Source organism: Pseudomonas sp. SZ57 (genome assembly GCF_009495975.1).
Taxonomy (GTDB): Bacteria; Pseudomonadota; Gammaproteobacteria; order Pseudomonadales; family Pseudomonadaceae; genus Aquipseudomonas; species Aquipseudomonas syringae.
Genome location: NZ_WIBD01000002.1, coordinates 573,471 through 630,136, shown reverse-complemented (window position 1 = coordinate 630,136; position 56,666 = coordinate 573,471). Strand labels below are relative to the sequence as shown.

Annotated in this window: 53 protein-coding genes and 2 pseudogenes (2 of these 55 cut by a window edge); 30 read left to right on the top strand and 25 right to left on the bottom strand. The window is 59.6% G+C overall.

The genetic code is table 11. The features are described 5' to 3' along the window. From GE543_RS02910 to GE543_RS02870, 9 genes are all read left to right on the top strand, one after another. Positions 1 to 181: the end of a M20/M25/M40 family metallo-hydrolase gene (locus GE543_RS02910; protein ID WP_016568387.1), read on the top strand. 1,061 nt of this gene lie to the left of the window's left edge; only the last 181 of its 1,242 coding nucleotides appear in the window; its start codon lies off the left edge, out of view; its stop codon occupies positions 179 to 181. Between the two features lie 458 nt (positions 182 to 639). Further along, positions 640 to 1,551, top strand: a complete 912-nt coding sequence (locus tag GE543_RS02905; protein WP_017279619.1) for a LysR family transcriptional regulator — start codon at positions 640 to 642, stop codon at positions 1,549 to 1,551. 278 nt (positions 1,552 to 1,829) lie between these two features. Beyond that, positions 1,830 to 2,852: a nucleoid-structuring protein H-NS gene (locus GE543_RS02900; RefSeq protein ID WP_153220600.1), complete on the top strand. Its 1,023-nt coding sequence runs from the start codon at positions 1,830 to 1,832 to the stop codon at positions 2,850 to 2,852. After that, the gene (locus GE543_RS02895) at positions 2,849 to 4,039 is read left to right on the top strand and encodes an isocitrate/isopropylmalate dehydrogenase family protein (RefSeq protein WP_046235329.1); all 1,191 of its coding nucleotides are present in this window, start codon (positions 2,849 to 2,851) and stop codon (positions 4,037 to 4,039) included. Before GE543_RS02900 ends, GE543_RS02895 begins: the two co-directional genes overlap by 4 nt. Continuing rightward, the gene (locus tag GE543_RS02890; protein WP_103695595.1) at positions 4,023 to 4,742 is read left to right on the top strand and encodes an RraA family protein; all 720 of its coding nucleotides are present in this window, start codon (positions 4,023 to 4,025) and stop codon (positions 4,740 to 4,742) included. Before GE543_RS02895 ends, GE543_RS02890 begins: the two co-directional genes overlap by 17 nt. Positions 4,743 to 4,776: 34 nt before the next feature. Then, entirely contained in the window at positions 4,777 to 5,139 is a 363-nt protein-coding gene (locus GE543_RS02885; RefSeq protein ID WP_003315407.1) for an antibiotic biosynthesis monooxygenase, read from the top strand. 76 nt (positions 5,140 to 5,215) lie between these two features. Further along, on the top strand, positions 5,216 to 6,187 hold the full coding sequence (locus tag GE543_RS02880) for a nitronate monooxygenase family protein (protein WP_003394687.1): 972 nt from the start codon (positions 5,216 to 5,218) through the stop codon (positions 6,185 to 6,187). 86 nt (positions 6,188 to 6,273) lie between these two features. Beyond that, entirely contained in the window at positions 6,274 to 7,053 is a 780-nt protein-coding gene (locus GE543_RS02875; protein ID WP_153220598.1) for a hypothetical protein, read from the top strand. Next, entirely contained in the window at positions 7,050 to 7,907 is an 858-nt protein-coding gene (locus GE543_RS02870) for a DUF6282 family protein (protein WP_103695597.1), read from the top strand. The genes GE543_RS02875 and GE543_RS02870 overlap by 4 nt, the downstream gene beginning before the upstream one ends. Positions 7,908 to 7,957: 50 nt before the next feature. Here the strand turns inward: GE543_RS02870 and GE543_RS02865 are convergent, their stop codons facing one another. The 3 genes from GE543_RS02865 to GE543_RS02855 form a co-directional block, all read right to left on the bottom strand. Next, a complete protein-coding gene (locus GE543_RS02865; protein WP_003411417.1) occupies positions 7,958 to 9,136 on the bottom strand; it encodes an LLM class flavin-dependent oxidoreductase in 1,179 nt (392 codons plus the stop codon). 82 nt (positions 9,137 to 9,218) lie between these two features. After that, on the bottom strand, positions 9,219 to 10,196 hold the full coding sequence (locus tag GE543_RS02860) for an LLM class oxidoreductase (RefSeq protein WP_003422992.1): 978 nt from the start codon (positions 10,194 to 10,196) through the stop codon (positions 9,219 to 9,221). After that, a complete protein-coding gene (locus GE543_RS02855; protein ID WP_153220596.1) occupies positions 10,193 to 11,758 on the bottom strand; it encodes an MFS transporter in 1,566 nt (521 codons plus the stop codon). Before GE543_RS02855 ends, GE543_RS02860 begins: the two co-directional genes overlap by 4 nt. Before the next feature lie 158 nt (positions 11,759 to 11,916). Between GE543_RS02855 and GE543_RS02850 the strand changes: the two genes are divergently transcribed. Continuing rightward, a complete protein-coding gene (locus GE543_RS02850; protein ID WP_003417451.1) occupies positions 11,917 to 12,813 on the top strand; it encodes a LysR family transcriptional regulator in 897 nt (298 codons plus the stop codon). A 42-nt stretch (positions 12,814 to 12,855) separates the two neighbouring features. Next, positions 12,856 to 13,482 carry a glutathione S-transferase gene (locus GE543_RS02845; RefSeq protein ID WP_153220594.1) on the top strand — a complete coding sequence of 209 codons (627 nt, stop codon included), beginning with the start codon at positions 12,856 to 12,858 and terminating at the stop codon, positions 13,480 to 13,482. Between the two features lie 118 nt (positions 13,483 to 13,600). Here the strand turns inward: GE543_RS02845 and GE543_RS02840 are convergent, their stop codons facing one another. Next, on the bottom strand, positions 13,601 to 14,929 hold the full coding sequence (locus GE543_RS02840; RefSeq protein WP_003411400.1) for a sensor histidine kinase: 1,329 nt from the start codon (positions 14,927 to 14,929) through the stop codon (positions 13,601 to 13,603). 464 nt (positions 14,930 to 15,393) lie between these two features. On the opposite strand from GE543_RS02840, the gene GE543_RS02835 reads away from it, so the two are divergent. From GE543_RS02835 to GE543_RS02800, 8 genes are all read left to right on the top strand, one after another. Beyond that, positions 15,394 to 17,001, top strand: coding sequence for a M10 family metallopeptidase (locus GE543_RS02835; protein WP_153220592.1), 1,608 nt, complete (start codon positions 15,394 to 15,396; stop codon positions 16,999 to 17,001). A 312-nt stretch (positions 17,002 to 17,313) separates the two neighbouring features. Then, entirely contained in the window at positions 17,314 to 18,717 is a 1,404-nt protein-coding gene (locus GE543_RS02830) for an amidase (RefSeq protein WP_153220590.1), read from the top strand. 80 nt (positions 18,718 to 18,797) lie between these two features. After that, positions 18,798 to 19,556 carry a DeoR/GlpR family DNA-binding transcription regulator gene (locus tag GE543_RS02825; RefSeq protein WP_003315397.1) on the top strand — a complete coding sequence of 253 codons (759 nt, stop codon included), beginning with the start codon at positions 18,798 to 18,800 and terminating at the stop codon, positions 19,554 to 19,556. Beyond that, positions 19,534 to 20,814: a Zn-dependent hydrolase gene (locus GE543_RS02820; protein ID WP_153220588.1), complete on the top strand. Its 1,281-nt coding sequence runs from the start codon at positions 19,534 to 19,536 to the stop codon at positions 20,812 to 20,814. The genes GE543_RS02825 and GE543_RS02820 overlap by 23 nt, the downstream gene beginning before the upstream one ends. 10 nt (positions 20,815 to 20,824) lie before the next feature. Further along, on the top strand, positions 20,825 to 21,778 hold the full coding sequence (locus GE543_RS02815; protein WP_153220586.1) for an aminoglycoside phosphotransferase family protein: 954 nt from the start codon (positions 20,825 to 20,827) through the stop codon (positions 21,776 to 21,778). Continuing rightward, positions 21,775 to 22,710, top strand: a complete 936-nt coding sequence (locus GE543_RS02810; RefSeq protein ID WP_003411386.1) for a choline kinase family protein — start codon at positions 21,775 to 21,777, stop codon at positions 22,708 to 22,710. The genes GE543_RS02815 and GE543_RS02810 overlap by 4 nt, the downstream gene beginning before the upstream one ends. A 146-nt stretch (positions 22,711 to 22,856) precedes the next feature. Beyond that, positions 22,857 to 23,117, top strand: a complete 261-nt coding sequence (locus GE543_RS02805; protein ID WP_003315392.1) for a hypothetical protein — start codon at positions 22,857 to 22,859, stop codon at positions 23,115 to 23,117. Continuing rightward, positions 23,114 to 24,643: a sodium:solute symporter gene (locus GE543_RS02800; RefSeq protein WP_024650406.1), complete on the top strand. Its 1,530-nt coding sequence runs from the start codon at positions 23,114 to 23,116 to the stop codon at positions 24,641 to 24,643. Before GE543_RS02805 ends, GE543_RS02800 begins: the two co-directional genes overlap by 4 nt. Before the next feature lie 13 nt (positions 24,644 to 24,656). On the opposite strand, the pseudogene GE543_RS02795 reads toward GE543_RS02800, so the two are convergent. Both GE543_RS02795 and GE543_RS02790 read right to left on the bottom strand, forming a co-directional pair. Continuing rightward, positions 24,657 to 24,818: pseudogene (locus tag GE543_RS02795) on the bottom strand (LysR family transcriptional regulator); the annotation flags it as partial. 15 nt (positions 24,819 to 24,833) lie between these two features. Then, positions 24,834 to 25,670, bottom strand: coding sequence for a pirin family protein (locus tag GE543_RS02790; protein WP_153220584.1), 837 nt, complete (start codon positions 25,668 to 25,670; stop codon positions 24,834 to 24,836). A 112-nt stretch (positions 25,671 to 25,782) separates the two neighbouring features. Between GE543_RS02790 and GE543_RS02785 the strand changes: the two genes are divergently transcribed. Further along, a complete protein-coding gene (locus GE543_RS02785; protein WP_371927077.1) occupies positions 25,783 to 26,694 on the top strand; it encodes a LysR substrate-binding domain-containing protein in 912 nt (303 codons plus the stop codon). Between the two features lie 30 nt (positions 26,695 to 26,724). Here the strand turns inward: GE543_RS02785 and GE543_RS02780 are convergent, their stop codons facing one another. The 7 genes from GE543_RS02780 to GE543_RS02750 all read right to left on the bottom strand — a co-directional run bounded on the left by GE543_RS02780 (position 26,725) and on the right by GE543_RS02750 (position 32,657). Continuing rightward, a complete protein-coding gene (locus tag GE543_RS02780; RefSeq protein ID WP_153220582.1) occupies positions 26,725 to 27,174 on the bottom strand; it encodes a helix-turn-helix domain-containing protein in 450 nt (149 codons plus the stop codon). A gap of 283 nt (positions 27,175 to 27,457) precedes the next feature. Continuing rightward, entirely contained in the window at positions 27,458 to 28,081 is a 624-nt protein-coding gene (locus tag GE543_RS02775; RefSeq protein WP_003411364.1) for a membrane integrity-associated transporter subunit PqiC, read from the bottom strand. Then, on the bottom strand, positions 28,078 to 29,757 hold the full coding sequence (locus tag GE543_RS02770) for an intermembrane transport protein PqiB (protein ID WP_153220580.1): 1,680 nt from the start codon (positions 29,755 to 29,757) through the stop codon (positions 28,078 to 28,080). The genes GE543_RS02775 and GE543_RS02770 overlap by 4 nt, the downstream gene beginning before the upstream one ends. Continuing rightward, a complete protein-coding gene (locus tag GE543_RS02765) occupies positions 29,750 to 30,364 on the bottom strand; it encodes a paraquat-inducible protein A (RefSeq protein WP_003315385.1) in 615 nt (204 codons plus the stop codon). The genes GE543_RS02770 and GE543_RS02765 overlap by 8 nt, the downstream gene beginning before the upstream one ends. Further along, on the bottom strand, positions 30,361 to 30,990 hold the full coding sequence (locus GE543_RS02760; RefSeq protein ID WP_178118526.1) for a paraquat-inducible protein A: 630 nt from the start codon (positions 30,988 to 30,990) through the stop codon (positions 30,361 to 30,363). The genes GE543_RS02765 and GE543_RS02760 overlap by 4 nt, the downstream gene beginning before the upstream one ends. 266 nt (positions 30,991 to 31,256) lie before the next feature. After that, complete coding sequence (locus GE543_RS02755) at positions 31,257 to 31,556, bottom strand: protealysin inhibitor emfourin (RefSeq protein WP_003342005.1); 300 nt, start codon at positions 31,554 to 31,556, stop codon at positions 31,257 to 31,259. Positions 31,557 to 31,586: 30 nt separating this feature from the next. Next, positions 31,587 to 32,657, bottom strand: coding sequence for a M4 family metallopeptidase (locus tag GE543_RS02750; RefSeq protein ID WP_003417388.1), 1,071 nt, complete (start codon positions 32,655 to 32,657; stop codon positions 31,587 to 31,589). Between the two features lie 268 nt (positions 32,658 to 32,925). On the opposite strand from GE543_RS02750, the gene GE543_RS02745 reads away from it, so the two are divergent. Continuing rightward, on the top strand, positions 32,926 to 33,267 hold the full coding sequence (locus GE543_RS02745) for a hypothetical protein (RefSeq protein ID WP_371927076.1): 342 nt from the start codon (positions 32,926 to 32,928) through the stop codon (positions 33,265 to 33,267). 93 nt (positions 33,268 to 33,360) lie between these two features. On the opposite strand, the gene GE543_RS02740 is transcribed toward GE543_RS02745, so the two are convergent. Further along, positions 33,361 to 33,678, bottom strand: coding sequence for a YqjD family protein (locus GE543_RS02740; protein WP_003400563.1), 318 nt, complete (start codon positions 33,676 to 33,678; stop codon positions 33,361 to 33,363). Between the two features lie 153 nt (positions 33,679 to 33,831). On the opposite strand from GE543_RS02740, the gene GE543_RS02735 reads away from it, so the two are divergent. The 3 genes from GE543_RS02735 to GE543_RS02725 all read left to right on the top strand — a co-directional run bounded on the left by GE543_RS02735 (position 33,832) and on the right by GE543_RS02725 (position 36,225). After that, positions 33,832 to 34,086, top strand: a complete 255-nt coding sequence (locus GE543_RS02735; RefSeq protein WP_003315380.1) for a hypothetical protein — start codon at positions 33,832 to 33,834, stop codon at positions 34,084 to 34,086. 104 nt (positions 34,087 to 34,190) lie between these two features. Next, the gene (locus GE543_RS02730) at positions 34,191 to 35,552 is read left to right on the top strand and encodes an MATE family efflux transporter (RefSeq protein ID WP_153220576.1); all 1,362 of its coding nucleotides are present in this window, start codon (positions 34,191 to 34,193) and stop codon (positions 35,550 to 35,552) included. A gap of 22 nt (positions 35,553 to 35,574) precedes the next feature. Then, complete coding sequence (locus tag GE543_RS02725) at positions 35,575 to 36,225, top strand: TetR/AcrR family transcriptional regulator (protein ID WP_003411350.1); 651 nt, start codon at positions 35,575 to 35,577, stop codon at positions 36,223 to 36,225. A 15-nt stretch (positions 36,226 to 36,240) separates the two neighbouring features. On the opposite strand, the gene GE543_RS02720 is transcribed toward GE543_RS02725, so the two are convergent. Both GE543_RS02720 and GE543_RS02715 read right to left on the bottom strand, forming a co-directional pair. Next, on the bottom strand, positions 36,241 to 38,982 hold the full coding sequence (locus GE543_RS02720; RefSeq protein WP_046269949.1) for a glycoside hydrolase family 3 C-terminal domain-containing protein: 2,742 nt from the start codon (positions 38,980 to 38,982) through the stop codon (positions 36,241 to 36,243). Then, complete coding sequence (locus tag GE543_RS02715; protein WP_032702947.1) at positions 38,979 to 39,221, bottom strand: hypothetical protein; 243 nt, start codon at positions 39,219 to 39,221, stop codon at positions 38,979 to 38,981. Before GE543_RS02715 ends, GE543_RS02720 begins: the two co-directional genes overlap by 4 nt. 583 nt (positions 39,222 to 39,804) lie before the next feature. Between GE543_RS02715 and GE543_RS27615 the strand changes: the two are divergent. Further along, positions 39,805 to 40,101, top strand: a pseudogene (locus GE543_RS27615) (hypothetical protein); the annotation flags it as partial. A gap of 37 nt (positions 40,102 to 40,138) precedes the next feature. Here the strand turns inward: GE543_RS27615 and GE543_RS02710 are convergent. Then, complete coding sequence (locus tag GE543_RS02710; protein ID WP_371676313.1) at positions 40,139 to 40,957, bottom strand: glycoside hydrolase family protein; 819 nt, start codon at positions 40,955 to 40,957, stop codon at positions 40,139 to 40,141. Between the two features lie 189 nt (positions 40,958 to 41,146). Beyond that, a complete protein-coding gene (locus GE543_RS02705; protein WP_003411342.1) occupies positions 41,147 to 41,626 on the bottom strand; it encodes an LEA type 2 family protein in 480 nt (159 codons plus the stop codon). Between the two features lie 190 nt (positions 41,627 to 41,816). Here GE543_RS02705 and GE543_RS02700 point away from each other — a divergent pair, with 190 nt between their 5' ends. Together GE543_RS02700 and GE543_RS02695 are read left to right on the top strand one after the other, a co-directional pair. Continuing rightward, positions 41,817 to 43,025: an acetyl-CoA C-acyltransferase gene (locus GE543_RS02700; RefSeq protein ID WP_153220574.1), complete on the top strand. Its 1,209-nt coding sequence runs from the start codon at positions 41,817 to 41,819 to the stop codon at positions 43,023 to 43,025. Positions 43,026 to 43,117: 92 nt separating this feature from the next. Then, the gene (locus tag GE543_RS02695; RefSeq protein ID WP_153220572.1) at positions 43,118 to 43,891 is read left to right on the top strand and encodes an enoyl-CoA hydratase; all 774 of its coding nucleotides are present in this window, start codon (positions 43,118 to 43,120) and stop codon (positions 43,889 to 43,891) included. Here GE543_RS02695 and GE543_RS02690 read toward each other — a convergent pair. Continuing rightward, on the bottom strand, positions 43,831 to 45,438 hold the full coding sequence (locus GE543_RS02690) for a type VI secretion system Vgr family protein (protein ID WP_153220570.1): 1,608 nt from the start codon (positions 45,436 to 45,438) through the stop codon (positions 43,831 to 43,833). The two genes, GE543_RS02695 and GE543_RS02690, sit on opposite strands and share 61 nt — an antisense overlap. A gap of 326 nt (positions 45,439 to 45,764) precedes the next feature. Between GE543_RS02690 and GE543_RS02685 the strand changes: the two genes are divergently transcribed. Then, a complete protein-coding gene (locus GE543_RS02685) occupies positions 45,765 to 46,469 on the top strand; it encodes a YebC/PmpR family DNA-binding transcriptional regulator (protein ID WP_003364547.1) in 705 nt (234 codons plus the stop codon). 20 nt (positions 46,470 to 46,489) lie between these two features. On the opposite strand, the gene GE543_RS02680 is transcribed toward GE543_RS02685, so the two are convergent. Further along, entirely contained in the window at positions 46,490 to 47,794 is a 1,305-nt protein-coding gene (locus GE543_RS02680; RefSeq protein ID WP_153220568.1) for a leucine-rich repeat-containing protein kinase family protein, read from the bottom strand. 78 nt (positions 47,795 to 47,872) lie between these two features. Continuing rightward, positions 47,873 to 48,418, bottom strand: coding sequence for a TetR/AcrR family transcriptional regulator (locus tag GE543_RS02675; protein WP_003411332.1), 546 nt, complete (start codon positions 48,416 to 48,418; stop codon positions 47,873 to 47,875). Between the two features lie 106 nt (positions 48,419 to 48,524). Between GE543_RS02675 and GE543_RS02670 the strand changes: the two genes are divergently transcribed. Beyond that, a complete protein-coding gene (locus GE543_RS02670) occupies positions 48,525 to 49,754 on the top strand; it encodes an MFS transporter (protein ID WP_153220565.1) in 1,230 nt (409 codons plus the stop codon). Between the two features lie 34 nt (positions 49,755 to 49,788). Here the strand turns inward: GE543_RS02670 and GE543_RS02665 are convergent, their stop codons facing one another. The 3 genes from GE543_RS02665 to GE543_RS02655 form a co-directional block, all read right to left on the bottom strand. Next, positions 49,789 to 50,925, bottom strand: a complete 1,137-nt coding sequence (locus GE543_RS02665; RefSeq protein ID WP_153220563.1) for a M14-type cytosolic carboxypeptidase — start codon at positions 50,923 to 50,925, stop codon at positions 49,789 to 49,791. 100 nt (positions 50,926 to 51,025) lie between these two features. Continuing rightward, positions 51,026 to 51,577 (bottom strand): DUF4880 domain-containing protein, encoded by a 552-nt coding sequence (locus GE543_RS02660; protein ID WP_153220561.1) that lies wholly within the window; start codon positions 51,575 to 51,577, stop codon positions 51,026 to 51,028. Between the two features lie 492 nt (positions 51,578 to 52,069). Then, complete coding sequence (locus GE543_RS02655; protein WP_153220559.1) at positions 52,070 to 52,537, bottom strand: Lrp/AsnC family transcriptional regulator; 468 nt, start codon at positions 52,535 to 52,537, stop codon at positions 52,070 to 52,072. A 173-nt stretch (positions 52,538 to 52,710) separates the two neighbouring features. Here GE543_RS02655 and GE543_RS02650 point away from each other — a divergent pair, with 173 nt between their 5' ends. Further along, positions 52,711 to 56,193, top strand: a complete 3,483-nt coding sequence (locus GE543_RS02650) for an indolepyruvate ferredoxin oxidoreductase family protein (protein ID WP_153220556.1) — start codon at positions 52,711 to 52,713, stop codon at positions 56,191 to 56,193. A 98-nt stretch (positions 56,194 to 56,291) separates the two neighbouring features. Here the strand turns inward: GE543_RS02650 and cobM are convergent, their stop codons facing one another. Further along, a protein-coding gene (gene cobM, locus GE543_RS02645; protein ID WP_371927071.1) for a precorrin-4 C(11)-methyltransferase crosses the window boundary here: on the bottom strand, positions 56,292 to 56,666 show its final stretch. 375 nt of this gene lie beyond the right edge of the window; only the last 375 of its 750 coding nucleotides appear in the window; its start codon lies beyond the right edge, outside the window — the gene reads right to left on this strand; its stop codon occupies positions 56,292 to 56,294.

Here is a 56,666-nt window from a genome sequence, read left to right as displayed (position 1 = left end):
GGGCAGCGGCGGGGCGGCGGATTCAAGTCTGTCTGCCAGCGTGGGTACACCGACGCTGGACGGCTTCGGGATTGTCGGCGGCAATATCCATACGCCCGAAGAGTATGCCGAAGTAGGCAGCGTGGCGCCGCGGATCTACTTGCTGTCGCGAATGATCATGAAGTTGTCCGGGCAACAGTGATTCGACAGGCCTCCCGTGCGTGGCGCGGGAGGCTTTAGGGTGAATTGATTTTTCGGCGTTGATGCATTTAATGTCGATAACTCGATAAAAAGAGTTGGGGATAAACATGCAGTTTACAGACTCATTTTTGATTTATAGCAGGGGCATCAAATAAATATTTCCTTGATCAGTCAATACGTATAGACAGCATTTTCCTGTTCTGGCAGACGGCTTGTTTTTAATTTCGTCACTTGTTATCCGTAGCAACCCCACTCCGGACACCCCCGTCCCCAATCATCCGAACCCCACTCCGCAATACCCACTCCCTGATAAACTAAACTACCCAGCGGCGCCCGCTCGCTGTCCGGGCCTGAGGAAGTTGTCAGCCTTATCCTTATCGTTCTACGCACCTGCCAATGCTCGGTTTAAAACATAACAGAACTACCTATTCGCACGAACCGCATAAGGATAAGGCTTGGATGACAATGACTCCAGTGGATGGATCGACTACCTTCGAGGTTAACAACCTGTTCAGAAAACCCAGGATCTGTTTTGACTGGGAGGACCTGCGTTACTTCGTAATGTTTTCCACGGTCAGTTCCCTGAGTGGCGCTGCAAGGATGCTGGGTGTGGAGCACGCCACTGTTTCGCGCCGTATCGCTTCGCTGGAAAGGTCTCTGAATGTAAAGCTTGTCGACCGTCGCAAGCGTTTGTATGAACTGACTGATGAGGGACGGCGTGTGGCGGCGATCGGGCGACAGATCGAGGCGCAGACCCAGGCCGTTGGCCGTCTCGCGGTTGCGGCTCAGGTAGCGCAGGGTGTGGAGGTGACCATCAGTGCGCCGCCGTCGGTGGCGGTCGAGAAGCTGGTGCCGCAATTGGGGGCATTTCGGGCGATGCATCCCGGCATTATGTTGCGCTTGTTGGGCGATCACCAGTATTCGTCGTTATCCAGTTGCCAGTCTGACCTGTGTATACGGTTTTCCAAACCTGTTGAAAGCGGCATTGTCGCGCGGCGTATTGGCACGGCTTCCTTTTCATTTTATTGCGCACGTTTTTATCTGGAGCAACGCCTCCCGGAGCATTATGAGTTTATTGCTTATGACCATGAACTGATGAGTGACAATCAGAATGGTTGGCTGAGGGATATCGTCGGTGAACGGCCCTTTGTGCTGGAGGCCAAAACAGTGGAGTTACAAATTCGTGCTGCGGAAACCGGTGTGGGCATCGCGTTACTGCCCAGTTTTGCCGTAGAGGACAATAATCGCCTGTGCCGGGTGGAGTTGTCGGCTCCGTTGGAAGTTGATGTCTGGCTGGGCGTGCATGAAGACCTGCGCGCGGTGGCTTCCATCCAGGCTGCCATGAATTATGTGGAAAGCTGTTATCGCTAGCCAGGCCTGAGTTCGCGCTGGTCATGTTGGCGGTAAAACAGTCTTGCGGTGAAAAAATTCCCATCCCCTCATCAAATATCGACAGTTTACAAGTTCGGCTGTTTTGACGAGGATCAATGTCGAGTGGAGCAGTTCATGACTCGAAACTCCGAGACGTTAAGGTGTCGGCTCGGCAAGGTTTGTTAGATGGCGCGCTGTTGGATAATTATAAAAACTCAAGCAGTGGCAAGATCATCTCAAGCACCCTGATGACACCCTAAGGACAGCCGGAGATTCTCATGGCCGACGTAAAAATTCTCGACGTTACCTTGCGTGACGGTGGTTATCGGAACAACTTCAACTTCACAGAAGATCAGGCGCAGATAGTGGTCGCTGGCTTGGCCAGTGCGGGTGTCGACCTCTGCGAAATTGGTTATTGCAAAGGATCCTTCGCCCCGAAAGGCGAGCACGGTCTGACCAGTGATGTAGGCGCAGGCTTCATTGAAAAGATTGCGCAGGCGGCCAACGGCCGTATCGAACTGGCCGTCATGGTTCACCCCAGAAACATCACCACGGATGACTTCGCCATGCTCAAGGAGCAGGGCGTTTCGATGATCCGCGTCTGTTTGAGGCGCGATCAACTGGATGAGGGGCTTGTGACCTTGTCGCTGGCTCGCGATTACTGCTTCAGTGTCAGCGCCAATGTGACGCATGTCACCTCGCAGACGCCAGGCAGCGTGCTTGATACGGCAGTGCGCGCGGAGGGGGCCGGCGCAGATATCGTTTGCTGTGCGGATTCCAATGGCCACATGTTGCCAGCCGATGTAGACCGACTGTTCAGTCGTCTCTCAAGCCGGCTGTTGGTGCCGCTGGGCTTTCACGCGCATAACAATCTGTCGTTGGCGCTGGCGAATGCAGCGGCCGCCATAGAAGCCGGCGCTGAATACATCGACACGTCCATATGCGGCATGGGCAAAGGGGCCGGCAATCTTCACCTGAGTATGCTGGTTGCCTACCTGGAGCGTACGGGCGTCAGTCATGGTTATGACCTGGTGAAAGTGATGGAACTGTCGGAAGCCACGGCCCGCGCGGTACCGCACAACAATATGCCCAGCCCGCTGATGGATGTCATTCTGGGCACTTACAACTTCCCCTATGACAGCAGTCAACGCGTGCGGGACACCCTCGAGCGCTTTCAGCTGACCTCCGAGTACCGAGCGATCGAGGTCATGTATCAGCAAGACAAGGTGGCGCGCCTTGCGCCGCGAGCGGTGTTGTCGACCAGCGGCCTGTCGAACAGCGCAAAAGGAGTCGCGCTATGACCACTCAAACGCTCAGAAAGCGCATCTGTGTCTTGCCCGGTGACGGGATCGGCATTGAGGTCATGGAGGCGGCGCTGCCGGTGATTGCGGCGTTGAACCTGCCGTTCGATCTGATTGCGGCGGACATCGGTTGGGAGTGCTGGAGGGCCGAGGGGGAAACCGTTCCGGCCCGGACCTGGGAGATCATGGCCAGTTGCGATGCGACATTGCTTGGCGCAATCACCAGCAAACCTCTGGCAGAGGCCGAAGCAGAGTTGCCACTGGCGCTTCAGGGCCAGAACCGCCGCTATGTCAGTCCGGTCATTCAGCTCAGGCAGAATCTCGACCTGTACGCCAATGTCCGCCCGGTCACTGACATGACTGGCGAAAACAGATTTCGCTTTGTCGTGATCAGGGAAAACACCGAAGGGCTTTATGCGGGGCTGGACTTCGGTTGTATCCCGGATGCACTGGTGCCGCTGCTCGAAGAGCGGGAAGCCCTCGGCGCGGCGTGGCAGCGAGAAGGGCAGGACGATGCAACCGTGACGTTGCGCCTGCAGACGCGAAGTGGCCTGACGCGTATTTTCGAATACGCCTTCGAGTACGCCCGCAAGAACCACTTCACGCGGGTCACGTTTGTCGACAAACCCATGGTCCTGCGGCACAGCAGCGCCTTTGCACGGGGCATCTTCGAAGCAACAGCTCAGCGGTATCCGGACGTGACCGGGGTCATCGAGAATGTCGATGCGGTTGCTCTGTGGATGGTGCAGCGTCCCGAGCGCTTCGGGGTGATCGTTGCCGAGAACATGTTCGGCGATATTCTTTCCGATCTCGGCGCCGGAGTCATGGGAGGTCTGGGGTTTGCGCCCAGTGGCAACTTCGGCAATTCAGGGGCTTATTTCGAACCGGTACACGGCAGCGCGCCTGCCCATGCGGGGTTGAACAAGGCCAACCCCGGCGCGATGTTCATGGCCATCGCGCTGATGCTGGAGCATTTGGGGTTCCCGGCCGAGTCGGCGTGTATCAGCCAGGCCGTCAGCCTGGTTTCTCGCACATCCACACGCACATATGACCTCGGCGGTTCCCATACCACGGCTCAGGTGGGCGAAGCGATCGTTCAACAGTGCATCGAGTTGCAGTCCCGCACGTTCGGGTATGGCAACGAACAGGTTGCAGCACAGGGAGAACGTCATGTCAGCGCACTTTGAAGCTGTACCCATTGCGCAAGCCGTGCTGGAGGCATGTGAACATCTCGACACTGCGTCCTTGTCTGACGCGCTGGACAGCCTGGGGATCGACGGCGGGCTTTCAGGGATTACCTCGCAAGTCCCTGGCACTCGTTGCGTGGGCATCGCGTTTACCGTGCAGTACGAGCCGGTCGATGCATCTGCGGTCTTCAAGGGGGCTGCCAACTATATCGATCATGTACCGGCCGGTGCGGTGATTGTTTCCTCAAACAACGGACGCCAGGACTGCACGGTATGGGGCGACATCATGACCCACTTCGCGTTGGCCAATGGCATCAAGGGCACCGTGATCGATGGCGTGGCACGCGATATCGATACGGTCATCGAGTGCAGTTACCCATTGTTCAGTCGCGGGCGTTTCATGCAGTCGGCAAAGAACCGCGCTCAACTCCAGGCTGTACAAGTGCCTCTGCTCATCGATGGCGTGACGGTCCGGCCCGGCGACCTTCTGGTGTGTGATGGCAGCGGGTGCGTTGTGATTCCCCAGCAACTGGCTGTCGAGGTCGTACGCCGTGCCCAGGCGGTCGAGCAGACGGAGCGCAGCATCATCGAAGCCATATCAGCCGGCTGGACGCTGGAAAAAGCCCGCAGCACCTATCGCTACGACCAGCCCTGGCTGACTGACGCTGAAAAAATCAGCGTCGCGATGCCTTCGCAGGCGTGAACCGATCTGCCTTCCCACTTGAATGGAAATGATGATGAAAATGGAATTGTTCGACGCTCAATCCGTCACCGATGACAACGCGGTTTATCTGATCAATGTCGTACAGGTAAATGAGGGGGCTCAGGATCTGGCCATTCAGATTCTTGAAGAGACGGTCAGTTACGTGGCACGCACTTACAGTGCCTTCAAATGGAGCCGATTGATGAAAAGCATCGACGGCAAGACCGTCATCAATCAGGCGCAATGGAGCGATCGCAGCCAGTTCGAGTCGCTGTTTACCGACGCAGAGTTTCTGTCGCGCTACTCCCGGTTGAAAGAAACCGGCACTTGGGAATATCACCTGTACAACGTGGCCGAGTACATCACCCCTGAAATTGCCTTACAAAAGGCTGGCTGAGCCACGACCGGCAGAAGAGGGCGGCGCACAGGCCGCCTTCGTCTGATATTCACTCGGATTGCACAGGGATTATGCGATGACCACGATCAATACAGCACTGACCTCACTTCTGGGCATTGACCACCCGCTGATTCTGGCGCCCATGGGCGGCGCTTCCGGCGGGCGTCTGGCGGCCGCGGTTTCCCGTGCCGGTGGTCTCGGCCTGGTGGGTGCCAGTTACGGCGACCCGCAATGGATGGCGCGTGAACTGGAGATGATGCGAGAGGTGCAGCAACCCTGGGGCGTCGGCCTGGTCATGTTTACCGTGGCCAAACAGTTCGAATTGCTTCTTCTGGCGCTGGAGTATCGTCCGGCGGTGGTTGCCCTGTCGTTTGGTGATGTACGTCCTTTCGTCAGGCCCATCCATCAGGCAAATGCCAAAGTCATCGTTCAGGTGCATGACGTCGATCAGGCGCTTGAAGCACTGGACGCCGGTGCCGATGCGCTGATCGTGCAAGGTGCCGAGGCGGGTGGTCACAGTTTGCGCCGCGCTTCATTGCCGCTGTTTCCGGCGGTCCGCGACGCTGTGGGTGAGCATGTCGTGCTGATCGGTGCTGGCGGGATCGCCGATGGGCGTGGCATGGCTGCTGCGCTGGCGCTGGGCATGGACGGCGTGATGATGGGCACGCGCTTTCTGGCTTCGCAGGAGGCACTGCCTTCCGAACGGGTAAAACAACGACTGCTGCAGGCGGTCGCGAGCGATACGGTGCGAACCCGGATCTTCGATCAGGTACGCGGCATCGATTGGCCCGAGGGCTACAGCGGGCGTGTGATCGGCAATGACTTTTCCGCTAGTTGGGTGGGTGAGGAGCAGGCTTTCGCTGCCTCAGCCGGTCAACTGCGTCTGGACTATGAAGCCGCGCTGGCAGCCGACGATGTCAGTATCCGGGCCATCTGGGCAGGCGAAGTCGCGGACCTGATCAAGGAGGTGCTGCCCGCACAACTGATTGTCGAGTCGACCTTGCGCGGGTATGCCGCCAGTGTCGAACGCCTTCGCACGACCCGCTGATCCGTCACGATTGAGCCTTCACGATGGAGCAACGACCGGACCCGCTCGACAAGGCGGGTCTTGTCCTTTTTGCAGGAGCAAAAGCCATGAGTCATTGCATGACCTGTCGGACCTTTGGTGTCGGGCATTCGCGCGTCTTTATTTTGTCACCGGTGATGCCGGTCTGGGACGAGGGTGGTTTTGCCCAACCGCTGATCGAGCATTTCACCGCGGCCGGTTTTCAGGTCACGGTGTTTGATTCCCTGTCGCTGCCCGTCGTGCCGGGTGAGGGGTTTGGCGCATTTACCGAGCGCTGGGCCCGCGCGCTCGAGCCTTGGGGTGTGCCGGATGTACTGGTCGGCGTCGCCTTGGGCGGTGCATTGGCGCAGGCACTGGCAGGCACTTCATTTCTGCAGTCGACACCTGCCTTGCTGCTGCTGTCTTCTCCCGCCAAGGCCGACGGATTACTCGATTCCAGGCTGGGACATATGGCAGACCTGGCCGAACAGGGGCATGTCGAGCAAGCCAGGCATCTGTTGGACAATCTGGTATTGCCTGACGGGCAGGTCCATGAACGAGCGGACCCAGCCGGCCACGAGAGTGACGCGACGCTTTCGATGCAGGGGCAGCGCCTGACAGTGGGTTTCCGGTTGCTGGCTGGTGTGGATCTCAGTGAATGCCTGCTCGATTACCAGGGGCGTGTGTTGAGCGTGTTCGGCGAAAAGTCGCAGTTGGTGGGCGTGCGCAATGTGCTGCGTACCCGTGGCCGGAAGCAACGCTCGTTGTGCGTGGAGGGGGGCGGGATGCGTCCGCTGGCGGATGACTTGCAGCAGGTGCTGGACAGCATCGACGCGTTCCTGATGACCCGCCAGGAGTGTGTGCAATGAGCCAGGTCGACGCGCTGAACTTCATCGATGTGCATTACCACGCCAATCCTGACGCGTTCATTCGTCGTCATGGTGCGATCGAGGCGGGCAGGTGCTACGCGCGGGCACAGGGCAGGGTGGTGCTGAAGAATCATCTGGGGTGTACGGCAGCCCAGGCGTGGGAAGCGCGCGATCAGGGTTTTCCGGTCAGCGGCTCGGTGGTGCTGAACGAGATTGCCGGCGGCATCGACTACCGTGTGGTCGAGCGCAGCCTCTGTTTGCGTGGCGATGAGCCGGGGCGTTTCCTGGTTCACTTGCCAACCGTGACCGGCAGGACGCATGCCAGCACGCTGGCCCGCAACCTGAGTCATCCGCTGTTGCGGGACAAGCCCATCAAGCCTGCCAGAGTGACATCGGAGAACGGCCGCCTGACACCACAGGCGCTGGATATTCTGAGAATGGCGCGCGACTATCCGCTGGTGATCTCGACCGGGCATGCCGATGCCAATGAAGTCAGGACGTTGATCGACGAAGCGCTGCGGATCGGTGTGCCAAGGTTGATGCTCAATCAGCCTGCCAATCCGTTGACCGGTCTAGACGCGGCCGAGCTTGCGCTGATCGGCACAGAGCCATCGGTCTACATCGAGCAGACCGCACTGACGTACCTGCTGGGCTATCAGGATCGGCAGGATTTCAGCGATGTGTTGAGTCATGTCGGCAATGTGGTCTACAGCTCGGACCTGGGGCAGACCAGTCAGATCGATGTCCACCAGTGGCTGTCGCTGAGCGGGCAGTGGTTCGACGCGTTCGGCTTGAGCGGCGAGCGCCGCACCGAGGTGACTCTGTTGAATCCGCAACGCATGTTGGCCCTTTAAGCTGTCCGGATAAGGCCGCCCTGGCCAGCACTGCCAGGGCGGCCTGGCCATCAGGCTACTTCTGCGGACACCTTCGAAGCAATCGCCTCCACACCTCTGGATTCACGCAGGCCCGCGTCTTCCATCAGTGGCAGTGTTTCTCTCACGAAGTCCTTTATACCCTCGTGGTAATCGAGCCACGTCAGGGCAATGCCGTCGATCCCCCAGTCAGAATATTTCCTGAACAGCTCCACGATCTTCTCGGGTGTGCCCACCAGTGGTACCCCGGCGAATCCGGCCTTGAAGTGGAAACGGAAACGCACGGCGTCTTCGGGGGTGAAAATGCCGGTCTGGATACCCAGCTCGCCGGTGATGATGTCGCAGCCCTCATCGTCACCCACCTGATTGGCGTAATAGTCCAGGTAAGCGTCTGCTTCCTCTTGCGTGTCCTTCTGCACCACATAGCCATAACACCATATCTTTATGTCACGGCCGAACTTCTGTTTCGCCAGGTCCTTGTAGGATGCAATCTGCTCACGCACCGCTTGTTCGCCGTCCAGATGTTTGACGATCAGGAACGCGGCATCGCAATGTTCTGCACAGAACAGTTTGCCGCGTGGCGACCCTCCGGCATTGATCAGGTAGGGTTTATTCAGGGGTTGTGGCTGCGAGATTGCGCCGCAGATGTTGAAATACTCGCCTTTGAAGTCGAACGGGGTGTGCTGCTCCCAAGCATTTTTTGCAATGTGCAGCCACTCTTCCGCGTAGTCGTAGCGTTTGTCGTGCTCCATCATGTGGCCGCTGAACATGCGCATTTCCGCGCCATACCAGCCGCAAAGGATATTCAGCCCGAAGCGCCCGCCGCTGATGTGGTCGATGGTCACCGCCTGTTTGGCCGCGAACAGCGGGTGCACGGTGGGCAGGTGCGAGGTGGTGAACACGGCGATCTGACTGGTCAGTGCTGCAATCCCGGCAGCCCAGGTATAGGTTTCGAAACAGACACCGCCAGTATTGTTGGTACCGCCGAAACCTTTCCAGCGGCCTACCGGTATGAAGGCTTCAAACCCCGCATCGTCGGCAATCCGGGCGATTTCCAGGTTGCCAGCCCAATCGTCTCCGCGCAGGCGTTCAGGCGCATTGGTGACGGTGCAGCCACCCTCGGTATTGGTGGAGAAAACACCCAGCTGTATCTTGTTCGGGCTGCTGCGCATCGGGTTGGTTTTTATCGGATAGGATTTTTCAGCGCGCATCGTGACCTCCCAGGTCGGTAGTTGAATCGTTCGTCCTTGCTACATCCTGAACCTGCGGTGGCCGTGCCGATGAAGTATTCGGTCAGGCATGATCACCCCGGCGGGTCGGGAAGTACGGCAGCACATACTCTTCCAGCTCTTGCAACACTTCTGTGGCCGGACGCCTCAGGGGCTTGAGGTTCAGCGCCACATGCGAAACCCCCTGTTCCCGCTGACGCTGCCACAGGGCGATGAGGGCGTTGCGCCCGGTACTGATTCCTCGGCCGACTTTCATCGGCGCGTCCTTGTTCTCGTCCAGATCGAAGAACGTCGCATAGCCGTAGGGCTTGAAGTGCCTTTGCTCATTGGCACTGCGCCAATGATTGATCACTTCAGGCAGGGTGTCGAAGCCGCTCTGATGCCATATCCAGCCATCCATGTGATTGGCCAGCCATTTGATGTCCTGCTGACAGCGGCCGATGGCAAGCATCGGCAGCCGCCCGAAAAGCGGTTTCGGCAGTAGGTCCAGCGCGCCATTGAGTTGTCCGTAATGGCGCGATCTGAACACTGGAAAAGACTGCTCGGTCACCGCGTGCAGCAGTTCGACGCCGTCCCTGAAGCGTTCCGCGCGGGTGTCGAAATGCTCGCCGAACGCGGGATATTCGCCTGGCCTGTCCCCTGTAGACAAACCCAGCAGGAAGCGTCCCTCAAGCAACACGTCCACGCTGCACGCCTGTTTGGCCACCATCAGCGGATTGCGCAACGTCAATATGATACCTGCCGTGCCGATGCAGATTTGCCGGGTGACGGCAGACAGCAGCGCGGCGTAGACAAAAGGGTCGAACACTTGACCGGCGTCGCCGAACCCCGGATCGAGAAGCGGTACGTCGCGCAGCCACAGCGCGGCGAAACCGGCCTTGTCGGCCTGAATGGCGAGGGCCAGATGGTCTTTCATGGTCGGTGCTGCGGAGTCGGGGTAGCCCTCCAGAGGCGCAATCAGCCCGAACGTGAGATGACCCGGCGCGAACACCTTTGCAAAGGCGGGATGCCGCTTTGCGCCTGGTATTTCATAGGGACTCACTTGGTTTCGCCCGCCAGTTCAAGCGTGTTGGAGGGCTCTACGGGTGGTTCTTCATGAGCGCGTACGCGACCAAGCAGCGCAAAGACCGCCACGGCCGTCAGCACGGTGGCGGCGCTGAGAATGAACAGCAGGTTGCGGAAGGCACTGACGTACTCTTGATGCAGCAACGCTGCCTGGCCGGACAGCAGGCTGGTCGCATTGTGCAAGTCGCCCAGGGCGGCGCGGTTGGCCGCTTCGGTGACCACCTCAGGTGAGACACCCTTGAGTGCGTCGAAAAGTCCCCATTGAATGAACGTTGCAAGCAGGGCGCCGGCGATTGCGATAGCGATCCCGTCTGCCGAAACGCGTACCGCATTGAAGATGCCGGTGGCCATACCGGCGCGTTCCTTTTCGACGACACTGATCGCCATGCCGTCCATCAGCCCCCAGGGCAGGCCGATACCGATACCGATCAAGGCCATCGGCAGCAACGCTGTCCTGATCGCGCCACTGTCCAGTGCCAGCGCCAGCCATAACAGGCCGGCCGCCACCAGCAGCAGCCCGACGCCGGACAGCAGTCCTGACGTGAAACGACGTGCCAGCTGCGCGGCAAGCAGGGGCACGATCAGCAGGGGCGCGGCCAGGGCAGTCATCATCTGCCCGGTTTCCAGGGCGCTGAGGCCGTCGATGCCGATGAAGCGCGCTGGCAGCATGATGATCAGCACGACGAAGAAAAATGCGGGAGTGGCTGCAAGAATCTGCACGCCGACAAAGCGCGCGCTCTTGAACAACGAGAGATCCAGCATGGGACGGGCGACGCGCCGCTCCACCGCAATGAATACCCAGAACAGCAGCAGTGAGCCGATGATGCCACCCATCACCAATGGATCGGTCCAACCCTCTTCAGGGGCGAGCAGAACGGCATAAGTGAACAGGGTCAACGCTGCGGTAAAACTGATTGCGCCCGGCCAGTCCATGCCTGTGGCGTCGGGATCCTTTGACTCGGCGGCGCTGAACAGCACCAGCAGGAACCCCGCTACGCCGATGAGTGCAGTCGCATGGAATGACCATTTCCAGCCTGCCGAATCCACCAGCGAGCCGGCTGCGAGAGGGCCGAAGGCCAGACCTATACCGAAGGTGGTGCCCAGCAGGCTGAAGACTCGGGTGCGCTCTGCGCCATGAAAGGTCTGGGCAAGCGACGACATCGCCCCGGCGAACGCTGCTGCACCGCCCAGGCCTTGAACCAGTCTGAGCAGGTCGATCTGGACGACGGAGGAGGCTGCCGGAATGGCGAAGGTGGAGAGCACGAATATCGCCAGCCCGATCAGCCAGACGCGTTTTCTGCCGTAGATATCCGTCAGGCTCCCGGCGGCCATCATCGCGCTGCCGTAGGTCAGGATGTAGGCGTTGATAACCCAGGTCAGCTCGACGGCTGATCCGCCCAGTGCCTGGTTTATCGACGGCAGAACCACGGCAGGGCCCGTGAAGCATAACGGGATCAGAATGCCGGTCAGGCAAGCGGCGAGCAGTTGCCCCCATCGTCCTGCAGTGGGCTGTGTTTGAACCCTGTGTGCTGTGGTCATGTGCAATGTCCCTGTGAAGCGTGCCTGGGTTTTGCCGTGGTGCACGCGTTTATCCAAGAGCGATCGCCCTGCCGCGAGATTAGGGGTTGCGCCCGCAAACAAAAACAGGCTTATGTTCCGAACGTATAGGACAGGGTTGTCCTGAATAGGAGTGGGTATTGGAATCGCTCGGAAGCATCGCCGTGTTCGTTCTGGTTGCTGAAACGCGGAGTTTTACCCAGGCCGGAAAACGCCTGGGCATCTCTTCGTCGGGGATCGGCAAGAGTATTGGCCGTCTGGAGGAGAGCCTCGGCGTCCGCCTTTTTCATCGCAGTACGCGCAGTATCGCCCTGACGCTGGAAGGCTCGATATTCCTGGAGCGTTGCCGGCGGATTCTGTCGGAGCTGGAAGCGGCGGAAATGGAGTTGAGCAATGCCAGAGACTTGCCCAAGGGCAGGTTGCGGATCAGTTTGCCATTGGTCAGCGGACTGGTGATGCCGGTGATCATCGACTTCATGCGTACCTATCCCGATATCGAACTGGACATCGATTTCTCCGACCGCATGGTCGATATCATCGAGGAGGGCTTCGATATCGTGTTACGCACCGGCGATCCCGGTGACTCGGGGCTGATGTCGAAGCGGATGGGCAGTTTCCAGTTGCGCGTTGTCGGCGCTCCGGACTATTTTGCCCGGCACGGTATACCCCGGCATCCTGGGGACCTGAGTCAGCACGCCTGCCTGTTGCACAAGTTTCCTTCCACTGGAAGGTTTGAACACTGGCCGCTGCGCCGTGAGGCAGGCGTCGACGATCTCGAGTTACCCCAGGCCATGGTGTGTAATACCACCGAGATTCTGGTGGACGTCGCGCGGGCCGGGTTGGGAATTGCCTGTCTGCCGGACTTCATGATTTTATCGGCCATTCGCAACGGCGAGCTGATACCTGTCCTGGATGACTACACGGTGCATACCGGAACGTTCAGATTGCTCTGGCCGTCCAGCAAGCATCTTTCGCTGCGCCTGCGAGTCTTCATTGATTTCATGCACGCCCATTTGTTCGCTCCTCCGTCAGTATGACTGCGCGGAGCGAGCCTGCAGCACCTGGCAAGGAGCACTGCTATGTACACGCTTTTCGGCACGCAAGGTTCGGGTTCGGCTGCGATCGAGATAGCGCTTCGGCGTTGCTCGGTGCCTTTTACCCTGAGCGAAGCCTGTGGGTGGGAAGAGGGGCCTGGCAAGGAGGCGTTGAGGCGGGTCAACCCGTTGATGCAGGTCCCCACGCTGTTGCTGGCCGATGGCACGGTACTCACTGAAAGTGCTGCGATCCTGATTCATCTGGGCCTGGAGCACCCCGACTCCGGACTTCTGCCTGGCAAGTCCGCGCAGCGTGCTCAAGCGCTACGCGCGCTGGTTTACATTGCAGCCAATTGCTACGCCGCCATCGGGATCATTGATTACCCGCAGCGCTGGCTGGCAGGTTCCGACGATGATCTGGAGAGGCTGCTCGAAGCGGGCGCCCGGACGCGGTTGCATGAACACTGGGAGACATTTGCCGACCTGTTTGGTGATGCCGGGATCTGGCGCTGCGATGCGCCCGGCGCAGTGGAGATTCTGGCCTCTGTCGTGACGCGATGGAGTGGCGCGCGCGAGCACCTGCGTAACACCCGGGCGGATTTTCATGCGCTGTTGCTAAAGGTTGACGCTGAGCCAGTGGTCAACGCGGTCATACGACGCCATTGGCCTTGAGGCACCCGGCGACAGGATGAAGCGGGTTAGAAAATAAAAAAGCCGAACAGTGAATGTTCGGCCATTTTTATTTAACGGGTATCTGAAGTAACCACGCCTCGCGGGCGATGAGCCGTTGTTATTGTTCGGTTATATGGGCTGGTGCATTCGTTGCACTGATCGGGCCCAGTATTCTCAAGTAGAGATGCACGGTAGTGCCGCTTCCAAGTGCTGTTTCGACGCGTGCGCCTCCGCCGGCATTTACCGCAAACTCCTGCACCTGAACAAGGCCAAGCCCGGCACCCGGGTCCGAACTTCGGGTTGTGAAGAAGGGTTCGAACATCTGCTCCTTGAGCTCGGCGGTCATGCCAGGACCGTTATCTTTCACGCTGAGTACCAGATAATCGCCTTCCGGGAATTGCGGGTCGTCCTTGACGGACTCCAGCCGGGTCGAGATATGCACCTTGCCGGGGCCTGAAATTGCATCACGCGCATTGCTCAGCAGATTCAACAAGGTGGTATGCAATTGCGCTTCGGCGCACAACACGCCCCAGCCTCGGGCGGATAGGTCGAATGACAGCTCCAGCGTGTCGCCCGCCGAACGCAACAGAAGATCACGCGCGGCATCGATCCGTTCGCTGACATCGATGCAGATCAGTTCGGAACCGTCCTGGCGAACGCTGTTGAGCAGGCGAGTCACCAGTTGGCGACCGTGATCCACCGCTCGCAGTCCGGTATCGCTGAGCGTCTCGACGTCGGTCGGGCGGCGTGAGCGCATGCGAATCAGTTGCAGGCTGGCGCTCAGTGCCTGGAGCAGGTTGTTGAAGTCATGAGCGATGCTAGCGGTGAGCATGCCCAGCGACGACACCCGTTGCGACTGGCGCAGGTTGCGCTCCAGCGCCAGGCTTTGGCTCTGTGAGCTTTCGAGCCCCAGCGCCAGTTCGGCGGCGTGCTGGTCACGCTGCTCCGAAACCAGGCGGTATTGCATCAGGGCTGCGGTTTGCCGCGCCAGTGCCAGCAGGGCACGACGTTGCTGGTCGCTCAGTACGCGCGGCCAGATATCGATCACGCAGACGGTGCCCAGTGCATGGCCGGCCTCCGTACGAATCGGCGCACCTGCATAAAAGCGGATGTAGGGAGGCCCCAGCACCAGCGGGCTCTCTCTGAAGCGAGGATCGGTGGTCGCGTCTTCAACCACCAGCACATCGGAAGGCTGCAGGATGGCGTGGGCGCAGAATGCCAGGTCGCGATGCGTCTCCTGCACGTCCAGGCCGATGCAGGCCTTGAACCACTGGCGTTCTCGGTCAACCAGCGAGACCAGCGCAATGGGCGCGTCGCACAGTGTTGTGGCGAGCAGCACAATGTCGTCGAAGTCTTGCTCGGGAGCACTGTCCAGTATCTTGAGATGCTCAAGGGACAGGACACGTTCTTCCTCGCTGGCGGGAAGTGGCGCAGGGTGGTGGGTCATGGGGCGCACCGCGATCGGATGAAATAGGTCTTATGATGCCTATGATCCATAGAGCGCAGCAAGGTATACACCGCATAAATCAGCTCGGCGTGCGCAGGTTTGAGCGGTGTCCCCCTTATTCGGGCTACTCGGTCGACATACAGTGAGGCAATCGGGCGCAGTTCTCAGGGCGTCATGATCGGGCTCGAATACCCTCGCAACAGTCACTTCTTACTGTTGGCGCCGACTCTTTCAATCCTATATATCGAGGTGATATTAAATGACACTCGTAATAAAAATTAAAGTTCGCTCGACATAAGAAGTTTGCAGGTGTCGAGAGTAACGAGCGGGCCTTTCTGAATGCGGCATTTGTAACTTATTATGTCCATATTGTACGTGCTGTGTAATAAACTGCCGTCCGGTTTTTGCCTTGGCAAAGATCGTGAGCCCATTAATAACGTCCGTATTCTTCTGGAGCAACGCCAATGCCCGGCCCAAATGAATCAAGTCCTGCCGAACTTCTGCCCGAGGGAGCTCCCGACGATCGAGTCACCAGTCTGCTATGGGGGCCATTCTGGCTCGGGGATTCGTCCGGCACCCATTTGACTTACAGTTTTCATAAGGCTGACTCTGTCTATGCCAATGACTACAGTCGCTCTCAGGAACCGGGCGATGCCTATTCGCTGACCGACGCCCAGGCGGCAGCCGCAAAAAGCGCACTGGATGCCTGGAGTGCAGTGGCAGATATCAAGTTCACCGAAGTTCAGGACACCCCCGATAATGTCGGAGACATCCGGTTCGGCGGCTTCAAGGGCCTGCAAGGCACCGAGTTTGGCCAGGCTTATGCGCCGGGTACGCTGGGTCGCTCCGGCGATGTCTGGATCGGGCCGAACGTCAACGCGGCCGATCCTGCCAAGGGCACGGATGATTACCTCACGTTCATGCACGAAACCGGTCATGCACTGGGCTTGAAGCATTCGTTCGAAGCCTCGCAGTACAACGATGTTCTGCTGGATGCCAAATTCGAAGATGCGCGTTACACCATCATGAGCTACACCAACAATTACAGCTTCAAGCCCACCACGCCGATGTTGCTCGATATCGCGGCCATGCAGTTTATATACGGTGCCAACACCCACTATCACACCGGCGACGACGTCTATAAATGGGCACCTGGGCAGTCGGTATTCGAGACCATCTGGGACGCTGGCGGCAAAGACACCATTGATGCCAGCAATCAGGAGGCATCGGTGAAAATCAACCTCAACGAGGGTGAGTTCAGCACCATCGGCAAGGCGTTTCTCGATTACAACGCGAACCCTGATGCACCGACATCGATGAATTCCGGTCTGGCGATCGCCTACGGGGCGCACATCGAAAACGCCATAGGTTCCGCTTTCAATGACACGCTGATCGGCAACGAACTGGATAACGTGCTCAATGGCCGCGGCGGTCTGGATACCATGATCGGCGGGCTGGGCAACGATACCTACGTCATCGATCAGGCAGGCGAACTGGACCTGGTTCAGGAAAAGGCCGATCAGGGCATCGATACGCTGAAGATCACCTACGACAATACCTCGCCCATTGCCCAGGTCATCAACCTCAATGCCGGGACGTTGGCGAACTTCGAGAATGTCCACCTCAAAGGTGAGGGTGCGTTCACCGTGCTGGGCAATGATCGCAACAACACCCTGACCGGCAATGACGCGGACAACGTTCTGTTCGGCGGCGCCGGCAATGACAAACTGGTGGGCGGTCAGGGCGCCGATATCATGACTGGCGGTAGCGGCGCTGACCGTTTCGTGTTCAACAACCTGTCGGAAATGGGCAAAGGCCACAACAGCGACGTGATTACCGACTTCAATAGCCAGCAAGGCGACAAACTGAGCTTCTTGAAGATGGATGCCAACGTGGACACCAAAGCCCTCGATGCTTTCAGCTTCATCGGCAGCGGCGAGTTCACCGGCGCTGGCCAGCTGCGTTTCGCTGACCATGTGCTGTCCGGTAACGTCAACGGCGACCTGCATGCGGACTTTGAAATCCAGCTGGTCGGCGTCAGCGAGTTCCATGCCCATGATCTGGCGGTCTGATCGCTGATCTGAAAGACCGATCTCAATGACAGGACTGCGCCGCTGACAGGCGCAGTCCTTTCTGGCTGATTTTCCCCCCTTCTTTTCTGGTTTTAATCGCGCACCGCAATTGGGCGAGGCAGCGTTTTGCGCGTTTTTTGGCACCGTGACGGTGCTGTTACAAAATTTAAAACCACAAATTCAATATATCCAACAAAACCCACTTGACTCATCAGGGGCTGCTGAATGTAATGCCCCGACAGTCGTTGGTGCCGTGCATTGCGCATAAGTGTCTGAGAGGTATCTGCTTTGATTGAGTCCAAGCCATCTTCCATGCCTAACGTGATTGAAGCTGCCAAGCTTGTTCGCGAAGGGGGCCTGACGCCGATACGTTTGACCGAGTTGTGCCTGGCAGCGATCGAAATCCACAATTCCACATTGAATGCATTCGGTGATGTGTATGCCGAGGCCGCGCTTGAACAGGCCGCAAGCATGACAGCCGAACTGCAACGCGGTGAGGTACGCGGGCCGCTGCACGGCATACCCTTTGGCATCAAGGATCTCTTTTCCACTGCCGGGCTACGCACCACACGGGGGTCGTTGACTGCGCTGGAGTCGGTGCCGGTTCATGACGCACCCATCATCCGTCGTCTCAAAAACGCTGGCGCGATTATTCTCGGCAAGACCGCGACCACCGAGTTCGGCTGGACGGGCGCCAGTACGTCACGGGTGTTCGGCAATGGGCGCAACCCCTGGGACCCGAGCCTCACCAGCGGCGGCTCCAGCTCCGGTTCAGCCATTGCCGTGGCGGCGCGCATGGTTCCTGCGGCCCTGGGCTCGGACGGCGGCGGCTCGGTACGCATACCGGGCTCGTTCTGTGGCGCATTTGCCCTCAAGGGCACATTGGGGCGTATTCCCACCTGGCCCTGGTCGGCCACCGAAATGCTCAGTCATGCCGGGCCGATCACCCGAAGCGTGCGCGACAGCGCGTTGCTGTTCGACATTCTGTCAGGCCCCGATCCACTCGATCATCAGGCGCTGCCAGCCCCCGACGAATCCTTTCTGGCCCGGTGCGACCAGCCGCTGAAACCCTTGCGCATCGGCTTCTGCCCGACACTGTTCGACACGCCGGTCGATGCGCAAGTCGCTGCAGCGGTTGATGCCGCCGTGGACAATATCGCCAGGTCGCTGCCCGTTACCGTCAGCACGCTCAAGCCGGATTGGCAGGACCCGCTGGCAACCTTCGAAACCCTGTGGGTCGCCGGGCGCGGTATTGCCTATGGCAAGGCGCTTGCGCAGAAGCTGGACCAGCTCGATCCGGGCTTTGCCGATCTGATCAAGCGCTCTGCCCAGTACAGCCTGAGTGATTATCTACAGGCCCTGCAACAGCGAGCGGCCTTCGCCAATCAGGTGCACGCGCTGTTTGACGATTACGATCTGCTGCTCATGCCCACCCTGCCGATCCTGCCGTTTGCCGCAGACGATGTCGCCCCTGTGGGCTATGCCGGGCAGGACGGCGCTGTGCCTTGGGCGCGCTGGACGCCGTTCACTTACCCTTTCAACATCACGGGCAACCCTGCGGCCAATCTGCCTTGTGGGCGGAGCAGCGCAGGACTGCCGATCGGTCTGCAGGTCGTCGGCCCACGCTTTGCCGATGCCCAGGTGCTGCAGTTCTGTGCTGCGGTAGAAGCCATTGCGCCCTGGGATCAGCACCTGCCACCGGTTTCGGGGCAATAGACATGTCGCTCTTGCACGCAGATCAGCGGCCCAAGGGCCCGGACACTGGAGTCATCACTTTGCAACGGAATGTCACCCCCATGCTCAATCAGCCGCGTCTGGACGAAATCATGCGCCTGCTCGTTCAACAACAGCGGGTCAAGGCGTCGGACCTTGCACAATTGCTGTTCGTCTCCGAAGAGACCATCCGCCGCGACTTCAAGCATCTGGAGGAGGAGGGCAGGTTAAGGCGAATTCACGGCGGTGCCATTCTGCCCAGGTCCAGCGAAGAATTGCCGTTGCAGGAGCGCAGCAGGCTCAAGCCTCGCGCCAAGGCGGGCATCGCTGTGCGTGCTGCGCAGCTGGTCAGTGAAGGCATGGCGATCTTTCTCGACACCGGTACCTCGACGCTGGCGCTGGCCCAGCAACTGACCCGGTTCAGCCAGCTGAAGATCATCACCAATTCGCTGGACATCGCCCAGCTGATATCGCACCAGAGCGACAATCAGGTTCTGGTTGCGCCAGGCGATGTGCGGCGCACCGACAACGCCTTGATCGGCCCCCACACGCTGGAATTCGCCCGGCAGTTTCACTACGACATTGCCTTCATGGGCATCGGCGGCATTGACCTGGACTTCGGCCTGATGGATTACCAGGAGCCGGAAGCCATGTTGCGCAGGACCCTGGTCAGGCACTGCACGCGCAGTGTGGTGCTGGCCGACGATGGCAAGTTCGGTCATCGCACCTTTATCAACACCCTGCCATTTGCCGCGATCACGACCCTGGTCACCAATCGCGCGCTATCCGACGAGTTTGCGACACGCCTGGAGAAAGATCATGTCGACACCCTCTATTCCTGAGCTGATCGAGCCGAGCGCAACTGATCTGGCAGCGTTCGAAGCCTTGTTTCGGCAAAGCTCGGCCATCGGTGCGACACCGGCCGGTGGCCTGCATCGGCTGGCGGCCTCGGCTGAAGACGGTCAGGTACGTGACCTGTTTCGGGACTGGCTCGAAGCGCACGGCTTCGAAGTTCGCATCGATGCGGTGGGCAACCTGTTCGGCCTCATGACCTTTGATCCCGATGCGCCTTATCTGCTCTGCGGTTCACACTTGGACAGCCAACCGAGTGCCGGGCGTTTCGATGGCGTATACGGCGTGCTTGCCGGTGCCGTGGCGGTGTCCAGTCTGGCGCGGCAATTGCGTGAACGTGGCAATGTCCCGCGCTGCAATCTGGCGGTCGTCAACTGGACCAACGAGGAGGGCGCGCGCTTTCAGCCGAGCCTGATCGGCAGCGGTGTGTTCACCGGTGCCTTGACGCTGGATAACGCCTGGGAAAGCCGCGATGGCGACGGCATCCGGCTCAAGGACGCCCTGCAGGCCATCGGTTATCTGGGCAACGACCGGGTTGATTTGAACATTGCCGGGTATGTCGAAATTCATGTCGAGCAGGGCGCTGGCCTGGAAAGCAGCCAGACCGCCATCGGCGTGGTGCGCGAGACCTGGGCTGCCCTGAAAAGGCGGGTACGTTTCGACGGCGAACAGAATCACACCGGCCCCACGCCCATGGCCGCGCGCCGGGATGCGTTGCTGGCCGCCGCACACACCATCACTGCGGTGCATGACGAGGCCTTGCAGCACGGCGTGCAGATGCACAGTTCGGTAGGGCGTATCGAGGTCTACCCCAATTCGCCCAACGTGGTGCCTTCGCGGGTGTCGCTGCTGATCGAGTACCGCTCCCGCGATGTCGATCTGCTGAGCGCTGCCTCGGAACGCCTGGATGCAACGCTGAGCGCGATCGCTGACAAGACCATGACATCGTTTGAAGTGGAAAGCAGCGTGTTGCGCTCACCTGCCAGGCTGCATGACGGGTTCGCTGGACTGGCGCATGACGTAGGCGCCGAGCTGGGTTTGTCGACCACCGACAGCATGACCGTGGCCGGTCACGATGCGATCAGTCTGAACAGGCGCTATCCCGTGTGCCTGCTGTTCATCCCCAGCAGCAATGGCGTTTCCCATAACGAGGCCGAGTACACCAGCGATCAGGACATGCACAACGGTTTGCGCATGCTGACCGGTCTGTTGCATCGAGCTTGCACCTCATCTGCGTCATTTGGTTAAGGGGCTGACCATGTCATATGCCGACGACTTGACCACACGCCTGCGCAGCGCATTGACATCCTGCGGGTTCGCGGCAGACGCCGAGATCGAGAACGTTACCCAGGGCGTGGCTTCGCCCTCGAGATTGTCGACCGAGTGGGCCGGCTTTCGGGTCAGCAGCGCGCAGGGCGCTTGCTACGTCAAGGTTCTGCATGCCGACATGGCGCCACTGATCGATTTCGATAACGTAGCCCAGGCCAGCGAATGTGCCGGCCGTAGCGCAGCGGCACCGCGGCTCCTTGGCGCAGACCAGGCCAATGGCGTGCTGATCTTCGAGGACCTGGGTGTCGACTGGCGAGCTGCGCGGCTCGACGATCTGCTCGCACCCGGCCGGCTTCAAGCGCTGTGGGCACTCAAGCGGCAGGTGCATGCCGGACCTGTGCCTGATGTGGTGCGTTCACCGATGGCGGATATCCAGCGCCTGCGCACACTGTGCGAGCACGATAACGTTGCGCTGCCTGCCGAGCATCAATGGATCGACCGTTGCGTCGACATGGCCTGGCAGGCGCTGCAGAGCCGCTCCGTGCAAGCGGCTCCGCTGCACGGCGACGGTGTGTCGAGCAACGTCATGGTGTCCAGCGAAGGCCAGTTGCGTCTGGTGGATTTTGACTACGGTGGCTGCATGGACCCGTGGTACGACGTGGCGATGACCCTCAATGAGCTTTATTCGTTCGAGCGCCAGTGGCGCGAAGGGATCAGCGCGTGGGCCGGGCAATGCCTGGAAATCGATTACGCGGTGTGCCGTCTGTATGCGTTGATCAACGACTGGTACTGGACATTGTGGGGGCTTTGGGCCGGTACCACGTCCTCGCGGCCACTGGAGTTTTCCAAGGTCGGTCAATGGACGCTGTTGCGTTGCCGACAATGCGTTCAGGACCCGCGGCTGGAAGGCTGGATGCGTCAGGTTCAGGAGGGTAGAGCATGAAAACGTTAGGGCAGTCGGTCAGTACCCAGGAGCGACAACTGGAAGCCGCCGTGCGCAGCATCGACAGCTGGCAGGGGCGCCGCGTTGACTATGAGCCTGTCAGTGGCGGCATCTCCAACACCAACTGGCGGGTCGAGGTCGAGGGCGCCGACACGGCGTACTTCTTCAAGGTGCCAGGCGTCGGCACAGAGATGTTCATCGACCGTCACACCGCCCACGAGGCCAGTGTGAAGGCTGCGCAAACCGGTTATGGCGCACCGGTTTTCGCCTTCCTCGAAGCCTTTGGTGTCGAGGTGTTCGAGTTCATGGAGGGCTGGCGGGCGTCGTCCAACCATGACTTTCTGCAGCGCGACATACGCCACAGTGCCCTGCACGGGCTCAAGGCATTCAACGATCAACCGTTGCTGCAACAGACCAAGACCGTATTCGACATGATCGCCGAGCATCAGAGCCAAGTGGCGGAACTGAAGGGCATCAAGCCTCAGGATGACGATTGGTTGTGCCTGCAATACCAGCGCGCAAAAGCTGCGCTGCAAGCTTCCGGGATCGACTTGGCGCCGTGCATGAACGACACGCTGGCAGGCAACTTCATGCTCAACGCGGATCGCCAGATTCGTCTGGTGGATTTCGAGTATGCCTCCAACAACGACCGCCATTACGAATTGGCGCTGTGGTTTGGCGAGATGTTTTTCAGCGACGACATGGAGCTGGCGCTGATCGAGGATTACTTCGGCCAGGTCAGCGCGCAAACCGTCGCGCGGATCAAGCTCAACAAAGCCTTGGCCGATATCAAATGGTCGACCTGGGCGATGGTGCAGCACGCGGTGTCGCAACTGGACTTCGACTTCTACAAGTACGGCACCTGGAAGCACATGCGCGCGCGCAGCATCATCAATGATTCGCAATGGGAAACCTGGCTGCGGCAGGTCTGAGTCGATCTCGTCCTGTGAGCCTTCGAACACGTAAAACAAGTACTTCAATAATAAAAAAGTAGCGGGTAACCGCGTGTTTCTTTCACTGCTTGAGTTTTATCCGATCACTTATCCATAGCCAGATCCTGAAATTCAAGGAGCACTCCATGAGTAACGTTCCGTCCCTTTCTACCCCCGGCCGCCTGAAGAATCTGGTGTTTGGCCTGTACTTCTTCGCGCTGTTGATGATGGCGCTGTTTCCGCCGTTTTACCTCAAGGTCAGCGGCAGCGCCGTGCTGGTGCTGGGCATTCCGCTGCCGATCTTCTACTGGATTCTGATCGCGGTGCTCATGGGGCTGGGCCTGTGGATGCTCTACGTGGTCGAGTCGCTGCTGGGTGAAATTCCACAAGAGGGGGACGGGCAATGATCAGTACGACTATGGTTTCGGATCTTTACATCACCTTCGGCCTGATCGGTGTATTTCTGGCGGGCATGATTGCAGTGCTGTACGCGACGAACCGCAAGAGCGAGAGCTTTTCCGATTACGCGGTGGGTGGCCGCTCTTACGGGCCGTGGTTCATCGCCATGTGTTACACCAACTCCTGGTGGCCAGGCGCAACGTTCACGGCGTTTTTCGCCCTGTCGGTTGGTGGCGCGCTGGGCTTTTATGGCATGGTCTACGCCACGCTTGGCGTGACAGCGATGTACCTGATGGCCAATCGTGCCTGGACCTGGGGCAAGCGCTTCAACCTGACCACCCAACCGGATTTGCTGGGCATGCGCTTCAACAGTCCCGTGGTCAAACGCATTGCTTCGATCATCGGCATCATCTCGGTATTCCCCTGGGTGGTGATGGGGATTCAGGCCCTCGCGACGCTTTTCCAGTTCGCCAGCTTCGGTCGTTGGGGCGTGACCACCTGCCTGTTGGTCGGCGTGGCGGTGATCCTGATTCGTCAGTACTGGACGGTGAGCATGGGCATGCGCGGCCTGATCATGACTGACATGTATCAGGGGCTGATCGCCTATGTGCTGTGCGCCGCGCTGTGCATCTTCCTGCTGTTCGGCGCGCAGGCCTCGTTCAGCAACCTGTCGCAGCTGCCCGCCAGCATGCTGGTAATCCCCGGCGGAGCAGGCAGTACCTATGGCCCGATGTACATGTTCAGCCTGATCTTTACTGGCGTGATCGGCTCGATGTGCTGGCCGATGAGCTTTCAACGCATCTATACCGCCAGCGGCGTGCGCTCGGTAAAGAAGGGCACGCTGCTGACCATCCTGCTGGTCGGCGGCTTCTACGGCATTCTGATGCTCTTCGCCGCAGCAATCAGCCAGGACCCGAATGTCGCGGCTCATCCGCAACACGGCTGGTTCCTGTCGTTGTTCGATATCGGCGGGCCATGGCTGCTTGGCGTGGCAATCATGATCGTACTGGCGGCCAGTATCGGCCATGTCGACGGCTGCGTGCAGGTGTGCGGTACGCAGTTTGCCAATGACCTGGCGACCTGGAGCAAGCCACGCAGTGATCGCGAGAAGACCATTCTCGCCAAGGTCGGCATGGTGGTATTCATTGCGGCGGCCTCATTGCTGGCCTACCTGACCTTCGACTACGCCCGCCTGCAATTGCTGGCGCAGATTTCCTATCAGGGCATCATCCAGTTGGCCGTGCCGCTGTTCTTCGGCGTGTTCAGTCGTCATGGCAACAAGCAGGGCGCGATTGCCGGCATGCTGGTGGGGATCGTGATCGCCATCGTGCTGACCACGGTCTACCCGGATGACATTCCGGCGTTGGGCTCGTTGACCAGTGGCATCGTCGGTCTGATTTTCAATGCGGGCATCTTCGTTGCCTGTGCCGTTGCCATAAAACCGAGTGCGGATGAAGTCAGACGCGTCGATGAGTTGTTCGCCATGGCCGCGCCAGCGCGTCGTGGCGTGGGTCCGGTTGTGGCGATGAGCTGATGCCGCCTGCGGCTCAGGGCGTATTGATAAAGTCGATGAAAGCCCTCAGCGGCGAGGGCAGGTAGCGGCGCCCCGGGTAGTACCGATACGGCCCGGTAAAGCGCTGCCACCAGGGCTTGAGTATCGGTTCCAGTGCGCCGCTTTCCAGGTGAGGGCGTAGCCAGTCTTCGAACAGGAGGCTGCTGCTCAATCAGAGCCTGCCTTCCTCGCGCAACAGTGCGCCGATGCGGTCTATCTCCAGCTCGCCCTGAATCAGCGCGGCTTTGCTGGTGTGTACCGAGTAGTAGCCTGTGACCAGGTCGTGCGGATGCTTGACTGCCGATCCCAGCACGAAGTGGGTATCACCCTTGGCGACGATGTCGATGGGGCGATCCGATTCCTCGAAAATCACCAGTTCACCCGCGCCGACCGGGCCGCCTGCGTCGAGCTGTCCGGTGTTGACTGCCAGCCAGCCCACGCTATGGCCTGCGGGTGGTGTGTAGCGCCAGTGCTCGCCATCCTTGAGCTGTACTGCCAGATAATTCATGCCTTCCGGTGCTGGCAGGCTGCTTTGTGCGCTGCCATAGCGTCCCAGCAGCACGTTTGCCGGGCCTTGTTGCGCAACCTGCTCCGCCGACAGGTATACGCTTTGTGCCGGGCCATTTTCCTGCGCGGCGGGCAGTGCGACCCATAGCTGAAAGCCCCTCACAGCCGAACCGTTTACTGGCTGGGCGTCATGCCAGACGCCATTGCCGGCGCTCATCCATTCCACACCGCCGCTGAGCAGTACTCCGGATTTGCCGGTGGTGTCTTCATAGGTGAGTTCGCCTTCGATCATGTAGGTCAGCGTCGCGATACCCGAATGCGGGTGCATGCCGAATCCCGTTTTCCCCGGCTCGGACGTGAAGCCGATTCGATCGAGAAACACGAAAGGCTTTAACAATTGACCCAGATCGCCCGGGCTCACCAGTCGGGTGATCGGCCCGCGGGTTCTGCCGGTCGTGCGATGGACGATGGCGCGTGGCCGAATACTGACGATGCTGTTCATGGCGTTCTCCTCTGGGCCTTGATGCCTGAGCGCAAAGAATAAGCGTCAATACATTGCTTGATTAGCCGGTATAGTTGGCTTGGACTGATCCATAAATACGAGGAATCCGGGCGTGGCGTTCGATCTCAACGATGTTGCCCTGTTCGTGCAAGTGGTACGCAGCGGTAGTTTTGCCCAGGCAGCACGGCAGTTGGGCATGCCGTCCAATACGATCAGCCGCAGGGTTCAGCAACTTGAAATGCAGCTGGACACGCGCCTGTTGCAGCGATCGACGCGCAAGCTGGTGCTCACTCAGGCTGGAGAGGAATTCTACGGCCGCTGCGTGGGCGCGGTCGACGGGGTGATGGAGGCCGCAGAACAGCTTGCTTCAGGGCGTGATAAGCCGGGTGGTCTGGTGCGTATCGCAGCGATGGCTGATTTCTTCGACTTTTTCTCGATGGACTGGGTGGCCGGTTTTCTTGCCCGCTACCCGCGCGTTCAACTGGAGTTCGTGCTCAGTGATGATCACGCCGACCTGATCGCTGACCGGCTGGACATCGCCTTTCGCGGCGGCCCCTTGCAGGACTCGGGGTACGTAGGGCGGCAACTGATCGATGAAGGCCATGACACGATGGTCGCCAGTCCGGCTTATATTGCCGCTCATGGTACGCCTGATTCACTGCAGAGCCTGCACAGCCATTATTGTGTCAGTGCAGCGCATCGCGGTGGCGTCACAGCCTGGCGGTTGCTCGGGCCGGACGCGAAGATGCATGAGGTACACATTGCCAGCCGGTTCAATGCCAACACCGCACAGGCGTTGCGCAAGGCGACCCTTGCCGGGCTCGGTATCGCGTTGTTGCCTGCGACGCTGATCCGTTCGGATCTGCGGGATGGCCGACTGGTGCCGGTACTGACCCGGTACCAGCGCACCAGCCATGGTCTGCATGTGCTTTATCCCAGCCGACAGCATCTGCCGCCGGCGGTGTCGGCATTTATTGCGTTGGTGATGGACAAACTCAGGGACAAGGCGTTTGCGGCGCAATGAGCAGCCTTGGCGGCACGCGATACTTGCTCGTTACTTGATTCGTGACGTCATGTAGATCAGCCGAACGGTGGCGACGGTGATCGCTTCGGCGTCGTTCTTGATGTTTTCCAGCTGATTGCTGTCCACATTGCCAACGCCTGCGTTCGATTCGATCAGGCGGGTGAACAGGTAAAGGTTCTGGGTCACGTCGTGCAGGTTGCCGTGCAAGCGTTCGACGACGCGGTTGAGCGGGGCGCTGCTCTGACTGTCCGCCGTTATGACAGCGGGGACATTACGCGTAGCACTGAGGCCGGTGACCACATAGGCAACGTCCACTCCGGCATTCGAAATGCTGGACAGATAATCTGCACGGGGAGAGCGGACGCCATTTTCGTAGTTGCCCTGGGCATTGGTTTCCACGCCACCTATCGCGCCCAGTGCACTTTGCGAAAGCTTGAGGCGCAAACGTTCCTTTTTAAGCCGTGGTCCGATCCCTGTCATCCGTTTGTCCTCGATAAACTGTGCACCGCTACAGTCAGGGTTAACAAGCGTTTCTGGCGTCGACTGATCAGACATCCCTGTAAGGGCGAGGAGTTGAGTGTTCGGTCCAATCAGGTACTAACGTACCAGACAGGTGGCAGAGTGTACGTAGGAATCCGGAATGGTGATACATTTTTGTACCGAATTGAACGTTTCGAGCAGCGACGTGCAGGTGGCTGGCACAACGGTTTCAGGCTGAATGAGGCGAAATCGGGAGGCCTTTTACGCAGACCTCCCGCAAGGTTTACAGGCAGCGCGAGGAGGGCTGTGCTGTCCAGTTCGTGGCCGTTGCAGCGATCTTGTCTGCCAGCCGGGCAACTGCTTTCTGGTGGGCAATGATGAGATTTTCCATGCCTTCACCTGCCTGCTCGCGGATCACGCTGCTGCAGGTCAGGCTCCGCCGTTTACTGCCCGCGGTGGCGCCAGCATCGCGAAGCCCGAGTGTCCACACCACATCAATGAGGGCGTAGTTGCCGGGCATCGACTCGAAACGCCGCACGTCGGTGCGGATCGACAGCGTCGGCTGATCACTGTTTTTCGGCAAACCGGCCATGTCGCGGCTGCCGAAGCGGTGCTCCAGCTGCGGGGTCAGCGCATCGTGAAACTCGTCGCCCAGCGGTGATCCCCAGCGTTCGGTGTCCAGAATAGCCAGGCTGCCGTTACCCTGGCGAACCACCAGCGGCGGCTGGTCGACCTGCACCGGCATGATCACCGGCAGCATCTCGAACTGGAATGGCATGGGTTTACCGGCGGCCGTGCTGGTCGCGCTCATCGGCGCGATCAGCGTGTAGTAGTGGGTCTGGGTCGATGTGCAGGCACCCAGGCCCACTGCTGCGGCAAGTACCATCAGTTTCAGGCGCAAGGTCATTGTTTTGGCTCCGGATCAATGGCTCGGGACGAGGACGGGGCGTTGAACGAACGTGGCGCTGCGTCGCCCGTGCGGCCACGAATCAGCGATTCCGGATGGCGGCTGAGGAAGTCGGTGAGGACCCGCACCGAACGCGCGGTACGTTGCACTTCATCCATGGCCTGGCCCAGTTGCTGACGCGCGGGTGAATCTTCGGCAAACGAGTCGTTGGCAGTCCCCAGGGTTTTCTCCGCCTGCTGCAAGGTGCCACGCATCTGCGGCAACACGCTGCTGTTGACCTGCTTGAGGGTTTTTTGCAATTCGCTGAGGGTGCCGTTGAGGTTGCCCGCCAGTTGGTCGATCGGCAAGTTGCTGAGTTTCTCGACGAATGCCTGCAGTTGCTCCTGCAGCTTGTCGAAGCTGCCCGGCACGGTCGGAATCTCCAGCGGTCGGGCCTTGGCGTTGAACGCGACCTTTGGCGCCTTTGGATCGAACTCCATGGCAATGTACAGCTGGCCGGTCAGCAGGTTGCCGTTACGCACCTGGGCACGCAGACCATTGGCCACGAACGCGCCCAATACCCGGGCAGACTGTTCTTCTTCATCACCCGAACCGCCGAGTTCCTTGAGCTTGGACTCGGCCGCCCCCAGGCGCTTGGGATAGATCACTGCGCCAACGATACCGGGGAAGGTCTTGGTGGCCGGATCGTAATCCAGGTCGACCGACACCACCTTGCCGATATTGACCCCGAGGAAGTCCACCGCCGCGTTAACCGTCAGACCGCGAAGCGATTGATTGAAGCGCATGCGGATGTAGCGTGGCTCGCCGTCGGGAGGTGCCATCGCCGTGGTTTGGTCATCGAATATCTTGAATTCTGCGTTCTCGTCCGCCGGCTTCGAGTCCGGACTCCAGTTCGGCTCACGAAACGCGATCCCGCCGGAAATGATCGAGGTCAGCGACTGCGTATTGACCTTGACCCCTGACGCGCCGACGGTGATGTCGACACCGCTGGCGTTCCAGAAGCGTGTGTCAGTGGTGATGTACTGATCGTTCGGAGCATTGATGAAAATCTGGATGTCGACGCCGCGGCCGTCCTTGGACAGGTCATAGGCCACCACCTGACCGACCTGAATGCGTCGGAAGTAGATCGGTGAGCCGATGTCAAGCGAGCCCAGATCGTCGGTGTGCAGGGTGAAGCGCTTGCCTTTTTCACCGAAGGTCACCGGCGGTGGCGTTTCCAGGCCGGTGAAGCTGTTCTTGGTTTCCTCGGCGCTGCCGGCGTCGGCGCCGATGAAGGCACCCGAAAGCAGCGTGTCTACACCCGAAACCCCATGTGCGCCAATGCGCGGGCGCACGACCCAGAACTGGCTGTCGACCCGTGTGAACGGAGCAGCGCTGGTGTTCAGCTCGATGGTGGCCAGCACATGCGTGCGGTCGTCACTGAGGCTGATATCCGTGACCATGCCGATGACCACGTTCTTGTATTTGACCTGGGTCTTGTTGGCTTCCAGACCTTCGGCTGTCAGAAAGCTGACAGTGATTCTGGGACCGATGTTCATCCAGTCATGCAAGGCCATGGATATGCCAATGATCGCGGCAACGATGGGCACCAGCCAAATCAGCGAGACACGCAGGCGACGACGTTTGACTTCAGGGCGTGGCACTGAAGCTGGCGGGGGGAGGGTACTGTCAGACATCTTCAACCTCTGCGTCCCAGATAAGCCGGGGATCGAAACTCATGGCGGCGAACATCGTCATCACCACTACCAAGCCAAAAAACAGAATACCGATTCGCGGCTCGATAGTGCTGAGCTCGCGAAACTGAACAAGAGACGCCACAAGGGCTACAACCAGCACATCGAGCATCGACCAGTAGCCGATCAGTTCAATGAAGCGGTACAGGCGCGCGCGCTCGCGCATCGCCCAGGTGCTACGCCGCTGGCAGGTGATCAGCAGCATGCCCAGCACCAGAAACTTGATGCATGGGACCAGAACACTGGCGACGAAAATCAGGATGGCGATGTCCCACGAGCCGCTTTCGAAGAACTCGATGACGCCGCTCATGATGGTGCTTTCGCTGCGGTTGCCCAGCAGGTTGGTGTACATCACCGGCAGCACGTTGGCCGGGATATAGAAAATCAGGGCGGCAATCAGATAGGCCCAGGTACGGCTGATGCTGTTGGGTTTGCGTTTGTGCACCGGCGAATCACAGCGCGGACACCGCGTAGCGTCCTCCTGGCAGGCATAACCGCAGGTGTGGCACAGGCACAGCTTGTGTTCATGGGCGAAGGGGATGCCGTTCATTTCGGCTGCACTCCCAGTTCATCCCACAACCGGCGGATATCCTTGTTGGCGATCAGCAGGATCAGCACCATGAGCATTGCCATGGCCCAGAGCCCGACGCCGGGGTGTACGTCGAGCATCCCGGACAGTTTGATGATCGCCACCAGAATGCCGAGCATACACACTTCGAGCATGCTCCATGGGCGCAAGTGCTCCAGCGCGCGCATGCAGGTTCTGAAGCCGGGCGCCACGATGCCCTTGTGCGCGTGTACCAGCACCCAGAACAGCAGAACGATCTGCAAGAGGGGCGCAAAAATGATCGAAAGACCGGCCACCAGTGCAATGATCGTGATCCGCCCTTGAGCAAGGGCTTCAACTGATTGCCAGAGCGTCACTTCGTTGGAGAGGCCCTTCATATTGATGCTGATGACCGGGAACAGATTGGCGAATACGAACAGCATCGCTGCAGCGATGGTCAATGCCAGTAGCTGTTCTATGGTCACCCGATGGCCGCGACCGAGCAGTGCTTCGCAGCGAAGGCAGAATGCCGCCTCGCCGGGCTGCAGAGGATGGGCTTCGTAGAGCGAGTCGCAGTGCTCGCAGATGATCAGGCCGGAAGAGTGTTCGATAGAATGCACAGTGCTCATCGACGCCATTGATGCGGAGGTAAGGAGGTAAGAACGCGCAGCACGAAAAGATACCTCGTTAATGGCAGTGTGAAGCGTTTTTTTTTGTACGGTCAGCGCTAGCGGACTGGTACAAAGCATTGACCGCCAGGGTGTCGGGTGGTTCACATGTCACTGCGCCATTATTCCATGCGCGGAGAATGGTGGCGAACGCGGCAGCAGCGATGCCTTCTATCTGTCGACGAAAGGGCATCGTTGCGGCCAGAGTCCTTTGGCAAAGGCCTGTCTCAGAGCTTGCCGGGTTTGACGCGTTGCTTGAGAAAGCCGAGCAACTGACGGGCAGACGCAGGCACGTTGTGTTCGTCGAACGTCAGGCAGATTGCCTTGGCGTCGTCCTCAATGGTGATTTCGTACTGATTCAGGTCCCGCGCTTCATCGTTGAAGGCACTGCTGGACTGATTCAGGCCGCTGTCGCTCACCAGCCTCTGCAATTGCTCGGCTTCGGGCTGCTCAAGGGTGGCTGTATCGACTTCACAGCGTTTGACTGCACCTGCAAAACCGCCGGATTGCACTAGACAGACCTTCATTTCAAGCACCTTTTGGTGGTTATGCTTTGGCTATACCTTGAGACCGACCTCTTTCCAGGCCGCCTGCACGGCTTTCTTGGCTTTGGGGCCAAAACGTGGGTCCGAGGCTACTTTTATGCTGGCCTTGGCACAATCGATGAATTGACTGTCCGAGGCCAGCTCCAGCATCGTTTCATACCAGATTCTGCCCGCCACTTCCCAGGCATTTCCGCCCAGCGCCTTGGCCACCAGCACGAATGCCCGGTTCGGAATGCCGGAGTTGATGTGCACGCCGCCGCGATCCTTGGCACCGGTATACAGATCGGCCATCGTTGCTGGTTGCGGATCATCACCCAGATCCGGATCGTTGGAATACGCGGTGCCGGGTTTTTCCATATCGCGAATGCCTCGTCGCGTCGGCGCGGGCACCAGTAACTCCTTGCCCACCACCCAGTCCGACTCGGCTGCGCTGGTGCCTTGTTTCCACTGGCGCACCAGCATGCCGAATACATCGGCAAAGTGCTCGTTCAAGGCCCCGGATTGCCCGCGGTAGTCCAGGTTCGAGGTGAAGCTCTGCACGCCGTGGGTGAGTTCATGACCAATCACTTCAAGGCTCCCGGTAAAGCGCTTGAAGACCAGGTCATCACCATCGCCGTAAGCCATCTGGCTGCCATTCCAATAGGCATTGCTCAGCGGCACATGCTCGCCGTTGAAATCCACTTCGGCGACGTGCACGGTCGAGACCAGCGACATGCCACTGTCGTCCAGCGAGTTGCGTTCGAACAGTTGCGCATAGAAGTCATAGACGTCGCCTGAGCCATCGTAGGCTTCATCGGTTGCCTTGTCGCCCGTCGCTGCCTGGCCTTCCTTGCGCACCACCGCGCCGGGGAGATCGTCAGTGCCCTTGGCATCATGAATAACACGGTGCTTTCGTCCGTCTGGCGATTTGATCGCGTGCATGGATGGCATGGTGCGCGCAGAGAGACGGGAAGCGAGGAATGCCGAGCTGCTCGTCAGGTTGGCAATGGCCCGGGCGCTGACCAGATTCTTGGGGGACTGCGCCATACGCTCGAGCATGTAAGGCGGAATGAAGCAATGCAGGGGATTTCGGTCGTCGCACATGATGAACTCCTGTACTAATGCATCGATGGCGGCAAGCCATCGATCAACATGGTCGCAGTCGTTTGACACCCTCGTGTCGCGTTTATATGCAACGAAATATCTGATTACATGATCGGCGATGGTGGCCGAAACTGACTGATGGGGCGATAGCCCCGTATTGCGGGTACTTCACGTCATTCCAGTGGCCATGCGACACCTCGACACAGGCGATCAACGGGCCGCGCGGCAATGTTAGACTCGCGCCACTTCAGACGAGGAGCAGACCTACGTGCGCAAGACGGTAATGATGATAGCGGTACTGGCTCTGGCCGGATGCGATGGAGGCGGGCCCGCCAGGGATAAAGTCCAGGGGACGGCAGTGACTGCTCCGGTCTCTACGCCGCAGTGGTTCATTCAGATGAACTCGCGGGAGGCGGTCAGCGATTCCAGCGCCTGGTTGCTCGAGCGCAGTTATGCCCCGATCATCGTGGACGTAGACGGGAAACAGCAGGTATTGATAGGGCCTTATGAAAGCCAGGCCAAGGCCGAGGAAGAGCGCGTGACGTTACAGGCGAAGGTGACCAAGTCGCACCGTTTTGCCGAGCCGTCGGTGGTACAGCACACCCGCTAAGGGCGTTCGCCAGGTTTACATTTGCTTCCTCACACTTCACTGCATCAGCACCGCGGGCCAGCAACCTGGCCCGCGATGCCGTTCATCAGTCGATCAACGACGACCCAGCAGCAGGCCAACTACCAGGCCAAAGCCCGCAGAAATAGCCACGGTCTGCCATGGATGACCACCGATGTAGGTTTCAGTCGCTTCGACAACCGGCTTGGTGCGGTCGCGAACGCTGGCCATCGAATCCAGTGCCTGCTTGAGTTTGACGCTCAACTGCGCACGCAATGTCTCTGCTTCTTCGCCCACCAGTGCAGCACTTTCCTTGAGCAGTTTGTCGGATTCTTCGATCAGTGCCTGCAGGTCACTGAATGCCTGATCCTTGATTTGATCGGCAGCTTGTTGAGCAGGGGTCTTACGAGCCATGGGTGTATTCCTTTCAAGTGGTGGCAACAGTGTTCAATGGAGTCTCGCGCATCCTGAAAAGTTGCAATTGCTTGAATCACCCGACGCAAGACTCTGCAAGCAATGCCCCTTACAGGTGTAAGATGCAGCCGTTTTTAGCCGTAGGTGACTGTGATGAGTTTCAATCTGGCCAATCGGCCGCTCCCTGAGCGTACCGCTCTCGAAGACGAAAAATCCCGTCTGTTCGAACTGTGGCAGAGCAATCTGGGCAAGGCCAAGGGCGAGGCAGCACGCCTGATGGGCGAGCGCGCCAAGCGCAAGGGCAAGTGGTCTGAGTGGGTTCGTTCCGAGCTGGATACCATGAGTCCGCCGGAATACGCCAACATGGTCCGCAGTGAAGTGAATCGTCTGATGGCGGCGAGCAGGTAGCAGCACATCTGACAGCGACCCGACACTCCGGCGCTGATCGCTCTTGACGCTTCGGCGTGAGGGTGTCTTGCCTTTCTGACCCGTCAGGCCCTTTGAGAACGTTGATGGCCCAAGCCAGTGCAAGATTTACCCAAGGCAGCGTAGCGCGTCATATCGTCGTCACCGCCAGTGCCAGCGCCTTGAGCCTGTTCGCCGTCTTTCTGGTCGACATTCTCACGCTGGTCTACGTATCGATGCTGCATGACCCCGTGCTTCTGGCGGCTGTCGGCATTGCCAAGGTCCTGATGTTTTTCAACGGGGCGCTGGCAACCGGCCTGATCATCGCCGGAGCCTCGGTACTTTCCGCGCGCATCGGCCATCGGGCGGCCAGATCGATACCCAGGCTCACTGGCAGCCTGATGCTCATGGTGATCACGGTCAGCGGTCTGGCAGCCGCCGCCCAGTTGACGTTTATCGTGCCAATCATGCGATGTCTGGGTGCCGAGGCGGCCACTTACGAAGCAGCGCGCAGTTTTATCTGGCTGACCCTGCCTTTTACCGCGTTGCAGGCGGTGATGCAGATGTCGGCGCAGATGCTCAGAACCATTGGTGACAACCGCCGGGCGATGGGCGTCGTGCTGTCCGCTGCCGCCACGCTGGCAGTGGCGGACCCGTTTTTCATCTTCGGGCTCGGCCTGGGGCTCGACGGTGCGGGCATTGCGTTTGCCGTATCCGCAGCAGTTTCCGCGTCCATCGGGCTGTATTGGGTGCGCAGCCGAATAGGCATGGTGTTCACCCGCCATCTGAAACTGTTGCGTCTGCATGCGCGGCATACCTTCAGGCTGGCGCTCCCGGCGATGGCGGCAAATCTGGCGACGCCGGTCGGTTTGGCTTATCTTGTTGCCTCGCTATCGGCATTTGGCACTTCCGCTCTGGCCGCGATGACGGTGCTGGATCGGGTCATACAGTTTTCGTACTGCGCTTTTTTTGCCCTGCCTGGCGCGCTTGCCCCGGTGCTGGGTCAGAACATTGGTGCGAGCCGCGATGATCGCGTGCGTTCTGCGGTCATTTTTACCCGGCGGTTGGTGGTCTGCTATGGGCTGGCGGTGTGGCTGGTGCTGCTGCTTTGTGGTGGCATGATTGCCGACCTCTACCAATTGGGGGACGAAGCCCGTGCCGTGTTCATGGCCTTTTGTTTGTGGGGCGGCGGTCTCTGGGTTCTGATTGGTCTGGATTTCGTCGCCATCGCGGTATTCCTGACCATGAACAGATCGTGGTGGGTCGCGGTGTTTGCCTGGCTCAGGGCAACGGCGGGTACAGTGCCGTTCGTCTTCGCCGGGACCCACTGGTTCGGCAGCAGCGGTGCGCTGCCCGGCATGTTTACCGGCAATGCGCTTATCGCGCTGATCTCCATCACCACGGCGTCGCTGACGGCGAAACGGTTTTTTACCAGCAGGGCCCCGGTCATGAGCATCGGGGCACATTGAATCAAGGCGTTATCAGGTTTTTATGGTCATCGAAGAATCAGGGAATGAATCCGCAGAAACGGCCCCACCCAAGCGTCGCCGCGCGCCCAAGGGAGACATGCGCAGAAAGGCCTTGCTGGACGCCGCTACCGTTGTTTTTGCCAGAGATGGCTATTCGAGCGCGTCGATGCGCGAGGTCGCACTGCTTGCCGGTATCACCACGGTGGGGTTGCTGCACCATTTCCCCAACAAGGAAGCACTGCTCGCCGCCTTGCTGGAACGCAGGGACCAGCGGGTCACCTCGCGCTTTCAGGATCTGGTCACCGAGCCGACGCTTGAAGGGTTTCTGAAGTTTCTCAAGCTGAGCATGAGTTTCAGTATCGAGAATGCTGAGGAGTGTCAGGCCGCACTGCTGATGAATACCGAGAGCCTGTCGAAGGCTCACCCGGCATGGGCTTGGCACCTTGAGCGATTCCAGCTGACCCACGAACACGCACGCGGGCATTTGCAGGCGTTGATAGAGGCGGGGGAAGTGCGCGGCGATATCAATGTCAAAGCCCTGGCCCAGGAGATCTTCTCGGTCATGGACGGCTTGCAGATTCAGTGGCTGCGAAGCCCTCAGGACGTGGATGTCATGGCGGTTTTCGATATCTACGTGCAGCGATTGGGAAGGGATATCAAGGCTCATCCATGAGCCTTGACGGGTGCATCAGTAGGTCTGTGCTGCGCTGACCTGGACTGCCTTGCGCAGTGGCAATGGCAGCGGGTTACTGTCACGCGTGGTCAGTTTTTCCGGGTACAGGGTGATCAGCGTCCTGTTGAGCGTGAGGTTCTCCGAGTCCGCACCGACGAGGATCTTGAATTTCCCGGCATCGACGTCCCAGCTTGCCGTCTTGTCGACGTAGTAAGCCAGCGAGCGTGAGTCTATCGGTACGCTGACGGTCTTGCTCTCGCCCGGCTGCAGGTACACCTTGGTGAAGCCCTTGAGCTCTTTCTCCGGACGGTCCACAGCAGGTTTGACCGGCTGCACATACAGCTGCGCCACCTCGAAGCCTGCCTTGTCACCGGTATTGGTCACCGTGAATTTCACGTCGATCGTCGAGCCTGGGGTCAGCACGTTGGTCGACAGCTTCAGGTCGCTGTAGCTGAACGTGGTGTAAGACAGGCCATAGCCGAATGGATAAAGCGGCTTGGCGTGTTTCTTGTCATAGCCGCGATAACCCATGTACAGGCCTTCGCTGTAGGTCATTTCGGTCAGCGGGTTGCTGCCGCGGTAGGCCGCCGGGTCCGGATAAGAGGCATAGCTCGGGTTATCCTCGATGTTCTTGTCGATCGTGACCGGCAACTTGCCCGACGGGTTGACCTTGCCGTAGAGAATCTCGGCCAGTGCCTGACCGCCTTGCTGGCCCGGGAACCAGGCTTGCAGTGCAGCGCCGACCTTGTTCGCCCATGGCTGCATGTTGGCCACGCCACCGCCGTGCATGACCACGATGGTGTTGGGGTTGGCCTTGGCAACGAAGCTGATCAGTTCAGCCTGTTGGTCCGGCAGATCGAAGCCATGGTCGGAACCTTCGCCTTCGTTTTCAGACGTGGTGCCGGCCGCAACCACCACCGCATCGTATTTCGACAGGTCCTTCGGCGGACGCAACGCAGCCCAGCTCATCTGTACGCCGGTCAGGCCGCCCAGTGCGGGAATGAAATTGCCCTGTACGCGCTGGTATTCCAGTTTTACGGTATAGGTTTTGCCGGCCGACAATGCCGCAGTTTTACCCGACGTTGTCAGCGCATTCACCACGTCGCCCGAGTAAGGCACGCCGTCGCTCTGCACGATGAGTTCATCGTTGACCCAGAGTTTGTAGGGGCCGTCCGCACGCACCTTGAACGCCTGAGCACCCGAGATGGTGGGCTTGATGGTGGTGGTGAAACGTGCCGAGAAGGCGCCGGCTGTCGGGCTGAAGCCAGATACCGCAGTGCTGCCTGCGTTGGTTACGTTGCTACCGGTGGTCCAGTTCAGGTTCACGCCGGGTTCCACACGTGTCAGCACCGGGTCACCGGAAAAGCTGGTGTTGGAGAAGTATTCGGCTTTTACCCCGGCGTTGCTGATCCCGTTGTCGCCGGTTGCTGGCTGATACCACACCGAGCTCGCCGGATTCAGGCTCATCTCTGACAGATACGTGACATCGCTGCTGCTGGATGCCAGTTGCTGCAAACCGCTCAGCTCGGTCACGTAGCTGTTGGGCGGTGAGTTAGCGGTGCCGAAAGGCGATGCCGGTACGTCATGCGCCCAGTTACCGATCACGGCGATTTTCGCTGAGCGCTCCAGCGGCAGCAGCGGTTTGCCGGCAGCGGTGTTCTCGTTGCGCAGCAGCACGATGGATTCGCGCGCGGTATTCAGCGCAGCACGCATGCCGTATTCCGGGTGCTCCAGGGTCTTGGCAGTGTTGAGGTTGTTCTGCAGGTCGTAGCTGACGATGCCACGCAGGTTGCGTTTGACCTTGTCGTCGATCACATTCTGGGTCAGCTGCCCGCTCCACAGGTAGGGCAGGAGATTGGCTTCGGTAAACTGCAGGCCGGAGGGCATGTCGATGTCCGTACCGGCCCACGCGCCCTTGAAGGCATCATGAATGGCGTTGAAGTCACTGATGACCATGCCCTGATAGCCCCATTCGCCCTTGAGCACTTCGGTGATCAAGTGATGGTTTTCACAGGCGTAGTCGCCGTTGACTTTGTTGAAGCCGCACATGATCGAAGCGACATTGGCGTTCTTCACCATCGACTCGAAGCCTGGCAGGTACAGCTCGCGCAAAGTGCGCTCATCGACCTTGACGTCGACCGCCTGACGATTGGCTTCCTGTTCGTTGGCCAGGTAGTGCTTGCCGCTGGCCTGGATCCCCTGAGCCTGAATGCCGTTGACGATAGCGGGTGCAAGCACGGCGCCGAGGAACGGGTCTTCACCGCTGACGTATTCTGCCGAGCGGCCGTTGTAGGGTGTCCGGTACAGGTTCACGCCTGGCGAGAGCATCTGCTGACCGCCGGAAATGCGCGTTTCATAAGCGATGGCCAGGCCGAATTCCTTGGCCCGGTTGATGCTCCAGGTCGCTGCCAGCGCAGACTGCGACGGATATTGAGCGCCGAATGTGGCGTTGTTGACGTGCACGCCCATGGACGAGTCATACGCCACGGTGCCCTTGATGCCCCACTTGAGCAGGGACGGGATCATGTGACCGTCGTTAACGCGGGTGAAGTTGATCTTTTCCGACTGGCTCATGTTGTCGAGAATCGAGCTGACGCGCGCCTCGACTTCGTTGCCGGTCGCCGGGGTCACGGCGGCGAGTGCCAGGTTGGCCTGCATGACGCTGAACGTCAGCAGGCTCAGTCCCAGTGTCTGTTTGAAGGCTGACAAGGCAAGTGTCCTTCCGGTCGATGTGATCGGTTGATTGAGGTTGTTCATGGTCGTTGTGCCTGGGCAGGGGCATCGTCGGTGTCCACCGGCGTGTCGAGCAGGGACGACGAACTCTGTTGTTGGGCCGGATTGATCTTGTCGGCGCCTGACAACTGGTCGCGCTTGGCTTCCACCTGCGTCCGGATCTGTTGATCGGACCCGGTGGCAGGTGTGCTGGAAGTTGAGTCCGCGGCGAAAGTTAAGGCACTTTGCGCGCACAGAAGTACTGCACTGAAAACAGACAGCATTGATCTAGTCATCGATTGAATCTCGATTGATGGTTTGCAGGATAAAAACGGACGGCCGTTGCGATGGCACAGGGCTCGGCGGAACACTCAGTCCAGCGCGACAGTAAACAGTTCACAGGTCGCTAAAGTATGAGTAATGGAGATTTTAATAAATGATGCCACCTGGCCATCATCTGATTTTGTCAGATGAGGTCGAAGGATTTAGACAGTATTTAAAGAATAAAATCGGCAAATTTGCCTTAATACAGCCATTAAAAGCCAAAAAACTACATTATTTTAGGTTTTTATTGTTTTTTAATAAACCTAATTGTCGTTAGGTTTAGAGAGCTGGTAAGCTTTGCATTCTCGTGGTTCCTGCGCGTTTCAAAGGCCGGCTCCATAAGAGTAAGTATCGGGGTGTAAGCGTAAATTAATGAACGCTTAAAGAAATCTCCAGGCACTTGAAGTGCACATTAGTCAACGACGTCTTTAATTTTTATTCCATTGAAACTGGACGTGAAAGTGTGCATTACCGATCGGCCATTGCCGTGTGCAGAGGGTGCAAGGGTGATAGGAATAATCAGCCGACGGCGCGTCAGTTTTTATTACGTTAAAGGCAATAGTGGTGAGTGAGGGAAAACAGCGGTTAGATCTCGCGGTGTTGAGCATCGTCGGTCGCCTGTGCTTCAGCAAACCGCAAAAACTGACCTTTGGCCAGATCTACAGGGAGCTGGTGCGCGCTTATTCAAGCGCCCCGGCGATCCATGTCTGTGTGGCGACGGTCGACACGCTGGTCAGGGAAGGGCTGTTGATCTCGACAAGAGTTCTGGAGCCCGATCAGTCATTTCCCTACACCCAGCACATCATCAGCGGTCTGACCGAAATCGGCGCAGCCTCGCTGAGAGGCTGCGAAGATGTGTTGACCGAGCCGCGCGGGGTTACTCGCTGTGTGGCAGAGACAGGTAATACTGGCCCAGTTCGGTCAGCTTGCCTTCAGCGTCCAGCAAGCTTGAAAAGTGCGGGTCAGGGTTCATCCGGCCCGTGAACCAGGCGTATCTGAACACGTCCTGGCGCTGCTCGAGGGTGGCGACCATTTCCGCCATCTGCCGTTTCTGCTTGTCGACTGAATCAATCTGCGCTCCGTCATCCGGGGCGTGCCAATTGGCGAACTCGGTGACCCAGAAGGGTTTTCCGTACTTTGACAGACGGTCGAGCATCCCCGGCAAGCCATAGTCGTACCAGTGAAAAGCCAGGTAATCGATGCGCGGGTCCCGATTCTGATTCATCGACCGATAGGCCGTATAGAAGGCATCGAGCCACACAACCGGGTCGCCGTAGCCTGGCATGGTTCCCCAGTTCATGCCTGGCCCCACCAGCTTTACACCGGTCTGGGCGGCGATCTGTTCCAGTCTCGGCCAGAAGCTGGCCGCCGCTTCGGGTGTCATGTTGGCCTGATCGAGCAGATTCGGCTCATTGATCACCAGCAGATAGCGGATGGCTGAGTGAGCCAGCAGGTATTGCTTTAACTGCCCGTCGTCAACGTTGCCGTTCCACACCATCGGGATGAAATCCACGCCGTACATCGACGCATAATCGTACGACGCCAGACGGTCATGGGGTCTGGGGCTCCAGTTGTACCACCAGCTCACGCCAGCAGATAACGCACTCAGGTCGGCGGGCAGGGCGATGTCGTAGGCAATTCCACGCTTGGCGCTTTTTTCTGCAGCCCATGCCGGTGCCATGCACAGGCTGAGCATCAGCGTCACAAGGGCTAGAAAAGTCGGGAAAAAACGTGCTGACGGGTTCTGCGGGGTCATTGGCAAATCTTCCTTGAGGGTGGGGAGGTGCAGAGCATGCGCTGCAGTCAGGCAGCAGAAAGCATGCCACCTGTATCGTCCCGTTTACCCTGCCAAACCCCGAAAGGCATTACCACCCGTAATGACTTGTTACCAGGGATCTCCCTCTGCCTGGCGCAAATCCAGCGTGCCGCTGTCACTGAAGCGCATCGTGCCGAACAGGCCGCCAGCCAGCTTGCCGCGAAGCGTGTAGGGCAGATTGTCCAGACGCTGGCTTTGACTGAGCCCCAGTGCCTGGCGCAAGGCAGCGAATGCCGACACGCTGACCGGCACCACCAGCACCGCTTCGGAGAAGCGTCCTACAGTGCCTTTCTGGTTGCTGACCCCGGAGGCCAGCAGCCTGTCGTTCACGTCGAGGTCCAGCGCGACGCCGTTGTAGTTGATCTCGGTTTCGTTTGGATTCTGAACCCGCAACGTCACCGCCATGCGCAGTTCCAGACCTTGGCCGGGGATGGGTTCGATACCCACGACGCTGATCGTCAGCGGGTCTCGATGGGGAATCAGCGCACAGGCGCTCAAGCCGAGGATGAGCAGCCCGGAGAGCAGGGCGCGGATCAGGCGTAGCGACATTCGTGTGCTCCAGCGTCAGGTTCAGTGATCTTCAGACCTCGCCAGTGATGAGAGATTCGGCGCGCCGGGCACGATGCCGGGATAGCGGCTAATCTGCCTGCCTCAACCATTGCGTCTGCAATGCAGCAGGTTGATGATTCCCCCGTACCTATAGAAAACCGTATCTATAAAAACAAGACTGGAGATAGCCATGTCCATCGAAAGGACACCCCCTCATCAAGACCCCGTGGTCATTGTCAGTGCCGTGCGCACGCCCATGGGCGGTTTTCAGGGCGATCTGCAAAGCCGCAGTGCCACCCAGCTGGGATCGATCGCTATCCGTGCTGCTGTCGAGCGCGCAAGCATCGAGCCTGCAGACGTGGAGCACGTACTGTTTGGTTGTGTACTGCCGGCAGGTCTCGGTCAGGCACCCGCTCGACAGGCGGCGCTGGGTGCCGGGCTGAGCCATGCGACGCTGTGCAGCACGGTCAACAAGATGTGCGGTTCCGGCATGCAGACCGCAATCATGGCCCATGACCTGTTGCTGGCAGACAGTACTGCGGTGGTGGTGGCTGGCGGCATGGAGAGCATGTCCAATGCGCCCTACCTGCTGGACCGCGCGCGCAGCGGTTATCGCATGGGGCACGGCAAGGTGCTCGATCACATGTTTCTCGACGGCCTCGAGGATGCCTATGAGCCAGGCCGGTTGATGGGCACCTTCGCCGAGGACTGTGCCGGGCTCAACGGTTTCAGTCGCGAGGCGCAGGATGCGTTTGCCCTGGCCTCACTGGCTCGCGCGCAACAGGCTATTGCCGAAGGCCATTTCGACGCCGAGATCGTGCCAGTGCAAGCCACCGTGGGCAAAGAGTCGAGGCAAATCACTCACGATGAGCAGCCACCCAAGGCGCGTCCGGACAAGATACCCACGCTCAAACCCGCTTTTCGCGAGGGCGGCACGGTCACCGCGGCCAACTCCAGTTCTATCTCCGATGGCGCAGCAGCGCTGCTGTTGATGCGTCAGTCCGAGGCTCAGCGGCGTGGCCTGAAGCCTCTGGCGGTGTTACATGCGCATGCTGCGTTCGCCGATAAGCCGGGCCTTTTTCCAACGGCGCCGATAGGGGCCATTCAGCGCCTTTTGGGCAAGACAGGCTGGACTCTGGACGACGTTGATCTGTTCGAGATCAATGAGGCGTTTGCCGTGGTGCCACTGGTGGCAATGCGCGAGCTGGACATCCCGCACGATAAGGTCAATGTCAATGGCGGTGCCTGCGCGCTCGGCCATCCGATCGGTGCCTCGGGTGCGCGGATCATCGTGACGCTGCTGGCGGCCTTGCAGCACCGACAACTCAAGCGTGGTATTGCGGCAATCTGCATCGGCGGCGGTGAAGCTACCGCAATAGCTGTCGAAATTTTTGATTAAACGTTATTAATCAACGTCTTGATCTAATAATCGAATGTTGATTCTATAAAAGGCTGTTGATTTCATAATCAAATAAAAAAGGATATTTATCAATGCTTTACGAGACACTTCTCATAGAGGTTATAGATGGTGTAGGTCTGATCAGACTGAACCGGCCCAAGGCGTTGAACGCCTTGAATGCGCGCCTGATCAACGAATTGAACCATGCCCTCGACCAGTTCGAGGCGGACAGTGCGATCGGCTGCATCGTGCTGACCGGTTCGGAAAAAGCCTTTGCCGCCGGCGCGGACATCAAGGAAATGGTCGACCTGTCCTACCCGCAGATCTACCTCGATGACCTGTTTCGTGAAAGCGACCGGGTCGCCGCCCGACGCAAACCCCTGGTGGCTGCGGTAGCCGGTTTCGCCTTGGGTGGCGGCTGTGAACTGGCATTGATGTGCGATTTCATTCTGGCTGCCGAAAATGCCAGGTTTGGACAGCCCGAGATCAATCTCGGCGTGTTGCCGGGCATGGGCGGTACGCAGCGCCTGACCCGCGCGGTGGGCAAAGCCAAGGCCATGGAAATGTGCCTGACTGGCCGGTTGATCGATGCTCAAGAGGCCGAGAGTGCCGGTCTGGTGGCCCGCGTGCTGCCGCTCGAGCAGTTGCTGCCGGAAGCGCTGGCAGTGGCAGCGGTCATCGCGAGTAAATCCCTGCCAGTGGCGATGATGGTCAAGGAGAGCGTCAACCGCGCATTCGAGGTCAGCCTGGCCGAAGGCATCCGCTTCGAACGCCGGGTGTTTCACGCCGCCTTCGCCAGCCAGGATCAGAAGGAGGGCATGCGCGCTTTTATCGACAAGCGCCAGCCCGACTTCAAGGACTGCTGATCTTTATGACCCACGATCAGGATACGTTGCGCGTCAACGTGCAGCGCCGCGGCTTGCCCGCGTACCAGCAATCCGTCGTGGGCATTGACGTGCAAGTGCTCACCGCTCGCCACTCGAATATATCCAGCCGGTTGTGCAGTCATCTCGTCCAGCTCCTGACCCGGTGACAGTACTGCGCAAATCACGGGCCGTTCGGGATGGTCATCGAGAAAGCGGACCCGCACTCTTGCGCCCGGCGCTAGCCGATGAACCTCCGGGCAGGCGACCTCGGCCATCGGCCAGCGTTGTGCGGGTTGGTCTTCCAGGCTTTGCACATGCCAGTCGAAGCGGATTGAACGGTATCCGGGTGGGTCTGGCCGTATGTCGTTGCGCTGCAAGGTGGCGAAATGCTCACCAGCGACCGCGGGTCTCGGGTGGTTGTTCGACGGGCGATACGGCGTCGCCCACGGAATGACCCTGAAGCTGTTGCAGTAACCGTTGCCTTGCAACTGTTCAGCGTCGGGTGACGAACGCTTCGCTTCGACGAGGATACGCAGGATTGCCAGCGCATCATGGGCGGCGGCACCTTTCAGCACCTGTAACTGCCTGCCCGCGTGAACCACTTCGGCCACTAACCATTGGTCGTTGAGCAAGGGTTCCGGATGATCGAGCACCTGGATGACTTCACCACATTGCAAGGCGGTGTCGGTGCTTCGTCCTCTGACATCGCGCCGTTCGCAGCGCAGGCGCTCCAGCCTGCGACTGCCACGCTGCCGGCTCAGGGCCTCCTGGGGGCTGATTGCTCCACGAAAGCCTGGCGGTTGAAAGGCATGATTGGCCGCTATTGTCAGAGGGTGCTCGGGTGCGCGCGCAGGTTGCGGGTGGTCGGCGGGTTGTCTTGAAACGGGCGGAAAACCCAGTCGCTCGGCCAGGTGCTCCAGCGTCTCTCGCGGCGCGCCTGACGTTTGCGGGTGCTTGAAGCGCACCGGCAATGGCTGCGCCGGAAAGCTCGCAGGGTCGTCCGAGAACACCAGCCGATGGCCGCTCTGGCGATGCTCGAAACGGAAATGCATGCCTTCTTCCTCGCACAGGCGCTGCAACAGGTGCAGATCGCTTTCGTCGTACTGGATATGCAACGGCCTGGCAGGATAAAGACCATTCACGTGTTCGAATCGGTATGCGTTCGCGCCGATACTGTGCGCTTCAAGCAACTGCGCGATCAGTTGAGGAATCGCAAGGTCCTGATAGGTGCGGCGTTGTCGATGTTGCACCAGCCGGTGCAGATCAGGCACCAGAATCAGGTGGTAGAGACTCACGCGAGCCCCGCGGTGGAGCCGCGCCGCATGGTCTATACGGCCATGCCTGCCGCTGCCGGATTCGCCGAAGCTTAGAAACGCTTCGCGATGCAGCAGGCTGCGCACGTCCAGCTGCGGGTCGCTGCCGATCATCCAGATGTCGAAGCGATACGTTTCATTGAGGGCTTCATGGCCGGCGAAGCTGATGATATGCAGATCCGGCTGGCAGTCGGTGATCGCCAGCATGAAGGGCACTTGCAGGTCCTTGCGCATCCGCGGGGCTCTCTAGCTTCAAAAACGGGGCCGCGAAGGTTACGGAATACGGGGTTACAAAAGCATTGCTGCAAGGTTTTTCGGAAAGAACCTACAAGCGTTGATGGAAAGACGATGATTGCCGTTGGCCGGATTGGCAGCAATCCTGGCGAGTTCATGAGGGCAATCTGCCTGTCGGGGGTTCCATCTGCCGTGATCGCGTATAAAATGCGCCGCGCCGGACAGGGTATTTGCCGGTGACCCTTTTTCAGCGCCTTGCCAGCGTCGCGTTCTGTGAGTCATGCAGGCGCAGGCGGCGAGGTGCCTAGCGAATCAAGAGAGCAGACATGGGCGCACAGTGGAAGGTCAAGCATAAAGAAGCGGCAGCCAATGCCAAGGGACGTACGTTTGGCAAGCTGTCCAAGGAGATCATGATCGCGGCTCGTGCTGGCGCAGACCCGGACATGAACTCGCGTCTGCGGCTGGTGGTCGAGCAGGCCAAGAAGGCCTCGATGCCGCGTGAGACGCTGGAGCGTGCCATCAAGAAAGGCGCAGGCCTGCTGGGTGAGAGCGTCAACTTCGAGCGTCTGACCTACGAAGGTTTTGCGCCACACCGCGTGCCGGTGATCGTCGAGTGCCTGACCGACAACATCAATCGGACGGTCTCGGAAATTCGCGTGCTGTTCCGCAAGGGCCAGTTGGGCGCTGCGGGTTCGGTTTCGTGGGACTTTTTGTATCAGGGCATGATCGAGGCTGTTCCTGCAGCAGCAGATGCTGACCCGGAACTGGCGGCAATCGAGGCCGGCGCCCAGGATTTCGAGCCAGGTGAAGAGGGCGCGACGCTGTTCCTGACCGAATCCACTGACATGGACGCGGTCTGCAAGGCGCTTCCGGAATTCGGTTTCACCGTTCAGTCCGCGCAACTGGGCTATCGCCCGAAAAGCACCGTGGACGGCCTGACCGATGAGCAGATGGCCGAAGTCGAAGCGTTTCTCGAAGCCATCGACAACCATGATGACGTGCAGAATGTGTACGTGGGCCTGGCAGGCTGATCACTGCGCAATGGAGCGCTTTACGCGCTCCATGTTTTGATCTGTAGAAGAATCTCTGCCAGCGACGGTCGTTGCTGGCAATCGGGCTGCACGCAACTCGCCTGCAGCGCCTGTAGACCCGCCATGACGTTCTGATCCTGCGGATCTGCCTCGCAACGCTCCAGCAATTCCCCCAGCAAGATACCGAATGCCCGCGTTTCGATGCGCTCCAGCGCCTCACCCAGCCCGGCTGACGGGTGAAAGGACGCTGCGCCGAAGTCGCTCAGCAGGCAATTGCCATCCTTCTGCACAAGAATGTTGTGACCATAAAGGTCGCCATGCGTGATCCCGCGGGCGTGCAGGTGCGCGGTGACCGATGCGATGCCTTCAGCGAGGCGCAGCAGCACCGGCAGGGAAAAGCGCGTGTCGTTGGCGTAGACATCGCGGCTACAGGATTCCAGGCTCGGCGGACCGGCGAGATTGCCGAAATCGGGGGCTATCAGCGCCATGACCAGGCCGCGCTGCTGCTCGGGATGCCCGCTGATCTGTCCAAGCACCTCGATCAGCTGTGCGTGGCGGCCTGCGGCGATGCAGGCCGCCATTTCATTGAGCGGCGATCCATCGCTGGTGACCGCGCCCTTGTACAGCTTGACCGCTGCCATGCGCTCCTCGCCGGCGTCGTGCCAGACCGCCTGTTGAATGATCCCCGACGCACCTTCGCCCAGGCGTTGATGAAGGCTGAGATGTTGCCAGGGGATTTCCCGGATCGGCGCGGTGGGACGTTCGGCGCACAGCGGGTTGTCGGCGAAGGCGAGCCATGCCAGCGCAGGCAGGCTCAGCAGCCAGTCCGGCAACTCGGTCAGACGATTGGCCGCAATGCGGATCAGCTCCAGCTTGTGACACTGCGCGAGGGTCGCGGGCAGGGTGCGCAAGCGGTTGCCGGCGAGCATCAGCTTTTGCAGGTCCGGGCGGCAGCCCAGTTCGTCGGGCAGCGACTCGATGCGGTTGTCGGTGAGGATCAGCCAGCGCAGGCGCGGCGGCAGTGCAGCGGCGCTGACTTGCTCTATGCGATTGGCCTTGAGGCCGACAATCTGCAACTGCTGGCATCGGCCAATGCTTTCCGGCAGGTGCGTAAAGGCGTTGTCTGATACGAACAGGACGCGCAGGCGGGTCAGGCGACACAGGTCGTCGGGCAGCGAGGTCAGCTTGTTGCTGCTGAGATTCAAGACTTCCAGCGTGTCGGCCAGGTCGAAGATTTCGACCGGGAATTCGCTCAGGCCACAGGAGAGGTCAAGCCGTTTGATGCCTGCCAGCTTGCCGGCGCGTAGATCTGCGAGGGTGTGCATGAATAGGTTCGGTCATTGGTGTCGGACGAGGTGCGCATGATAACGGGAGTTGCCGCCGCTGACTCCCTGCAAAGCGGCTCAGCCCAGGCAGCGGTCGACCCATTGACGCACGCGTTCGGGCGTCGGCGCCGATTCGGCATACAGAATCCGGTAAATCATCGGCGCAATGACGGCATCGATCATGTCGTCGGCACTGGGGGAAACCTCCCCGCGAGCCATGGCGCGATCGATCATGACCTGCAGCTGCTCGCGAACCATCGCTGCACACTTGCCCACACAGCCGGAAGTGCTGGCGGCCACATCGCGCATCAATGCCCGGCCAGGTGCCGATGACATTTCGTCCAGATACATTTCACTCCAGGTCAGCAGGTCCTGATGCAGACTGCCCTGATCGATCGGCACGTCAGGGCGCAGACGCTCCAGCGCAGCGTCCGCCAGCAACGTGGTCAGATCACCCCAGCGGCGATAAATGGTCGACGGCGTAACGCCTGCGCGGGTCGCGATCATCGGCACGCTGAGTGCTGAGCGATCGTGCTCCTGCAGCAAGTCGCGGACCGCGCGATGGATGGATTCCTGCACCCGGGCACTGCGGCCCCCGGTGCGAATTGCTTCTTTAATAGCCATACGGCGGACCTTAACACAAAGTATTTGCTTTAAGCGCTATCACGTCGCACACTCCGCAAAAGCTAATTTATGGCTTTAACAGGTTGCATTGGCGGAGAGCGTATCCATGTCCCTTTCTTCAAACGATTCGACGTCGCCAGACGTGAAGTCTGACGGTCGGGCACCAAACCATCTCGGGTTTCTGGCGTTTACCACGTTATGCTTTTTTGCCGCGTCCAGCACGCCCACGCCGCTCTATCACCTGTACCAGGAGGCATGGGGATTCTCGGCGGGCGTGCTTACCCTGATTTTTGCAGTGTATGCATTCAGCCTGCTGGCTGCCTTGCTGATGGGCGGGTCGCTGTCTGACTATCTAGGGCGGCGCCCGGTGATTTTCGGCGCGTTGCTGCTGCAAAGCGTCTCGATGCTGCTGTTCATTCTGGCCAGTGATGTCAGCTGGCTGGTGGCCGCGCGCCTGCTGCAGGGTTTTGCGACAGGGCTGGCTGCCAGCGCACTGGGCGCGGCCTTGCTGGACAATGATTCGGTCAAAGGGTCGTTGATCAACAGTATTTCGCCTATGCTCGGCATGGCCGTTGGCGCTCTGGGTACGGCACTGCTGGCGCAGTTCGCGCCGATGCCGCTTATGCTGGGTTACTGCTTGTTGCTGGCCGCATTCCTGAGTCAGGCCCTGTACCTGGGACGCGTCGAGGAAACCGTCAGTCGCCAGCCCGGTGTCTGGCAATCCCTCAAGCCCTCGTTGCATGTACCGCAACAGGCACGGCGCATGCTGTGGCTGGTTCTGCCGGTGGACATCGCCGCGTGGGCACTGGGTGGCTTCTTTCTGTCGTTGAGCCCGTCCTTGCTGGTGGCGGCGACCGGTTCCACTTCACCGCTCAATGGCGGCCTGGCGGTTGCGGCGCTGACCCTCAGCGGCGCGGCGGCGATTCTGACGCTGCGTCAGCGCGAGCCGGTGCTCGGTTTGTGGGTAGGTGCGAGCTTTTTGCCGCTGGGTGTCGCGGTGATACTGCTTTCGATCAACCTCGGTTTGCTGTGGCTGTTTTTCGTCGGCGCAGTGGTCGCAGGTGTGGGGTTTGGATCGAGCTTTCTGGGCGCACTGCGCATGCTCATGCCCCTGGCGCATGCCCACGAGCGGGGCGGGCTGATGTCGGCTTTTCTGGTGCTCAGCTACCTGGCCTTCTGCATACCGGCACTGGTCGCCGGATACTTCGCCCACTCGGCGGGCCTGGTGATGACCAGCAATGTCTACGGGGCAGTGGTGATCACGCTGGCGCTGATCGCGCTGGCCAGTCTGATCGTGCGCCGTGCTGCCCGCGCGAATAAAAATGCCCACGCGTAGGTGGGCATCTTGGCTTGCCGACAGGCAGGAGCTCTTAGCGCAGCTCTTTTACCATCTCGGACAGCACGGTCAGTATTTCCCCGGCCAGTTGCGCAGAGCGCTTGCCTGACCAGCCGGTGACCGGGTCTGGCGCGTTGTCGTGATCCTTGAATGGCATTTCCAGGGTCAGTGACAGGCACTTGTAGCGTTCGCCCACGGCATTGGCGGCCAGGTTCATGTTGGCTTGACCCGGTGCGCCGCGCGGGTAGCCATGAACCGTCTGGAAGTTGTCGCTGACCTCGCACAGGCGGCTGCGAAAGCGCTCTTCAAGCTGGCGTTGCTGTGCGGTATACCCCGGATTGCCTTCGCAGGCGGCGGTGAATACGTAGGGGATTTCCTCGTCACCGTGCACGTCGAGGAACATGTCCACGCCGTATTTTTCCATCTGCTGCCTGATGAAGGACACTTCCGGGCTTAGCGCTTCGGTGCTGTCCTGCCAGGCACGATTGAGGTCCTTGCCGTTGGCGTTGGTGCGCAAGTGGCCATGGAAGGCCCCATCCGGGTTGACGTTGGGGACCAGATACACATCCGCTTCTGCCAGCAGTTGCTGCAGCACGGCGTCATCCTTTTGCTGGAAGCGTTCGATCACGCCTTCCATGAACCATTCGGCCATGTGTTCGCCAGGGTGCTGCTGGGCAATCATCCAGATCTTGCGTTTGCCCTCGGCACCGTCACCCTTGCGCAGCAGCTGAATATCCCGGCCCTCGACGCTTTTGCCGACCGCCAGCAACTGTGCACCGGCTTTTTTCTGCGCCTGTTCGATCAGCCATTCATGGCGTTCACGGCTGTAGGGTTCGAAGTACGCAAACCAGACCTGCGGCTGCTCTGCGGCCAGGCTGAAATTCAGCGCCTTGCCGTCGAAATCCGACGCTACCCGAAACCAGTTCTGATGGTCGTAAGACGCCACGGCGTTGTAGCCGGTCCAGGCACGGTTGAAGGTGGATTCGCTTGCATTGGTCAAGCTGAAGCCATAGGTCTGGCCAACGTTCAGGCCGTCTGCCTGGAAATGAAACCACTGGAAATGCGCGCTTTTCGTGTCGGGCCGAATCGCCAGCCGGATATGCGCCGGGTCACTTGCGTCGAGAACCTGAATGTTGCCGCTGTCGAAATCTGAACCGATGGTGAGAGTCAAGATAGGTGCCTGCTGCGTAGATGCCTTTTCAGGCCGCTACTGTACACCGATCGACATCGCGTCCTGCGACGTAAACTTCACTGCAACGGTCATCTGCGCGTCAGGACATGGCCTCGGCGGTGACCATCAGGCTGCAGATGAAGGCGGTCAGCAGGCACCAGACCAGATACACGCGGCGCTTGCGTCGATGCCAGCCGGATGCGCCGAGCAACGAGGCGGGTGCCTGCAACTGACGCCACAAGCGCTCGCTGTTCTGGAAGGCCGAAAGGTGCGCGGCATCGGCGTCCAGCCAGTGGCGAAATTCGATGCGTTCGCTGGCGGTTGCCGCAGGGCTCTGCAAGTGCACATACCAGCGGCTGGCCTGATCCTGAATGGCAGCCTGAATGGCAGCGCTTGGGGTGTTTGCCGCGCCAGGCACGTGGGCCTTGCCCAGCGCGCGAAGCATCGCACGCTCTACCCGCGCGATGTCGACGCTCATGAAGGCTGCAATGTCGGCATAGGCCAGGCCGTCGAGTCGGCTGAGCAGGAATATCTGCCGGGTCCGGCGCGAGAGCTTGCCCAGTCGGTGGCCGAGTTCGATGGCCTGCAGCGTGGGTTGCGGCTCGGGCAGGCGGGCGGGGAGGTGCAGTAGAGACGAGAGCTGATTACTCATGATGTATCGCTCGCTGGTCGTCCATGGGAATCTTCCTTGCGATGTCGGGTTGCGTCCGTGACAAGCGTAGACTAGTGAATACGAGAATCATTCTCAAGTGAAAAGTCCCAGCATTTACGTTTTATCTGCCGCATCCAGGCGTTTTTGCCCTAAAAGCATGGCCTTGATCGAGGCGCCTTTGCTATGATCCACGGCATTGCAACACACCGCGCAACACCCAGACTTCATTAGCCTGAAGCAGCGAAACCATAAAGAAAGAACCAAAAAAAGACCCGGCAAAAAGCCGGGTCAAAAACCGTGATTAGCCTGATGAGGAGATAATCAGGAAGCCGACCTAAGACTTCCGGGTTATCCAGCGAGTCTTGCGACCCGCTGATGCAATAATAATCATTATCATTTGCAAGTCAAATGTTTTTATTGCCCTCATTGATACCGATAATCCGCCAGCGCTCGCTCGGCGGATTTTCTTTTCTCGATTCTTCCCGATACCGTCTAGTCCAGCGGCAGCTCCGTGGTGCGCTTCACCGTGCTCATGGCGATGTTCGAATGGGCCTCGTGGACGTGGGGCAATTGCAGCAAATGATCGCGCAGAAAGCGTTCGTAGCTGGCGATGTCCTGAGCCACCACCTTGAGCATGAAGTCCATCCCCCCGGCCATCGTGTAGCACTCCAGCACCTCGGGGTGGCCGATGATTGCCTCCTCGAACTCGGCAAGATAGCGGCGGCCATGGCCTGACAGCTTGACCTCAACGAACACCGTCATGCTCAGCCCCAGCTTCTGGGTACTGAGCAGGGCGACCGTGCGCTCGATCACCCCGTCTTCCTGAAGCCGGTGAATGCGCCTCCAGCAGGGCGATTGCGACAGCTCGACCCGTTCGGCGATTTCCGCGGCCGACAGGCTGGCGTCATGTTGCAGCAGACGAAGAATCTTGCGATCGATGGGGCTCAAATTTGGCTGCATGAATTGACCTTGTTTTTTGTTCTGGCCGAAAAAAGCATGCTGAATATCAGCAGATTTGCGCGCATTTAGAAAGAAAAAGCCTCTTTGCTGCTGGCAGTCTAGTTGCAAGGCTGCCGGGCAGGACCGTCCCGGCGTACAAGACCTGACCTTATAAGAACAAGAGAGGTATTCGCATGTCCCTGGCTGATATTCGTCTGGATGATAAATACCGGCTTGCCACCGGCAATCTGTACCTGACCGGCACGCAGGCCCTGACCCGCCTGCCGATGCTGCAAAAGCAGCGCGATGAGGCGCAGGGCCTGAACACTGCCGGGTTTATCTCTGGCTACCGCGGTTCGCCGCTGGGCAATCTGGACAAGAGCCTTTGGGACGCCAAGGACTACCTGCAGCAAAACGCCATCCATTTTCAGCCGGGCATCAACGAAGAACTGGCCGCCACGGCGGTCTGGGGCAGTCAACAGGTCAACCTGTTCCCGCATGGAAAGTACGATGGGGTGTTCGCCCTCTGGTACGGCAAGGGGCCGGGTGTGGACCGCTGCGGTGATGTCTTCAAGCACGGCAACTCAGCCGGTGTTGCGGCCAATGGTGGTGTGCTGATCCTGGCGGGCGACGACCACGGCTGCAAATCATCGACCATCGCCCATCAAAGCGAGCATGCGTTCATCGCCTCGATGATCCCCGTGCTCAACCCCAGTAATGTTCAGGAGATTCTCGACTACGGCATCATTGGCTGGGAGCTGTCGCGCTACAGCGGTTGCTGGGTGGCGATGAAGACCATTGCCGAGAACGTCGACTCTTCTGCGGTGGTCGAGGTCGATCCATTGCGGATCAAAACCCGTATCCCTGACGACTTCGATATACCCGAAGGCGGTTTGCACATCCGCTGGCCGGACCCGCCGCTGGCTCAGGAGGCACGACTCAATACCTACAAGATCTACGCCGCCAGGGCCTTCGCCCGCGCCAACCAGTTGAACAAGGTAGTGATCGATTCTGCGCAACCCCGGCTGGGCATCATCACCACCGGCAAGTCCTATCTGGACGTGCGCCAGGCCCTCGAAGAGCTGGGTATTGATCAGGAGCTGTGCGAGAAGGTCGGGATTCGCGTGCTCAAGGTCGGCATGAGCTGGCCGCTGGAGCCGGTGTCGGTGCACGATTTTGCCGAAGGGCTGGACGAGATTCTGGTGGTCGAGGAAAAACGCAGTGTCATTGAAGACCAGTTGACCGGTCAGCTCTACAACTGGCCTGTGGAACGCCGGCCAGTGGTGGTCGGCGAGTTCGATGAGCAGGGCCGCTCACTGCTGCCGAACCTCAGCGAGCTGACCCCGGCGATGATTGCCAGGGTGATCGCCAAACGCCTCGCGCCTTTCTACAGCAGCCCGCAGATCGAAGCGCGTCTGCAGTTTCTCAGCGACAAGGAGCAAGCGCTGCAGGCGCCGCTGTTCACTACCCAGCGCACCCCGCATTTCTGCTCCGGCTGCCCGCATAACACTTCGACAAAGGTGCCGGAGGGCAGTCGCGCCCTGGCCGGGATCGGCTGCCATTACATGACCATCTGGATGGACCGCGAAACCGATACCTTCACCCAAATGGGCGGCGAGGGTGTGACCTGGATCGGTCAGGCGCCGTTCACCGAAACCCCGCACGTTTTCCAGAACCTGGGCGACGGCACCTATTTTCACTCGGGGCACCTGGCGCTGCGTGCAGCGGTGGCCTCCAAGGTCAACATTACTTACAAGATTCTCTACAACGATGCGGTGGCCATGACCGGTGGCCAGCCGATCGACGGCGTGCTGCGCGTCGATCAACTGAGCCGTCAGGTGTTCAACGAAGGCGTGCAGCGCATCGCGCTGATTTCCGACGAACCGGACAAATACCCGAGTCGTGAGGACTTCGCGCCGATTACCACCTTTCATCATCGGCGCGATCTGGACAGCGTGCAGCGCGAGTTACGCGAGTTCAAAGGCGTGTCGGTCATCATCTACGACCAGACCTGCGCCACTGAAAAGCGCCGCCGTCGCAAACGCGGCACCATGCCCGATCTGGAAAAGCGCGCGTTGATCAACCCGGCGGTGTGCGAGGGCTGCGGCGATTGCGGGGTCAAATCCGGGTGCCTGTCTGTGCTGCCCAAGGAAACGGCGCAGGGGCGCAAGCGCGAAATCGATCAGAGCGCGTGCAACAAGGATTTCAGTTGCGTCGAGGGTTTCTGCCCGAGCTTCGTCACCGTGCATGGCGGCAAACTGCGCAAGCCAGCGTTGCCCACGCAGGTCGAAGCATTCGCACGTCTGCCGGAGCCGGTACTGCCGTCGCTCGACAGGCCGTTCAATATTCTCTTGCCGGGTGTCGGCGGCACAGGGGTGACCACCGTCGGCGCGATGCTGGGCTATGCCGCGAATCTGGAAGGCAAGGGCTGCAGCGTGCTCGATCAGGCTGGTCTGGCACAGAAATTCGGTCCGGTGGTCAGCCATATCCGCATTGCCGCGCGCCAGGAGGATCTGTTCGCCGTGCGTATCGCCGCCGGTGAAGCGCACCTGCTGCTCGGCTGTGACTTGCTGGTGGCTGCCGGCCCGGACGCGATCGCCAAGCTCGATAGCAAGATTTCCCATGCGGTGGTCAACAGTCAGCAAACACCGACCGCCGAGTTCACGCGCAATACGGATGCCGTGTTTCCGGCCGAAGCCATGAAGCAGACCATCATCGAGGCGGTCGGCGCGGCGAAGACCCACTTTGTCGAAGCCACATCACTGGCTACTCGACTGATGGGCGACAGCATCGCCAGCAACCTGTTCATGCTCGGCTATGCGTTTCAGCTGGGCCTGATTCCATTGACCTCGGCGGCCATCGAGAAGGCCATCGAACTCAACGGCGTAGCGGTCAATCTGAATCAGCAGGCGTTTCTCTGGGGGCGTCGTACTGCGCATGATCCTGCCGCTGTGGAGGCCTTCGTCAACCCGCAAAACAAGGTCAGCGAGCCGCAACCGATGGACCTTGATCAGCGTATCCAGAGCAATGTCGATGCCTTGAAGCAGTATCAGAATGCTGCCTACGCCAAGCGCTATCTGGCGTTGGTACAGCGCGTACGCGAAAGCGAATCGCGGGCGTTTCCCGGTCAGCAGCCGACGCTGACCGAGGCTGTGGCGTTCAATTACTTCAAATTGCTGGCCTACAAGGACGAATACGAAGTGGCGCGGCTGTACAGCAACGGCGAATTCACCCGCCAGTTGCAAGCGCAGTTCGAAGGCGACTACCGGCTGGAGTTTCACCTGGCGCCGTCGTGGCTGGCCAAGCGCGATCCGCACACTGGCCTGCCGCGCAAACGCAGCTTTGGCCCGTGGATGCTGCGCGCGTTCGATGTGCTGGCGACGTTCAAATTCCTCCGTGGCACGGCGCTCGATCCGTTCGGGCGCAGCCTTGAGCGTCAGCAGGAGAGGGCGCTGATTGACCGCTATGTCAGCGATGTCGAACTGATCCTGCAGCACCTTCAGACGCAGAATCGCCATACCGCCTTGAGTCTGGCACGCCTGCCGGAACGCATTCGCGGCTATGGCTACATCAAGGACAGCGCCATGAAAGCGGCTGCCGTGCAGGCCGATATTCTGCGCAAGAGCCTGGAAAGCGGCGAAGTGGCCGCGCCGAAGCTGTATGAGGCGGCTGCCTGAGGAGGGCAATACCGATCAGCGTGCCAGCCCAGCGTCGGCACGCTGTTCATCACGCCATGCGTCGCCGCTCATTACTGCGATCATCATGGCGGTACTGACTACTTCGGCCTGAACAAGTGGGCATGCCCGGCGCGGTACAGCGAGGACTCGCTGAAGGTGTCATCGGCAAGCACACGTCCGACCAGAATCAGCGCCGTACGGCGAAAGCCCTTGGCTTGTACCTTTTCCTCAATATCCTCCAGCGTGCCAACGGCCCAGTCCTGATCCGGCCAGCTGGCGCGGTGCACCACGGCAATCGGGCAGTCGGCGCCGTAATGTGGCATGAGCTCCTCGACGATCCGTTGCAGGTTGTTCACCCCCAGATGAATCGCCATGGTTGCCCGATGGCTGGCCAGACTGGCCAGTTCCTCGCCGCTGGGCATTGAGGTCTTGTCGGCATAGCGGGTCAGAATCACGCTCTGCGAAACGTCCGG

Excerpts from the sequence above, each read along its gene's own strand:
- GE543_RS02905 (WP_017279619.1), top strand. The coding sequence starts at position 640 with ATGACAATGACTCCAGTGGATGGATCGACTACCTTCGAGGTTAACAAC.
- GE543_RS02900 (WP_153220600.1), top strand. The coding sequence starts at position 1,830 with ATGGCCGACGTAAAAATTCTCGACGTTACCTTGCGTGACGGTGGTTAT.
- GE543_RS02895 (WP_046235329.1), top strand. The coding sequence starts at position 2,849 with ATGACCACTCAAACGCTCAGAAAGCGCATCTGTGTCTTGCCCGGTGAC.
- GE543_RS02890 (WP_103695595.1), top strand. The coding sequence starts at position 4,023 with ATGTCAGCGCACTTTGAAGCTGTACCCATTGCGCAAGCCGTGCTGGAG.
- GE543_RS02885 (WP_003315407.1), top strand. The coding sequence starts at position 4,777 with ATGAAAATGGAATTGTTCGACGCTCAATCCGTCACCGATGACAACGCG.
- GE543_RS02880 (WP_003394687.1), top strand. The coding sequence starts at position 5,216 with ATGACCACGATCAATACAGCACTGACCTCACTTCTGGGCATTGACCAC.
- GE543_RS02875 (WP_153220598.1), top strand. The coding sequence starts at position 6,274 with ATGAGTCATTGCATGACCTGTCGGACCTTTGGTGTCGGGCATTCGCGC.
- GE543_RS02870 (WP_103695597.1), top strand. The coding sequence starts at position 7,050 with ATGAGCCAGGTCGACGCGCTGAACTTCATCGATGTGCATTACCACGCC.
- GE543_RS02865 (WP_003411417.1), bottom strand. The coding sequence starts at position 9,136 with ATGCGCGCTGAAAAATCCTATCCGATAAAAACCAACCCGATGCGCAGC.
- GE543_RS02855 (WP_153220596.1), bottom strand. The coding sequence starts at position 11,758 with ATGACCACAGCACACAGGGTTCAAACACAGCCCACTGCAGGACGATGG.
- GE543_RS02845 (WP_153220594.1), top strand. The coding sequence starts at position 12,856 with ATGTACACGCTTTTCGGCACGCAAGGTTCGGGTTCGGCTGCGATCGAG.
- GE543_RS02840 (WP_003411400.1), bottom strand. The coding sequence starts at position 14,929 with ATGACCCACCACCCTGCGCCACTTCCCGCCAGCGAGGAAGAACGTGTC.
- GE543_RS02835 (WP_153220592.1), top strand. The coding sequence starts at position 15,394 with ATGCCCGGCCCAAATGAATCAAGTCCTGCCGAACTTCTGCCCGAGGGA.
- GE543_RS02830 (WP_153220590.1), top strand. The coding sequence starts at position 17,314 with ATGCCTAACGTGATTGAAGCTGCCAAGCTTGTTCGCGAAGGGGGCCTG.
- GE543_RS02825 (WP_003315397.1), top strand. The coding sequence starts at position 18,798 with ATGCTCAATCAGCCGCGTCTGGACGAAATCATGCGCCTGCTCGTTCAA.
- GE543_RS02820 (WP_153220588.1), top strand. The coding sequence starts at position 19,534 with ATGTCGACACCCTCTATTCCTGAGCTGATCGAGCCGAGCGCAACTGAT.
- GE543_RS02815 (WP_153220586.1), top strand. The coding sequence starts at position 20,825 with ATGTCATATGCCGACGACTTGACCACACGCCTGCGCAGCGCATTGACA.
- GE543_RS02810 (WP_003411386.1), top strand. The coding sequence starts at position 21,775 with ATGAAAACGTTAGGGCAGTCGGTCAGTACCCAGGAGCGACAACTGGAA.
- GE543_RS02805 (WP_003315392.1), top strand. The coding sequence starts at position 22,857 with ATGAGTAACGTTCCGTCCCTTTCTACCCCCGGCCGCCTGAAGAATCTG.
- GE543_RS02800 (WP_024650406.1), top strand. The coding sequence starts at position 23,114 with ATGATCAGTACGACTATGGTTTCGGATCTTTACATCACCTTCGGCCTG.
- GE543_RS02790 (WP_153220584.1), bottom strand. The coding sequence starts at position 25,670 with ATGAACAGCATCGTCAGTATTCGGCCACGCGCCATCGTCCATCGCACG.
- GE543_RS02780 (WP_153220582.1), bottom strand. The coding sequence starts at position 27,174 with ATGACAGGGATCGGACCACGGCTTAAAAAGGAACGTTTGCGCCTCAAG.
- GE543_RS02775 (WP_003411364.1), bottom strand. The coding sequence starts at position 28,081 with ATGACCTTGCGCCTGAAACTGATGGTACTTGCCGCAGCAGTGGGCCTG.
- GE543_RS02770 (WP_153220580.1), bottom strand. The coding sequence starts at position 29,757 with ATGTCTGACAGTACCCTCCCCCCGCCAGCTTCAGTGCCACGCCCTGAA.
- GE543_RS02765 (WP_003315385.1), bottom strand. The coding sequence starts at position 30,364 with ATGAACGGCATCCCCTTCGCCCATGAACACAAGCTGTGCCTGTGCCAC.
- GE543_RS02760 (WP_178118526.1), bottom strand. The coding sequence starts at position 30,990 with ATGAGCACTGTGCATTCTATCGAACACTCTTCCGGCCTGATCATCTGC.
- GE543_RS02755 (WP_003342005.1), bottom strand. The coding sequence starts at position 31,556 with ATGAAGGTCTGTCTAGTGCAATCCGGCGGTTTTGCAGGTGCAGTCAAA.
- GE543_RS02750 (WP_003417388.1), bottom strand. The coding sequence starts at position 32,657 with ATGTGCGACGACCGAAATCCCCTGCATTGCTTCATTCCGCCTTACATG.
- GE543_RS02740 (WP_003400563.1), bottom strand. The coding sequence starts at position 33,678 with ATGGCTCGTAAGACCCCTGCTCAACAAGCTGCCGATCAAATCAAGGAT.
- GE543_RS02735 (WP_003315380.1), top strand. The coding sequence starts at position 33,832 with ATGAGTTTCAATCTGGCCAATCGGCCGCTCCCTGAGCGTACCGCTCTC.
- GE543_RS02730 (WP_153220576.1), top strand. The coding sequence starts at position 34,191 with ATGGCCCAAGCCAGTGCAAGATTTACCCAAGGCAGCGTAGCGCGTCAT.
- GE543_RS02725 (WP_003411350.1), top strand. The coding sequence starts at position 35,575 with ATGGTCATCGAAGAATCAGGGAATGAATCCGCAGAAACGGCCCCACCC.
- GE543_RS02720 (WP_046269949.1), bottom strand. The coding sequence starts at position 38,982 with ATGAACAACCTCAATCAACCGATCACATCGACCGGAAGGACACTTGCC.
- GE543_RS02715 (WP_032702947.1), bottom strand. The coding sequence starts at position 39,221 with ATGCTGTCTGTTTTCAGTGCAGTACTTCTGTGCGCGCAAAGTGCCTTA.
- GE543_RS02710 (WP_371676313.1), bottom strand. The coding sequence starts at position 40,957 with ATGCTCAGCCTGTGCATGGCACCGGCATGGGCTGCAGAAAAAAGCGCC.
- GE543_RS02705 (WP_003411342.1), bottom strand. The coding sequence starts at position 41,626 with ATGTCGCTACGCCTGATCCGCGCCCTGCTCTCCGGGCTGCTCATCCTC.
- GE543_RS02700 (WP_153220574.1), top strand. The coding sequence starts at position 41,817 with ATGTCCATCGAAAGGACACCCCCTCATCAAGACCCCGTGGTCATTGTC.
- GE543_RS02695 (WP_153220572.1), top strand. The coding sequence starts at position 43,118 with ATGCTTTACGAGACACTTCTCATAGAGGTTATAGATGGTGTAGGTCTG.
- GE543_RS02690 (WP_153220570.1), bottom strand. The coding sequence starts at position 45,438 with ATGCGCAAGGACCTGCAAGTGCCCTTCATGCTGGCGATCACCGACTGC.
- GE543_RS02685 (WP_003364547.1), top strand. The coding sequence starts at position 45,765 with ATGGGCGCACAGTGGAAGGTCAAGCATAAAGAAGCGGCAGCCAATGCC.
- GE543_RS02680 (WP_153220568.1), bottom strand. The coding sequence starts at position 47,794 with ATGCACACCCTCGCAGATCTACGCGCCGGCAAGCTGGCAGGCATCAAA.
- GE543_RS02675 (WP_003411332.1), bottom strand. The coding sequence starts at position 48,418 with ATGGCTATTAAAGAAGCAATTCGCACCGGGGGCCGCAGTGCCCGGGTG.
- GE543_RS02670 (WP_153220565.1), top strand. The coding sequence starts at position 48,525 with ATGTCCCTTTCTTCAAACGATTCGACGTCGCCAGACGTGAAGTCTGAC.
- GE543_RS02660 (WP_153220561.1), bottom strand. The coding sequence starts at position 51,577 with ATGAGTAATCAGCTCTCGTCTCTACTGCACCTCCCCGCCCGCCTGCCC.
- GE543_RS02655 (WP_153220559.1), bottom strand. The coding sequence starts at position 52,537 with ATGCAGCCAAATTTGAGCCCCATCGATCGCAAGATTCTTCGTCTGCTG.
- GE543_RS02650 (WP_153220556.1), top strand. The coding sequence starts at position 52,711 with ATGTCCCTGGCTGATATTCGTCTGGATGATAAATACCGGCTTGCCACC.